A 57,671-nucleotide genomic window follows, 5' to 3' on the forward strand; every position below is an offset into this window, starting at 1 on the left:
ATTTCTAATTTAGCAATTTAAATATTTTCCAATTAAGTGACCAAGGCCTTGGCATTATTTCGGCTCATCCTCCGGATTCGGGATCAGTATCTCGGTAACACGGCCCGTCTCGTCACGGGTCAGCACCAGGGTACGCCCCGGTTGCAGATCGGCGGGACTGCCGTTGAGCCAGCGGGTGCCGGCATCGAATGTTATTGTGCCCAGCCCCTGCAATTGCAGCGCATGACCCGTCACGGCGAGCAAGGTGCCCCCCGCCCGGCGCCACTGGGCAGCCGGTTCTGACTCAGGCGCGTGTCCATAAAGGCGAATATGTTCGGCAACGCCGTTGCGACTCAGGATGGCGAGCTTCATACCGGGCTTGAGGTCGGAAAACTGACGCCCCCCGGCCAGTGCGGCGCTGCCAAGCTCGAGCTCGGCGCCTTGAAATTGCAGCCGAATGCCATCGTTGTGTTCCAGCTCCACCAGCCACAACTCGTCGGCGCCTGCCTGCGCCGCCCAAAGCGGCACACCCAGCATCCATGCACACCATTTTCTCGATTGTTCCATCTTCGTTCGTCCCTGAACAAAAAGCCCATGCTGGACAAGCATGGGCTTCATTCGGGAGCATTTCTAATCGAGAAGCAGAGATCGGATCAGTCATCCTCGCGGCAGCGGCTCAGGCGCATGCCGTCAAACTTGCACTCCAGCTCGAGCCAGCGCCCTTCAAAGGGAGCCAGGCTGTTGTCCGAGGTGGTGTAGCCCCAGATCCGCCCGGCTTCGACCGGCCCTTCCAGATCCATTTCGCCCTTGTCATCTTCGTCCAGTGCTTCGACCTTGCGCACATAGCGCACACCGTTCTCCACCCCCCCCTTCATCTCGACCCAGGTGCCACCGAGATCGTCCTCGTTCAGCCCGTCCTTGAAGCGGGTCTGGTCGTCGATCACGAACGGCAGGCCGTTGACCATCAGCTGGCCCAGCTGCCAGGTGGTGCGGCCGGTTAACTTGAACTCGGCCGACTGCGCGATGCCAAGTGGCAACAAGATAAACAGCAAGAGCGCGCAGAGAGACTTCTTCATCGGGGATCCTCGGGGTTACACTGCCACACAGGATGGCGCGTCCGGTGTGAGACGAGCGTGAAATGCCAGTCAAAACCAGGAGATCAAAACATGAAAATACTGGTGGTGGAAGACAATCCTCAGGTGGCGGAAACCATCATGGATTACCTGGAGCTGTCGGGGCACAGGATGGACTGTGCCTATCACGGTCAGGCCGCGCTGCAACTGTTGGCGGAGCAGCGCTTCGACGTCATCATCATGGACGTCATGATGCCGCGCCTCGATGGCCTCAGCACAGTGGCCCGCCTGCGTGAGCAGGGGATCCCGACCCCTGTGCTCTTTCTCACTGCCCGCGACAGCCTGGATGACAAGCTGGCAGGCTTCAAGGCGGGGGGGATGACTATCTGGTCAAGCCATTCGCCATGGAGGAGCTGGAGGTGCGACTACAGGCGCTGGCACTGCGCGGCCCCCGCTGCGACATGGGGGCCCTCAGCGTGGGCGAGCTGACGCTGGATCCCGCCAGTAGCCGCGCCACCCGCGCCGGGGTCGAGCTCAAGCTCGGCAAGATCCCGTTCCAGATCCTCACCCTGCTGGTGCGCCGCGCCCCCCATCTGGTGAGCCGTCAGGAGGTGCTCGACACCGTCTGGGGCGATGAGGAGCCCGACTCCGACGCACTGCGCAGTCACATCTACGCCCTGCGCAACGCGCTCGATAAACCCTTTCCCACCCCCATGCTGGAAACCCTGCACGGTCAGGGCTATCGGCTGGTGACCTCATGAGACGAACGACGCCGCGCATCGGCCAGCCACAGGCCCGGCATAAAGGGAGCCCGCCATGAGCCTGCCCAGCCTGCGCCGTCGCCTGATCCTGACCCTGAGCGGGGCTGGCATGCTGCTGCTGATCATCATCAGCCTGCTGATGCTGGTGGCCGAAGACAAGATGGAGGAGCTGAGCCTGCGCCACTGGCTGGAGGCGGAAGTGACCCGCTACAGCGATGACTGGCTGCGACTCGGCCCGGCTGCGGCCGCCCCGAGCCCCAGGCAGTTCTCCAGCTACTGGACCGAGGCGGGCCGCCTGCCGAAGTGGCTGAAACCCTACCAGACACCGGGCTTTTTCGAGCACCAATTGGGCAAGGAGGATAAACACTTTCTGGTCACCCGCCACCCCTCGGGAGATGGCCTGCTTTATCTGGTGTTCAACGACGATGCCGATGACTATCTCGACCCTTACGAAGACAGGTTGCATCTGGCGACCCGGCTGATCGGGCTGACCCTGCTGCTCGCGTGTATCGGGTTTGGCATCTGGCTGGTGCGCCATATCACCGGGCCACTGCAACGACTGCAACACAGGGTTGCCCACCTCACCCCGGATCAGGCGGATTTCGAGCCTGACGCCCCCTGGCAGGAGCTGCGGGATATCGAGCTAGCGCTACTGGCAGGCAAGCAGGAAGTCAGCGCCGTGTTTGCCCGCGAACAGGAGTTCAGCCGCTTCGCCAGCCACGAGCTGCGCACCCCCAACATGGTGATCCAGGGTTCTGCCGCCCTGCTTGGCAAGGTGACGGACTTGCCCGCGCCGGCGGCCCGCGCCACCCTGCGCATCCGCGCTGCCGCCGACGAGATGGCGCTGCTCACCGAGACCTTCCTGCTGCTGGGCCGCAAGGAGGCGGTGGAGCGCCCATTGCAACAGGTCACTCCGCTGATCCGCCAGGAGCTGGCTCGCTTGGCTCCACTGCTGCAGCGGGAGACGCTGGATATCCGGCTGCATCTGGATGAGGAGAGCGAGGTCAATGCCCCTCTCTCCTTGCTCGCCATCGCGCTCGGCAACCTGCTCAAGAACGCCCTCAGCTATGCCGAGGGGCATATCGAGATCGAGCTGTGCGGCCCCGTGCTCACCATCAGTAACCCGACGGCGGCAGCGCCGGATCAGATCCTCGGCTACGGCTGCGGCCTCACCATCATACAGCGCATCTGCGAGAAGCTCGGCTGGCAGATAGAAACCCGGCTGGAAGATGGGGTGTTCAGCGCCCGACTGGTGATGATCACCACCGACCTCACGGAGGCATAGCCCCCCCCTCCATCCCCCGCCCGGCTCCCCGTTTATGCCAAAAAGCGGAAGAAGGGAGGCCAGAAACGACAAGGCGCCCGAAGGCGCCTTGTGTTAATACCGCGATGCAAGCCGCCAGCGGCTCATTCGGCGGGCTTGTTCTTGCGGCTCGCCTTGAGCTCCAGGAACTCGATGATCTTGCCCGCTACATCCTTGCCGGAGGCCGCCTCCACCCCTTGCAGGCCGGGGGAGGAGTTGACCTCCAGCACCAGCGGGCCACGGGCACTGCGCAGAATGTCCACCCCGGCCACATCCAGCCCCATGATCTTGGCGGCCTGCACCGCAGTCGCCCGCTCTTCCGGGCTTATCTTAATCGCCTCGGCCGTGCCGCCACGATGCAGGTTGGAGCGAAACTCCCCCGGCTGAGCCTGACGACGCATGGCCGCCACCACCTTGCCATTAACCACCAGACAGCGAATGTCGGCGCCGTTGGCCTCGCGGATATACTCTTGCACCAGGATGTTGTTGTTGGTCTGGATAAAGGCCTCGATCACGCTCTCGGCGGCCTTCTGGGTCTCGCATAGCACAACACCTATCCCCTGTGTTCCCTCCAGCAGCTTCACCACCAGGGGGGCGCCCCCCACCATGGTAATGAGATCCGGCACATCGTGGGTGCTGTGGGCATAACCCGTGATGGGCAGACCTATGCCATGGCGCGACAACAGCTGCATGGCACGCAGCTTGTCGCGGGAACGGGAGATGGCCACAGAGCTGTTGAGAGCCATGGTGTTCATCATCTCGAACTGGCGCAGCACGGCGGTACCGTAAAAGGTGATGCTGGCGCCGATGCGCGGGATCACGGCGTCGTAACTCTCCAGCGCTCGTCCTTCGTAATGAATGGAGGGGCTGTGGGAGGCGATATTCATGTAGCAGCGCAGGGTGTCGAGCACCTCAACCTGATGACCGCGCGCCTGCGCCACCTCGACCAGACGGCGGGTGGAATAGTTTCTGGGCTCACGGGATAAAATGGCGATCTTCATGAAAATTCCGCTAGAAGGCAGTGCCTGGGCAGGATGGGGCGGGAGAGTATAAGGTGCCACAGCGCCAAGACAACGCCAATTGTTTCTCCTGACAACAAGACAAACCACACAGAACTGCACACTGCAATCCCGTTGTCACCGATATGTCAAACGGCGGCTCCAAGCTGGAGTGTCCACCAGCCCAAGGATGCCGCCGTTTCTCGTCAAAGATCAACCTGTGTCACGGGGAAGATCACTATTCAGTTCAGGTTTGGTCCCAGCCAGCGTTCTGCTTCTGCCAGGGTCATCCCCTTGCGGGCAGCGTAATCCTCGACCTGATCCTGCTGGATCTGCGCTACCGCAAAGTATTTGCTCTCGGGGTGGGAGAAGTACCAGCCCGACACCGCCGCCCCCGGCCACATGGCGTAGGATTCGGTGAGCTGCATGCCGATGGCCTGCTCCACGCCCAGCAGCGCCCAGATGCTGCCTTTTTCAGTGTGCTCGGGACAGGCGGGGTAGCCGGGGGCCGGACGTATACCACGATAGTTCTCGCGGATCAGCTCTTCGTTGCTGAGGGCCTCGTCGGGGGCATAGCCCCAGTGAACCTTGCGTACCTGTTCGTGCAGATACTCGGCGAAGGCCTCGGCGAGACGGTCACACACCGCCTGGATGAGGATGGCATTGTAGTCATCGTGATCGGCTTTGTAGGCATTGGCGATGGCCTCTTCGCCGATGCCGCCGGTCACCGCGAAGGCACCGATCCAGTCGGGCTTGCCGCTCTCTTTCGGCGCCACATAGTCCGCCAGACAGTAGTTGGGAAAGCCCTGCTTCTCGCTCTGCTGACGCAGATGATGCAGCACTTTTTTCACTTCGCTGCGCGACTCGTCACTGTAGACCTCAATGCTGTCGCCCACGGCGTTGGCGGGGAACAGGCCGATCACCCCAGCGCAGCGCACACTGCCATCGCGCTCGAGTTTGTCCAGCATGGCGTTGGCATCGGCAAACAGCTTGGTCGCCTCCTCGCCGATGATCTCGTCTTCGAGAATGCGCGGATACTTGCCCGCCAGCTCCCAGCTGAGGAAAAACGGCGTCCAGTCGATGTAGGGGCGCAGCACGGAGACAGGCACGTTCTCGAACGTCTGTACACCCGGCTCGCGGGGCTTGGGCGGTTGATAATTCACCCAGTCCAGCTGCTGCCGGTTGGCGCGGGCGTGGGCCAGGCTGACCGGCCGGGATCTCGGCTGCTTGCGGGCATGCTGATCCCGGGCAACCTCGTACTCCTTGTCGATGCGGGCGACAAACGCAGGCTTGAGTTCCGGGTTCAGCAGGCTCTGGGCCACCCCCACCGCGCGAGAGGCGTTGGAGACATAGACCACGGGCTCCGAGTAGTTCTGCTCTATCTTGACCGCGGTGTGCGCCTTGGAGGTGGTGGCGCCGCCGATCAAGAGCGGCAGCTTGAAGCCCTGGCGCTCCATCTCTTTGGCCACGTGCACCATCTCGTCGAGAGACGGTGTGATCAGGCCAGAGAGACCGATGATATCGGCTCCCACTTCCCGCGCCGTCTTGAGGATGGTCTCGCAGGAGACCATGACGCCGAGATCCACTATCTCGTAGTTGTTGCACTGCAGCACAACGCCGACGATGTTCTTGCCGATGTCGTGCACATCCCCCTTCACGGTGGCGAGCACTATCTTGCCGTTGCTGTAGCCGCCCTGTTTTTCGGCTTCGATATAGGGCTGCAGATAGGCCACCGCCCGCTTCATCACCCGCGCCGACTTCACCACCTGGGGCAGGAACATCTTGCCTGCACCAAACAGATCGCCGACCACGTTCATGCCATCCATCAACGGCCCTTCGATGACGTGCAGCGGCTTCTCGGCGCCGGCCCGCGCCTCTTCGGTATCCTCTTCGATAAAATCTGTGATCCCCTTGACCAGGGCGTGCTCCAGCCGCTTGCCCACCGGCCAGCTGCGCCACTCCTGATCCCGCGGATCCTCCGCCTGGGCACCGGCACCGCGATACTTCTCGGCGATGGCCAGCAGATCCTCGGTGGCGCTATCACTCAAGTTGAGCACCACGGCCTCGACCTTGGCCTTCAGCTCGGCCGGAATATCTTCATAGATGGCGAGCTGACCGGCGTTGACTATTCCCATGTCCATGCCGTTCTGAATGGCGTGGTAGAGGAAGACAGCGTGGATCGCCTCACGCACCGGCTCGTTGCCACGAAACGAGAAGGAGACGTTGGAAACGCCGCCTGAAATCATGGCGTGAGGCAAATGGGTCTTGATGTCCTTCACCGCCTCAATGAAGTCCACTGCATAGTTGTTGTGCTCGTCGATGCCGGTCGCCACCGCGAAGATGTTGGGGTCGAAGATGATGTCTTCCGGCGGGAAACCGACCTGATCAACCAGGATGCGGTAGGCGCGCTGGCAGATCTCGAACTTGCGGGCACGGGTGTCCGCCTGCCCCACCTCATCGAACGCCATGACGATGACGGCGGCGCCGTAGCGGCGCAGCAGCTTGGCCTGCGCGATGAATTTCTCCTCCCCCTCCTTCATGGAGATGGAGTTGACCACCGGCTTGCCCTGCACGCACTTGAGGCCCGCCTCCAGCACTTCCCACTTGGAGGAGTCGATCATCACCGGCACCCGGGCTATGTCCGGCTCGCCAGCGATGAGGTTCAGGAAACGCACCATGGCCGCCTCGGCGTCCAGCATCCCCTCGTCCATGTTGATGTCGATGATCTGGGCGCCGCTCTCTACCTGCTGCTTGGCCACATCGAGGGCTTCGTCGTAGAGCCCCTCCTTGATGAGACGCTTGAACTTGGCGGAACCCGTGACGTTGGTCCGCTCCCCCACGTTCACGAACATGGAGTCCGCCGTGATAATAAGCGGCTCAAGCCCAGACAGCCGGCAGGCCACTGGCAGCTCGGGCAGGGCGCGCGGCTTGATACCCGCCACGGCGTCGCTCATGGCGCGGATGTGGGTTGGAGTGGTGCCGCAGCAGCCCCCCACCAGATTGAGGAAGCCGCTCGAAGCCCACTCGCGGATATGGGCGGCCATCTCGTCGGCATCCAGATCGTACTCACCAAACGCATTGGGCAGACCGGCGTTAGGGTGGGCACTGACGTGAGCCTCGCTGATGCGCGACAGCTCTTCGACATACTGGCGCAACTCATCGGGGCCGAGCGCACAGTTAAGGCCAAACGAGATGGGCTTTACATGACGCAGTGAGTGATAGAAGGCTTCGGTGGTCTGGCCGGAGAGGGTACGGCCGGAGGCATCCGTGATGGTGCCAGAGATCATCACCGGCAGGGCATAGCCCAGCTCCTCAAACACCAGATCCACCGCGAAGGCAGCAGCCTTGGCGTTGAGGGTATCGAAGATGGTCTCGATCAAGATGAGGTCGGCGCCCCCCTCGATCAGGGCGTGAGTCGACTCCGTATACGCAGCCACCAGCTGGTCATAGGTGACGTTGCGCTTGCCGGGATCGTTCACGTCCGGCGAGATGGAGCAAGTGCGGTTGGTGGGGCCCAACACCCCGGCGACAAAGCGCGGCTTGGCCGGGTCTTTGGCCGTCCACTCGTCCGCCACGGCGCGTGCCAGACGAGCGGCCTCGCGGTTGATCTCGGCGGAGAAGGCCTCCATTTCGTAATCGGCCATGGCGATGCGGGTAGCGTTGAAGGTGTTGGTCTCGAGGATGTCGGCCCCGGCGGCACAATACTGATCGTGGATCTCACGAATGATCCCGGGCCGGGTCAGCACCAGCAGGTCGTTGTTACCCTTGATGTCGGTATGCCAGTCGGCAAACCGCTCACCGCGATAATCCGCCTCGCCCAGCTTGTAGCCCTGGATCATGGTGCCCATGGCCCCGTCGATGATCAGGATCCGTTCCTTGAGACAGGATTCCAGCCTCTTCTTTATGTCCGACTTTTTATTCGACTCTATGCTCGACACCGCTCGTTCCTCTTACATCCATGCAACTGCGTGAACTTCATCCTAGCAGCAAACAAATCAAATGGAAATCTAGCCGTCTATCTGTCCGTAATCTCGCTACATATACTCATAAATAGGTAATGAGTAACATGTGACCCCAGAGTACCCTATGCCCGTCCTCAATAGGGGTACGTGCTTGCTGTTTACTAAAGAGAAAAATAACTATGAGCGTCTACTACACACTCTGCTTCCTGGCAGCGTTGGCGATCTTCATCGCCTTTGCCAATCAGTATGTTGTGAAGATCCAGACCACCATCGCCATCACCGCCGGATCCATGCTGATCTCCGCGCTGCTGGTGCTGTTCGGTAAGCTGGGCTGGTTCAATCTCGAACCCCTGGCCGTCAAAACCATGGAGAGCATAGATTTCCAGAATTTCCTGCTGAAGGGGATCTTGGGCTTCCTGCTGTTCGCCGGTGGTCTCGGCATCAACCTGAAGGCATTGCGTAGCCAGAAGTGGGAAATCACCATTCTCTCCATCGTGGCGACCCTGCTCTCTACCTTACTCATCGGCTACGGCTTCTGGTTCATCGCCAAGCTGCTGGGCTGGGAGCTGCCGCTGGTCTACTGCATGTTGTTCGGGGCCCTGATCTCCCCCACCGACCCCATCGCCGTGCTGGCCATCGTCAAGAAGATGAAGGCGCCCCCCCAGATCGCCATCCAGATCGAAGGGGAATCCCTGTTCAACGACGGTGTCGGTCTGGTGATCTTCGCCACCGTGTTTGCCGTCGCCTTTGGCGGGGTGGAACCCACCTTCGGCAGCGTGGCAGGCCTGTTCCTGCATGAAGCCCTCGGCGGCATACTGTTCGGCGCCGTGCTGGGCCTCATCGCCCACGTGATGATCAGCGCCACCGATGACGGCTCCCTGGAGCTGCTGCTGACCCTGTGCATCCCGACTGCCGGCTTTGCGCTGGCCAACATGATCGGCGTCTCCGGCGCCTTGGCCATGGTGGTCACCGGTATCATGATCGGCAACTGGACCCGTCACTCCGGCTTCTCCGAGCAGAGCCGCCATCACCTGGATCACTTCTGGGAGTTGATGGACCAGTTCCTCAACGCCCTGCTGTTCCTGCTGATCGGTCTGGCGCTGGTGTTGCTGGATCTCGCCTGGCAAGACTGGATCCTGCTGGTCATCGCGGTTCCCCTCTGTCTGGCCGCCCGCTTCATCAGCGTGTCGCTGCCCTACATGGCTTTCCGCAAATTCCGCAACTACAACACCTTCTCGGTACGGATCCTCACCTGGGGCGGTCTGCGCGGTGGTCTGGCCATGGCCATGGCGCTGGCACTGCCTTCCGGTGTCATGATGATACCCGAGCACAACGTCGATCTGCGTCAGGTCATACTGGTGATGACCTACTCGGTGGTGATGTTCTCCATCGTGGTGCAGGGCATGACCATTACACCTATGATCACCGCCGCCAAGAAGGCCTGCGGCGACTACTGAGTCACCCGCTGATCACTGTTGGCACCATGCAAAAGGGCTCCCGACGGGAGCCCTTTTTGTGACTGGCGATACCGAAAAAAACGGATTTGATACAAAACCACCAAATAATTGTTTGCTTTTTATTCATATCGAGGAGAGAATGCGCGCCGGCTAGTTAATCAGCCCTGTTTATGTTCGCAATGCTTCAACGTTAGATGAATCCTGCCAGTACCCACATAACCTTCCTCTGATTTACTCGCCTTGAGAACCGTCAGGCTGTCTGCCTGCGTTGCCCGGCTCTCACGGTGCAGACCCGATCTGCCCACCCAATTTGATTTATGCATCAGCATATTCCTTGACAGTGCAGACGCCCGTGACTCGGGCTGGGTATTCCTGCGCGCTTGTCGACCCCACAGGTTGGCCGCGCCCATTAACCTGAAATTTGCAAAAACAAGGAGCAAACACTTAATTTATATAGAGAAATACAATGATGAAAACCATACATACACACAAGCCCCTGCGTCGTAGCAAGCCCATCAACCTGCCTGTGCAAGAGCAGGATTCCGATGCGTTTCTGATCCAGTTCAGCACCCGCTTCAGCGGCGGTTTCGCCATCTCCTGTGATGGTATCGCTGGCGAGTTCTCCATCGAAGACCTCAACTGATCCTGCCTGCCAAGCGGCAGCGCCCGATGCAGACAGGCCGCAACTCACGGCGGCCTCTTTGCTGCTTGGTCACCACCCAAGTGACCACCATCAAGGCAACATCAGCTGATACCAGCGCAAGGTTGCCACTGACCTGACCTCCCCCGCACGCCTCAGCAGATCAAGCCCACAATCCGCAACATGCCCAGCAACTCCATTCAAGTCGCAGTGGCAAGATAAGCCTCTGTTTTATCTCGCACTGATCACCCCGAAACGATAACCGGCCATAAAGCCATGATGCCTGTAGCACTCAAGGTGTCGCAGGGCAATGGCAAGCGCCAGACCCGCACCATCAAGACTCTGGATTCGGATTACTTTACGAAAGAGTGACCATGCCCGAGCGCAGCAACTTCTATGTCCTGAAGGCCCATGACCCATTCTGCCAAGGCTGACGCAAGGGGCTGAACGGACATTCTCCGCCGATCCCGCAGGTTTGATCAGCGAAGCGTAATCAGATGTTCGCGACCCCTTGCCAACCTTGGGCACAGGTTCGCCGCTGGCGGCGTTCGCCACTTTTCCCTCTCCCCCGGAAGTAGTCAGTGCTATTTCCCTCTGTTAATCTGCCCACGGCAACGACCGATGCAGGTTGTTGAATCTCTGACCATTCCCCTGGAGCCCCCATGTCACTGACCAAGCGTAAAACCTCGGCCAAGCGCAAAGCGGTCGAGCCGCGCCACGATAATCCGGCCCTTGCCTCTTTTCATCGTCAGTGGCAAGACATCGAGAAGCTGCAGGCCAAACTGGCCAAACAGGAGCAGGAGGGGGCAGGCATCTATCAGCGCTTTGTCAGCGACATTGAACCCCTCGAACGTCAACAGTGCGCGTTGATTTTTCAGCTTTGCCAGCGGCTGGCCGGATTTACCGCCCGCAAGAGTTTTACCCAATGGCAACGCGAGATGCTCCATGACTGGCTCAATGAGTTGATGGAATATCTTGAATCCAACCCGTTTCGGGGAGAGCTGGATCTGGAGTCACTCTATATGGCGGTGCAATCGGGCAGTGTCACCCAGCTTGATGAAGCGCAGCTCGAGGCGAGCTGCGACTTTATCACTCACATGCTGCAAGAGGCGTTCGGTGACAGCCCCGATGATATCGAGGTGCTGCGCGAGATGGTCAGACACCCCGAGAAGCTGCGCGACTATATGAAAGCGCAAGCGGAAATGAGAAGGGCTGGTGGCGCCGGTGCAGCAGAGTGGGACGACGAAGAGCCGGACTTTGCCGAGGAAGCGTTTGCCAGTGATGAGTCATTCGAACGCTGGCAGACCCGCCATGACCACGTCCATCCGGACGAGGTCGCCAGGGTTGAGCTGCTGCTCGACAGCTCGACCCTCAAACAGCTCTATCGCAAACTGGCGATGGCGCTGCACCCCGACCGGGAGCAGGACCCGGCACAGCGGGATGCGAAGACTCGCATCATGGGTGAGCTCAGCCTCGCCTGGGAACAACGGGATCTGTTTACCCTGCTGCAACTGGCCCATAGCCATCTGCCCGAGGCAGAAAACCTGCTGAGCGAGGAGAACCTCGCGGCCATCAACCCCGCGCTCAAGCTGAAGATATGTGAGCTGAAGGTCCGTTACTACGGGGGTACCGAGGGGGTGCAGGGGGCTGTCTTGCATAAGTTCAAACAGAGTTCGAAGAAGAAGACCGATCTCGCGTTCGAGGATCACCAGCACTATCTGCAGCGCGACATCAAGCAGCTGCATACACAGTTGGCGACCATCACTACCCTGCAGACCCTCAAGCCATATCTGGCAAAGCGCTGGGATGAACGCGAGTATGCTGCCTGGGATGAGGCAGCAGGATTTGACGAGATCTTCTTCCGCTAAGCTCGCCCATCACCCGATGCGCGATATCGCATCCTCTCACTGCCATCACGCCACAGAAGGAGAGTGCCTTGGCCCGCCATTCCACCCATTTCGATGAACTGATCGATATTGCCGAACTGAAAGCGTTAAGTGGTGAGGCCAGCTTTGCCAAGGGGCTGCAACTGGCCAGCCAGGGCGGGTTCAGCAAACCAGCGACTCCCCAAACCATCACGATACGCTGGTGCAATTTTATCTAGTGCTGGGAAGGGTGCCGGCTGCTATGTGGATGAAGGCCATAACGACGGCTATCAGGCGGATTTCCAATGGGATAATCATGCTAATTACTCATATTATTCAGTCTGTTGCTGCATCAGCCCATGGCTTGCAGAGAGACGATGATGGAGCACGGATTATCAGCGCCAATGCCTGCCAGCAACCACCATAAAAGGCTTTCAAGCCTGTTCCAGCAGCAGACACTCGTCAGCATCCTCACTCAGCTTGACCAGACGACTGCGCACCAGCCCCAGCTTGGCCAGCAGTGCCACCGATCGCTCGTTGCCCGGCGTGACGATGGCGACCACTTGCCCAATCCCCAAGCGGTTTTTGCCATCGGCAAGGGCGGCCTGCGCCGCTTCTATGCCGTAACCCTGACCTCGATATTGCGGCAGGAAGGCATAACCGATATCGACCTGCTCCAGGGTATCGCGCTTGATCAAACCGCAGATACCGAGGCTGGCACCATCCTCCTTGCGCGCCACCAGATAGAGCCCGTGACCATAACGGGCATAGCTGACGGCAGGCCCCTGCTGGATGTAGTTTTCGGCGTCGAGCAGGGTACGTATCCCCCGATCCCCTATGTAACGGTGAAAGTCGGGATCGTTAAGCAATGCGAGAATGAAGGGGGCATCGGCTAGGGTCAGTTCGCGCAGCAGCAGGCGCTCGGAGAGGATCATGGCAAGGACTCTTTCAGCAAAAAAGGCCCTCAAGACTGCCCCTGCTCCGCCTCGTTGGCAAGGTAAACCCCATGAAAAAGGGCCGCAGTGCGACCCCGATAGCAAGATGAGCGGACTCAGGCCGCCAGCAGGCCCGCATAACCATTGCCCTGCTCGCGCAAGGCCATGAACACGGCGGCACAATCCGGCCAGGCCAGACCGAGTCGCTCGGCCACCTGAGTGGGCCACTCGGGGGGCGCCTCCTCCCCCACATCCGATTGCGCCGCCAGCACTATGCCCAGGTGGATAAGCGCAGCCTCGGCAGAGAACTCTTTGGCCAGCAAGGGGTTGTAGTGATACTCCACCGCGTGGCAGATGCTGAGGGGAAATTGCCAGCGCCTGGCCATCTCCGCCCCGGTCTGGGCATAGTTGAAGCCGACCACCAGCTCCTCTGCCTTGGCGCGCCCCTTGCTCGGCTCCAGATCCTTGATGTGGTTTACCATGTTTTCCGGCAATCCTACATGCATGATGAGTCGCCCCATGTCATAGAGCAGGGCGCAGGTGAACACCTCCTCCCCCTTCATACCCTTGAGCTTGGCGAGCCGTCTGGCCAGCTCCGCCACGTCGAACACCTTGCCCCAGAAGTGTTTGAGGTCGATGCCGGGCACCGCATTGATGGAGCCTGTCAGGCCGCACGCCAGCACCATGTTGCGCACCACATCGACCCCGAGTCGCACGACCGCTTCGTTGACGGTGCCGACCTGGCGACTGCCGCCAAACTTGGCGGAATTGGCCAGCCGCAGCAGCTTGGCAGAAATGACGGGATCCTTGTTGATCTTCTTGGCGATCAATAGGATATCCGGGTCCTTCTCACTGAAGGTCTGCACCAAATCGCGCATGACTTCGGGCACATTGGGCAGATTGTGGGGCTTGGATAATAGCGAGTCTATGGTGGGCATCTTGATATCCGTCCATACAATTTTATGATGGTTTTCGTTTGCCGACAGCAAACCCTCAGTAAGTATGGGTAACAAAAAGCAGCCTCACGAAAATGTTTTTATCGACATATTTCAATGTGTTAATAGCATTGTGGCTATACTGGCCCCCTTTAATGGCATGACGAGGAAGTTGAGCATGAGCGAACCCACCGAGTTCTTTGACGAACAGACCCTGCTGGAAATGGTCGACAACCAGCTGATCGATGGCCACCCGTTGCAGGTCAAGGCAACCCTGATGCGACTGGTGATGAAGGGCACCCCACGGGAAGAGGCGCTGCAATACATCGCCTGTGCCCTCGGCGCCGAGCTGATGGCGATGGAAGCCGAACAGGGTGCCTTCAACCTTGAGCGTTACGCTCAGTTTCTGGACTCCCTGCCCGAGATGCCCTGGGCCGAATAAGTACCTCAGCCCGGCGAATCGCACCGGCTACATAGGCCTCTCCTTCTATCAGGAGATGCGCGGCAAGCCTGGAGCAGACGGCAAACCCGCCAGCGGCAATACCTTGGTTGGTCGCCCGCCAGGTACCCGAAAAAAGGGCCGGATCCTGACAAGATCCGGCCCTTTTACCACCCAACAGACGGCGTTCAGAACTGGGAGTTGACGATTACCTCTTCCCCCAACGCGCCCGCCAGCGGCAGCGGCCGATAGGTAGAGTTGGCTGCCCGCAGCAGGCGTATGCCACGCACACCCACGGCCTGCGCCGCCTTGATATCCCCATCCGCATCGCCGTAGAAGATCTTCATCTGCTTATCCTTGAGCCACTGCACCTTGGTGTTCTGACCCGGTTCATCACCGGCGCAGATCACCGGATTGAGCCGCTCGGTCGGGATCCCCATGGTCTGCTGCAGCGTCTGGCTCACCGTCTCGGTCCTGGTGGCCGAGCGACCGGTGACGAAATAGATGTGATCGCCGCGTTTGAGATGCATGGCGATGAGCGCCTTGCCTACCTCTTTGGGCACACTGAACGCATCCCAGCCGTTGTTCATCTTCTCCCAGAAGGCGGGATTCTTCAGATAGCTCTCGTCGTTGGGCGAGAACTCCTGCTTGCCGCGATAGAAGCCCGGGCTGGAGAAGAGCAGGGTATCGTCGATATCGAAGCCGACCGCCATCGGCGGCAGGCCATCCAGACTGGCGGCAATCTGCGCCACCGACACCCAGTGAATGGGGGCCTGCTGGGCGAGGGTGACTGTGGTGACACCGGCAGCAACAGGCTGAACGATCGCAGCGTCACCAGCCAGCGCAGGCAGAGAGAGCGCAGCCGCCAACAAGGAGGCAAGCAGCGCCGGGCGAGAGAAGTGTGTCATAAGAAGGAGTCATCATCTGCAATCAAAAGAGGGGTCAATGGTGCCCCCATCCAATTCCTCAAACTGTGAATTCTCCAGCAAAAGGGAGTATTTGACGCCTGAACATGAATCTTCGATGGGTAGCAGATCGGTAAAGACAAAGTCGTCTCGCTGCACGGTTTCCCCTACCCGGATCCCGAGCGGACGGGAGAACATGGGGCCATCCCAGGCCAAGGTATGAAACTCGCCATTCTCACCGCAGGGGTCCACCCCGGTGGGCAGGAGGGCCAGCAAGGCGGGATCAAATGCGTGGCCGCCCAGGCTGGCGTCCAGTTTTTTCGGGTCCAGGGAGCTTATCCTGGCCTTCAGGCCGGCCCCCATCATCTGCTGCGCCAGCTCGCCCGTGTCGCTGCCCCACAGTGGAAACAGCGGCTCAATGCCCGTTCCCACCAGCTGTTTCTCCCGATAAGCGCGCACATCCTCGAGGAAGAGGTCGCCAAATGCCATGTGGCGGATCCCCTGCACCACCACACCCGCGATGAACTCGGTCATGATACGGGCGTAGTCCTCATTGGTGCAGGGCCAGGGCAGATCTATGGTGGTCAGCGGCAAGCCAACGCACTCGGCCTGCTGCATCAGCAACTGCTTGCGCACTCCGTGCATGGCCACCCGCTCGAAAGCCTGATTGAGCGTGGTAAACAAACCCACCACCTCAATGGCCGGATCCTGCCGCAATGTGTGCAGCGCCCAGGCGCTGTCCTTACCGCTGCTCCAGGAGAGCAGCACCTTGGTTTTCGTCATGATTTATCCCGTTGTCTTGTGCCCGGAAACTGGCTGAGTCCCCGGGTATCATCGTTGTTACTCACCCCGGGAGCAGGATCCCGGGTGTGGGCCCGGTTCCCCAGCTTCGCGGCACCAAAAAGCTGCAAGACAGTGTTGCGAATTACGCGATTTACACACCAGAGGCGGGCAGCATACTCTCGATAACCTGTATATGCCCCTTGCCCGGGGCGACAATAACTAAAAAAACCGATGGGAAACATACGGATATGACGACAACCGCACAACAACACGATCACGCCCGCCCCCTCAATCGACAGGATTACAAGACCCTGAGTCTGGCCGCCCTCGGCGGTGCGCTGGAGTTTTACGACTTCATCATCTTCGTCTTCTTCGCCGTGGTGATTGGCGAGCTGTTCTTCCCGGCCGACATTCCCGAGTGGCTGCGCCAGTTCCAGACGTTCGGCATCTTCGCCGCTGGCTATCTGGCGCGCCCCCTTGGCGGCATTATCATGGCCCACTTCGGCGATCTCATCGGCCGCAAGCGCATGTTTACCCTCAGCATATTGCTGATGGCACTGCCTACCCTGCTGATCGGCCTGCTTCCCACCTACGCCGTGTTGGGTATAGGTGCACCGCTGGCCCTGCTGGGTCTGCGTATCCTGCAGGGAGCCGCCATCGGTGGTGAAGTGCCGGGTGCCTGGGTGTTCGTGGCAGAGCACGTGCCCGCCCGCCGGGTCGGGCTCGCCTGTGGCACCCTGACCGCCGGGCTGACGGCCGGCATACTGCTGGGTTCCCTCATCGCCACCGCAGTCAACAAGAGCCTGACCCCGGCCGAGGTGAGTGACTGGGGCTGGCGTGTTCCCTTCCTGCTCGGTGGCATCTTCGGCATCGTCGCCATGTACCTGCGCCGCTGGCTACACGAGACACCTGTTTTCGCCGAGATGCAGGCCAACAAGGCCCTGGCAGAAGAGCTGCCGCTCAAGACTGTGCTGCGCAACCACAAGGGCAGCGTGGTGATCTCCATGCTGCTGACCTGGTTGCTCTCCGCCGGCATCGTCGTGGTGATCCTGATGACCCCCACCTACCTGCAGAAAGTACATGGCATCAGCCCCGCCGATGCGCTGACAGCCAACTCCCTGGCCATCCTGGCCCTGACCCTGGGCTGCATCCTCTATGGCCGGCTGATCGATGCCATCGGCAGTGGTCCCACCTTCATGCTGGGCTCCCTGTTGCTGGCAGGCGCCAGCTACGCCTTCTACCATGGCCTGGCAGCGGGCACAGATCTGCTGGTGCCGCTCTACATGCTGGCGGGCTTCGCGGTCGGGATCGTTGGCGCCGTGCCCTACGTCATGGTCAACGCCTTCCCGGCTGTGGTGCGCTTCTCCGGATTATCGTTCTCCTACAACGTGGCCTACGCTATCTTCGGTGGCCTCACCCCCATGCTGGTCACCCTGTGGATGAAGAACGACATGCTGGCCCCCTCCCACTATGTGGTGAGCCTGTCGGCTCTGGGCTTTGCCATTGGCCTGCTACTCTGGCTGCAACAGCGGCAGAAGGCGCCACAAGCGGCCTGAACCACCCAAGAGCCCCGCAGACCTTAGGGGCTTTTTAATTCGGCATATGTTCAGCTTGGCCGACATAAGCTAGCCTCCCTACCGGGTCTGGTGACTGACCAGCCCGGGACTATCCCTTTCAATTTCTGTTATTCGAGGCTCAAGATGTTCTTTCAGGTCGTATTTCTCGCCTTGCTTGCCCTGCTGCCCATGGTCAATCCGCCTACCACGGCCACCCTGCTGCTGGGGCTGAGCAAGGGCATGTCCCGTGAGCACGTGCGCCGCCAGATCAATCTGGCCGCCATCTATCTGTTCTGCACCCTCTGCGTCAGCTTCTTCATCGGCTCCTCCATCCTGGATCTGTTCGGGATCTCCATTCCCGGCCTGCGCCTGGCAGGGGGGCTCATCATCGCCTTCATCGGCTTTCGCATGCTGTTTCCGGCCCCGAACCAGGAGGCAGAGGTCGATATCAACCAGAACATCGCCTTCGTACCGCTGACCATGCCAAGCATGTGCGGGCCGGGTACCATGGCGCTGGTGATCAGCGGCGCCGCCCAGATCGCCGAGCTGCCCGACGAGTACAACCGTTTCACCATCTATGCCGCCACAGTGACCGCCTTCGCCCTGATGAGCATATTCAGCTGGGGCGTGCTCAAGCTGGCGGATCCTGTCTGCAAGATCCTCGGCGCCACCGGCATAGACGCCATGACCCGGCTCATGGGTTTCCTGCTGGTGTGCATGGGTATGCAGTTCTGCATCAACGGCATCAAAGAGGTGGCGCAGGATCCCGTGTTCCACGGCGCCCCTGCGGCACAAACGACACAGGCATTACCACATGTGTCCGGTGCATTTGAACTATTGGAGGATGCCCGTCGGCCTTGACTGACAACGGTGTCATAACCTCCAACAATCGCCACTGATCTTGCGCCTGATCATGCTACTGACACACAAACGAGTTAGTGTGATTTTCGTACAGACTCAATTCAGAGTGTGCTTGATAGGTTTGTGGGTGAAGACACCCACTCACTAGCAGGAGATGTGCAAATGGAAAAAATGCTGACCGAGATTGGAAGCTACAGCCTGTTTCATGAATATCTGAATGTGGTCGGTGCAGCCAGCCCCGTCCTAGCCAGGATAAAAACACGGTGGGAGTACAAGCAGAGCGATCGTCTGATTGCCCAGATCAAGGTCGATCCACAAGGCAATGCGCGATTTTACATAGACGCCAGAGCCATATCGGTCAATTGACCCTGTCCCCCTATCCAGCAGCCCCGGCCATGTGCCGGGGCTTTTTGTTGGTTGCCGTCTGCCTGAATGACAAAGCCCCGGCAAGAGCCGGGGTGTGATGTGGCAGATGCCGCATCGGGTTACGCGCGCCGCGGTTGACCCAACCTAGGAGGTGCCACCCACGGTGAGCTGGTCCAGTTTGAGGGTGGGCTGGCCGACCCCGACAGGAATACTCTGCCCCTCCTTGCCGCAGACGCCGACACCGCGATCGAGGGCGAGGTCGCGACCCACCATGGAGACTTGGCTCATCGCCTCGGGGCCATTGCCGATCAACGTCGCCCCCTTGATGGGAGTGGTGATCTTGCCATCCTCGATGAGGTAGGCCTCGGAGGCGGAGAAGACGAACTTGCCGGAGGTGATGTCCACCTGGCCGCCGCCGAAGTTGGGGGCATAGATGCCTTTCTTCACCGAGGCGATGATCTCGGCCGGATCATACTGACCCGCCAGCATGTAAGTATTGGTCATGCGCGGCATCGGCAGGGCAGCATAGGATTCGCGGCGGCCATTGCCGGTGAGCGGCACGCCCATCAGGCGGGCATTCTGCTTGTCTTGCAGATAGCCCTTGAGGATGCCGTTCTCGATCAGCACGTTGTAGCCGCCCGGCGTCCCTTCGTCATCTATGCTGACGGAGCCCCGCCGCCCCGGCAGGGTACCGTCGTCGACGATGGTGCAGTGTTTGGAGGCAACCTGCTCGCCGATGCGGCCAGCGAAAGCGGAAGAGCCCTTGCGGTTGAAATCCCCCTCCAGACCATGGCCCACCGCCTCGTGCAGCAGCACGCCGGGCCAGCCGGCACCGAGCACCACCGGCATGGTACCGGCCGGTGCATCGATGGCTTCGAGGTTCACCAGCGCCTGGCGCACCGCTTCACGGACATAGCCGAAGGCGCGGCTCTCCAGCCCGTCCAGCTCCAGGAAATAATCATAGCCACAGCGACCACCGCCGCCGGCACTGCCACGCTCGCGGCGATCCCCCTTCTCGGCGATGACGGTCACCGACAAGCGAACCAGCGGGCGCACATCGGCGGCGAGCGTGCCATCGGTGGCAGCCACCAGTATCTCTTCGTAGACACCGCTGATGGAAGCCATCACCTGATTGATGGCGGGATCCAGGCTGCGGGCAAACTTGTCCATCTGCTCCAGCAGGGCGATCTTCTGGTGCTTGTCGAGGGTCTGCAGCGGATCCATGGCCGGATAGAGCAGGTTGGCCTCTGTGCGGGCCCAGGCCTTCACCTTGCCCTGCGCCCCGGCAGCGGCGATGCCACGGGCGGCGGTCACCGACTGTTGCAGTGCCAGCAGGCTCAGCTCGTCCGAGTAGGCAAAGCCGGTCTTCTCGCCGCTGACGGCGCGCACCCCGACCCCCTGATCGATGTTGTAGCTGCCATCCTTGACGATGCCATCTTCCAGCATCCAGGACTCGTGCCAGCTGCGCTGGAAATAGAGGTCTCCGAACTCCACCTGATGGCTCATCAGACTGCCGAGCAACTGCTGCAGGCGACCTTCGTCGAGATCGTGCGGGGCCAACAGGGAGGCACTAACCTGGCTCAATAGACTCAATCTTCTTCTCCAATCTCGCTGCGAGATGTCGTAACGGTTAATTCATCCGGTGTGGCCCGGTGTTCAGTTCGTATTCGCAGGGTGCAATACACGCCGTGAATTGCACCGCCAACCCCAAGATCGACACCCCGGAATCACAACAGCCGAGCGTGGTTCACTACCGGCAAACGGCTGCGTTTCTATTCTTCAGCGCACCATCAGAGCAAACGGGCGTGCTCCATCACGGGCATGGTGCGCTTCAATTCGTCGACAAGCCCGGCATCCATCTGTGCCAGTACGGTGGCGCGGCCCGATGGTTGGCAGGCCAGCACCCGACCCCAGGGGTCGATCACCATGCTGTGGCCCCAGGTCTGGCGCCCCGTCTCGTGGGTACCACCCTGATTGGCGGCCACCACATAGCACTGGTTTTCGATGGCACGGGCCCGCAGCAGCGGTTCCCAGTGCGCCTCGCCGGTCACGGCGGTAAAGGCGGCAGGCACCAGCAGCACGCGGGCTCCAGCCCGGGTCAGCTGGCGGTAGAGCTCGGGAAAGCGCAGATCATAACAGATAGAGAGGCCGAGGGGACCAAAGGGGGAGTCCACCAGCACGCACTCCTGGCCTGGACTGAACGTCTCCGACTCCCGGTAGCGGCCCTGATTGTCGGCCACATCCACATCGAACAGGTGGATCTTGTGGTAGTGCCCCTTGAGATCCCCACTCGGGTCGAACACCAGCGAGCTGGTGTGAATATGCGCTGCACCTGCGATGGTAGTCGGCATAGCCCCGGCCACCAGCCAGATGCCATAGTCGCGGGCCCACTCGGCCAGCTGCTGCTGGATGGGGCCAGCACCGATCGCCTCGGCCCCATCCAGATAGCCCTGCCGCTCGCCAAACAGGGCGAAGTTCTCCGGTAGCAGCACCAGCAGTGGCCGCTCGATTGGCAGCGCCGCCAGCTCGGCGGCAATCTGCTCCCGGTTATCCTGCCAGCTGCGGCCTGATACCAGCTGTATTGCGGCTAACCACATGACGCTCTCCTTGTCCGCGTTAAGCGCGATCCCCAATATTCGGGTCTTTATCCATCTCGGCCAACAGTTTACGCAGATGATGCCTGACCAATCCACGCTGGCCCCGCTCAGCCCATTTGAGGCAATCGAACAGCTCCCACACCAGCCCACCCCCTTCGGCCATATAGGCGGGAAAGTCCCAATGGCTTGGCGCCGGGCCGTCTACCTCCAGCGCACGAATGCAGGAGGTTTTATCGAACAGCGGCAGATATGGGCGAGCCAGAGGGAATTCTGCGTTCACATCGATCAGATGGATCTCGATGCTGGTGAAATCATAAAAGATATAACGCCAGTAGTAGCCCTCATTGCCATGCGCCCCCTGCCAACAGTGAAACACCTCTCTGCCCGCCAGAAACCGATCAATACAGGGCTGCCCATCACGATGAAAGCCAGGTTCCACCATAAACAGCACATCCACATCAGAAACCCGATCCACCTTGCCCTTGGCCAAAGAGCCGACCACTACCGCAGCCAGCACCTCGACTCTGGGTTCAAAACACGCCACTACCGCCTGCACCAATGTCCGCTGCAACGGCGGTATGGCAAGCAAGTCCGTCTGGTCATCACTTCTTGTCATGGCTCACTCCTTGTGATGGCAAGACCCGCCACCAGCCTCAGCGCTGGGCGGGCCCCGCCTGTTTTGGGGTCAGCAGGAAGGGGGTGACTTCCTGCGTCGGCAGAGTGGGTGTCACCGAATCGACCGCCTCTTTCTGCTGCTGGTTGAGCTTGATGCGAGCCCTGTCCCGCCCCGCTTCGATCAACTTGGGAGCATCCAGCGGACCCGAGACCCGAAAATCGATGCGGGTCACCACGTCCACTACGGGCTCCAGCAGCTTGGAGAGGGCCAGCACATAGAGGCCGGTGATCGGGGTCAGGGAGAAAGCCGCCAGGACCGGCAGGGTGCCGCCCAGGTTGGGAGAGAAGCTCAGCTCGTAGTCGAGCCGCCAGCGCACCAGATCGGCAATCCCCTCACCGCGCAGGTTGCCCGCCGCCCCCTTCATGTAGAAGTCATCATTGCTGACCTGCCCCTGCTTGATGGTGGCGGAGGCGGACATGGATTCGAAATAGAAGCCCTTGTCGAACACATCGCGAAAATCGAGCCGCAGCTTGCGCAGCAGGGAATCGAGACTGAGCAGGGAGAGCAGCCGCGCCCCTTTGTCGTTGACCTCGCGCAGAGTCCCCCCCTCCAGCTGATAGTTGGCACTGCCGGCCAGGGTCGACACATCCAGCCGATAGGGCACATCGTTCCAGTTCAGATCCAGCGCCATCTTGCCGGGTGCATCGCCGATGGGCGAGGTATAGCCGAGCCGCTTGAGCAGCAGCTCGCTGTTGTTGCTGTGTATGTTGGCACGTGCATGGGTTTGCATCCGGCCTGGCTGGGCCAGCCAGTCCACTGTGCCGGTCAGCTGGCTGCCCGCCAGCCGCATGTCCAGATCCTTGAGGGTCAGCTTGTTGGCGCCAGGCACCAGCTCTCCCTTTACCTCCCCCAGCGGCAGAGCGCCGAAGCGGCAATCCACACAGCTGAAGGTGAGCCAGGGAATGGCGTCCATGATGGCCCTGTCCTGTCTGGCGTCGGGCTTGGGGCTCAAATCCGAACTATTGCCGGACCAATAGATGCGGGCAAATTTCGCCTCTATGGGCTGACGCCCGGTCACCGGCAGGTGCACCACCCCCATCACATCGGGGCTGTCGATCATCACCTCGGTCGCCTGATTGGTCGGCCCCACGGTGAAGTGCACCGCCTTGAGGGTGGCGCTGCCGATGTCGGCGCGGACCAGCTGACCATCCACCCACCACTCCCGGGGCAAGAAGGCGGGGCCGACCACGGCATTGCCGCCCGGCGCCGTGCTCACAGGCAACCACTGCTTGAGTCGGACCAGCCAGCCGGCCACGTCCGCATGCTGCTGGTTGATGACCAGCAGCATGGGCTTGTCACGCAGCACCCGGGCCCCGGGCTGACCCACGTCCACCCGTACCCGGCTGAGGTAAGGCGCGCCATCGCCATAAACCAACCGGCTCTGCATATCCACATCCGCCCCCAGCACGGCGCGAATGTCGGCGCTGCCGTCGCGGCCACGGGCGGTCACCTTGAGCGGCAAACGGCTGTTGGCAGCCTTGGTCAGCGGTGAGGGCAGATCCAGCCCCATGCCCTGCAGGTTGGAATCCAGCGCCAACTGGAAGCTGAACGGCTTGTCGTTGGGCAGCGTCAGCCCCAGGGTGCCAGCCCAGTTGCTGCGCCCCTTGAGGATATCGAGAGCGGGGATCTTGCGCTGCTCGCGGCGGCTGTCCCACTGCCCCTTGAACTTGAGATCGACCTGATAACGGTTCGGCAGCTGCTGGCCCTGATAGTCCAGGGTCAGCGGCTGGTTCCACAGGCTGGCCTTGAGATTACTGAAACGGGTCTGTTCGTTGTCATATTCGAGGCGGCCCTGCACTTTCTCCAGCGGCAGATCCAGGCTGGCGACCCGCACCTTGTTGTTGCTGAACAGGGCATCACCGTTCGCCTTGACCTCACTCTCGCCATCGAGGGGGATATCCAGCTTGACCGAGCCCTTGAGCGGGCCCCGGATCTCGATCTCCCGCAGCGCCTGACCGACAGAATCCCCCAGCGGAGAATCCTGCAGGTAGTCGCTGATGGCCTTGCCCTCCCCCTGTACCTTGGCATCCACATAGAGGTGGGCGCCCGGGTAGAGATCCGGGATCCAGGCATGCACCGAGTCGGATCTTGCCTTGCCAAGGTGGGTGGAACGGCTGTGCATATCGAGGCTGGCATTCTGGAACAGCAGATCGATCTGCAGCTCGGTGAGCGGTTGCCAACCGGGGAAAAACCGGAAAGTGGCCTGTTCCAGCGGCACCGCCACCTGGAAGATCCCCTCACCCTTGCTGAAGGGGAAATCCTTGAACTCGCCGTACCAGAGCAGATCCGCGCCCTTGGCCTGACCGCCCTTGATGGCACCGCTCAGGTAGTCCACCAGGCCCTTGCCCATCACCTGCAAGGGGTAGTAGCGATCCGCATTACCCGCATTCTTGACGTTGATACGACCGGTCAGGGCGAGGAAGGTGTGCTCAAAGAGATCCATTCTGAAACGACTGGCGAGGGTCAAATCCGGGTTGTCCAGCGCCACGTCCTGACCATAGAGCACCCAGCCCCTGGGATCCTGCCACCAGTCGAGCCGCGCCGAGAAGCTGTCGACCGGGATCGGCTCCTTGAAGTGGCGAGCCGGATCCACCTTGTCCTTGTCCAGTGCCAACCGGGCGCTGCCGCCGATCGGGGTCAGCCAGAACTCACCGTTGAGATCCTCCACGCCGGGCACATCCTGCCAGGCCGTGACCTTGATGTGGGAGAGCTGGCCGCTAAGAGAGAGCCCGCGCCAGTCGGCGTCAGCCTGCAGGATAAGGTCCTGGACCTTGCCGGTCGGACGGGTGTGCTTGAGGGTCTCGGTCAGCTCTGGGTAGAGGCCGGAGACCAGCTGGCTCAGATTGGCGACCTGATCCAGATCGATGGCGGGCAAATACCCCTGAATGCGGGAGCCAACCCGCTCGAGCTGCAAGCGGCTCTGCAGCCAGCGCTTGCCATCGAGTTTGAAGGTCACGTCATGGCTGGCAAGCTGCCACTCTTCGCCATCCCGGTGCAGCTGGATCTTGCCGCCCTGCAGGCCAAGACGGTGCATGGCACCCTGTTTCTCATCCTTCCAGATCAGGTAGTTGTTGCCAAACGCCAGCACGGATTCCCCCAGCTGGCCGCTGGCAAACGTGCTCCAGAGCTGAAAATCGAGCTGGCCGGCCACCCGTGGCTCGCCAGCGTGGATCCGTGCCAGCATGGGGCTGATATCGAGCTGGCTGGCTTCCAGATAGAGCTGGCCCTTGAGACGCTCGAACCGCGCTTCAGGCGCATCCACATCCAGAATGAGATCTATGGTGCTCTCGCCCACCCCGTTGATGAGATAGGCCTTGCCGACTCCCTGATGGCGCTTGCCGCGGTTCTGCCAGCGCAGCTGGGCGATGTCGAGGGCCCGCACCTCCCCCAGCGCCGTGGTCAGGCTGAGGCGGGTGTCATGAATGTCGAAAGTGGAGAGCTGGGTCAGCAGGAAGCGCAGCAATGCTTGCTGCTGATCGCGGCCGTTACGGGGCTCGGGGTCGGCTGGCTGGGCCAGATCCAGGGCTATGTCGCCATCGCTCAAGATGAGCTGCCCAAACACGGGTTTAAGCTCGTTGAGGGAGCGCCAGAAGTCGAGGTGCGCCCACACCTTGCCAAGGCGCACAGCGAAACGACCGGAATCGGGCGCGATCACCAGCTGTTGCAGTTCGAGGGCTGGGCCGCGTTGGGTCCAGTCCAGGCCGATGCGATCAACGCTGGCTTCCAGCTTGCTGTCGGCCAGCAGGGTGTCGAGCAGTGCCTGTCTATGCTGGTTGAGTAAGGGACCTCCAACGCGCACCAGACTGACCAGGATGGCCAGCAGCACGAAGAAGACCCCGAGGGCTAACCAGCCCCGACTCAGCCAGCGATAGACCAATTACATCATCACCACATCGAATTGTTCCTGACCGCAGAGCGGTTCACTCACCACCCGGACCTGCTTGCCGATAAACACCTCCAGCTCGGCGAGGCTGTGGGACTCTTCGCCCCGCAGGTAGTCGGCCACGGCCGGCGCAGCGTAGACGGTGAACTGATCCGCATCGTAGGCGCGATTGACCCGGATGAGCTCCCGCAGGATCTCGAAGCAGACCGACTCCACCGTCTTGACCCGACCGCGCCCCTTGCACTCGGGGCACTCGGAGCAGAGCACGTGCTCCAGGCTCTCGCGGGTACGCTTGCGGGTCATCTCCACCAGACCGAGCTGGGAGAAGCCATTGACGTTGGTCTTGGCCCTGTCTTTGGAGAGCGCCTGCTCCAGGCTGTGCAGTACCCGCCGGCGGTGATCCTCGGACTGCATGTCGATGAAGTCGATGATGATGATGCCACCGAGGTTGCGCAAGCGCAGCTGGCGGGCGATGGCCGCGGTCGCCTCGACGTTGGTATTGAAGATGGTCTCTTCCAGATTGCGATGGCCAACGAAGGCACCCGTGTTGATGTCCACCGTGGTCATGGCTTCGGTCTGGTCGATGATGAGGTAGCCGCCGGATTTCAGCTCTACCTTGCGATCCAGCGCACGCTGGATCTCGTTCTCCACGTCGTAGAGATCGAAGATGGGTGACTCGCCGGAGTAGTACTCCAGCTTGCCGGCCAGTTCGGGCACGTACTCCTCGGTGAAGCGCTTGAGCTGATCGAAGCTCTGGCGTGAGTCGACCCGGATCTTGTCGAGCTCGGCGCCGACGAAATCGCGCACCACCCGAAATGCCAAGCTGGGATCTTCGTAGAGGATCTTGCAGGGCGGGTATTTGTGCTTGCGCTCCAGGATCTTGCGCCACAATCGCTTGAGGAAGGCAGCGTCCTGCTCCAGCTCCTGCTCCCCCACCCCTTCGGCGGCGGTGCGAATGATGTAGCCACCGAGATCATCCACATAGCTGGCCACGGTACGCTTGAGGCGCTCGCGCTCCGCTTCGGATTCGATGCGCTGGGACACCCCCACATGCGCACTCCCCGGCATAAACACCAGATAGCGGGACGGCAAGGTGATGTCGGTGGTGAGACGGGCGCCCTTGGTACCCAGCGGATCTTTCACCACCTGCACCATGATGTCCTGCCCCTGGCGTACCAGCTCGGCGATGTTGCCAACCTGGAACTGCTCCTTCTCCTTCACCGCCACGCACTCGGTGTGCGGCACTATGTCGGAAGCGTGCAGGAAGGCCGCCTTGTCCATGCCGATATCGACGAACGCCGCCTGCATGCCGGGCAGCACTCGGCTGATCTTGCCTTTGTAGATGTTGCCCACTATGCCGCGCTTGGCCTGACGCTCTACGTGCACTTCCTGCAGCAGACCGTTTTCGACCAGGGCAACCCGGGTTTCGGAGGGGGTGACGTTCACCAGCAGTTCTACCGACATAAGTTACCTTGCCTTTCTAGTTTTAAATTCTGGCAGCCAAACCGGCACGTGCCCGGTGAGTAACGCAGTAAGAAACAGCCGGCGAGTTTCACCGACCCCTGCCTTGCCTGTGATGGCTTCAAATTCTGACCGCCATGTTCCGACCCTGTGCCTGCCCGCTGAACGGGCCTTGCAGAACACGGCTGGCGGATAGATTACCGAGACTGTTCCAGATGATGCTTGATCAGCAGATCCGTTTCCAGCAGGGGCAGGCCGACCACGGCGCTGTAGCTCCCCTCGATGCGGCTGACAAACTTGCCCGCAATCCCTTGAATCGCATAGGCACCGGCCTTGTCACAGGGCTCACCCGTGCGCCAGTAGGCCTCGATCTCGGCCTCATCCAGCTTGCGAAATGCCACATTGGTGGTGACCAAGCGCACATCGCAGCGCTCCGGGGTAGCCAGCGCCACCGCCGTCATCACCTGATGCACCTTGCCGGAGAGCGCCTCCAGCATGTCTTTGGCATCGAGCAGGTCGGACGGCTTCTCGAGCACCCTGTCACCCAGCACGACTATGGTGTCGGCGCCCAGCACCGGCAGAGCCGCAGGGGCGGCGGCCACGCCGGCCATCGCTTTGTCACGGGCGAGGCGGCAGACGTAATCCTGTGCCTTTTCACCCTCTTCCCGCCGCTCCGGCACATCCAGTTTTAGCACCTCGAAGCGGTACCCCAGCTGGGCAAGCAGTTCATGGCGGCGGGGCGAGCCCGAGGCGAGATAGAGTTGCAGTTCGTTGTGCTTGTTCATATTCACTTAATGAGAGGAGGTAAGGTTACAATGCATTGTTTTTGCACATATTCACTTGATATTGAAGCGACGACGCACCTTGCGCAAGACCAGAAACACCCAGGGCCATATTAGCATCGTGCTCAGGGTCGACCAAAAGTAGGCAAGATTGAGGCTGGCACGGCTGAACAGGTGTTCGGCCCAGAAGATGGTCACCTTGCCCACCAGCGAGAGGCAGCCAATGATCAGCGCCTGTTGCCAGAGGGAGAAGTTGCGGATCTTCTGAAACTGGAAGGCCGCCAGATAGGTGGTGATGGCCATGGCCATGGCCCGCACGCCGAGGGTGCTGCCCAGCAGCACATCCAGCAGCAGGCCCGCCACCCAGGCAGAGCCGACGTTGGTCCGATGCGGCAGCGCCAGCGCCCAGTAGATGAGCACCATGGCGAGCCAATCCGGACGGAAGGGTTCAAATTGAAAGGGAAGCGGCAGGATCGACAGGCACAGAGCCAGCAGAATCGAGATCCAGATCCAGATCCTGCCGCTGGCGGGTTGCAACATCAGTGCGTCGCTCCCGCAGTCGAGCTCAGCGCGACCGATGCAGCAGCCGGGGCCGGCGGCGCCTCTTCATCATCATGCACGTCCGGATTCTTGTCGGTCCACAGCAGCAGCAGGTAGCGCAATCTGTCCAATTCCACCAGCGGCTTGGCCTCGACCTGGGCGAAGGGCTTGCCCTCCACATAGTCGGAGCGGGTCACGGTCGCCACCGGATAACCTTCCGGGAAGCGGCCGCCAAGGCCGGAGGTGACCAGCAGGTCGCCCACTTGCACGTCCGTGTTGCGTGGCAAGTTACGCAGCTCCAGCTTGTCCAGCTCGCCACTACCGGAGGCAATGGCACGCAGGTCGTTGCGCAGCACCCGTACCGGGATGCCGTGACTGGAGTCGGTAATGAGCAGGACGCGGCTGGTAGTGGAGCCCACGTGCAGCACCTGACCTATCACCCCCTGATCGTTGATCACCGGCTGACCATTGTAGACACCATCCAGCGCCCCCTTGTTGATCAGCACCTGATGGCTGAAGGGGTCGGAATCCACCGACAGCAGCTCGGCCACCATCTTGCGGGACTCCTTGTGTACCGGGGAACCAAGCAGCTCACGCAGACGCTGGTTCTCGTGCTCCAGATGATCCATCTTGAGCAGGCGCGAACGCAGGGTGAACAGCTGTTGTTCCTGCTGCTTGGTTTGTTCGATGAGACCGGCCCGGGTCTGCACCTGGGTAGACATGGTATCGAGCATGATACCTGGCGCATTGGCCATGTATTGCAGCGGGCTGACGAGCGAACTGAGGTAGACGCGGACATGGGTAAACACACCGAAGCGAGAGTCCGCTACGATGGCAGCAATGGAGATGATGACGGCGAGAAACAACCGTAACTGAAGCGAAGGGCCTCTACCAAAAATGGGTTTCATGGGTCGTCAAAAAAGAGCCGGCGCGCTGGCCGGCTTTGGGTCTTATTCGTAGTGGAACAGATCGCCACCGTGCATATCGATCAGCTCCAGCGCCTTGCCGCCGCCACGGGCCACACAGGTGAGGGGATCTTCGGCCACGACGACAGGAATGCCGGTCTCTTCCATCAGCAGACGGTCGATATCTTTCAGCAGTGCGCCACCACCGGTCAGCACCATGCCGCGCTCGGAGATGTCGGAAGCCAGTTCCGGCGGAGATTGCTCCAGCGCCACCATGACGGCAGCCACGATACCGGACAGCGGCTCTTGCAGCGCTTCCAGGATTTCGTTGGAGTTGAGAGTGAAGCTGCGCGGTACACCTTCAGCCAGGTTGCGACCACGGACTTCAATCTCGCGCACCTCTTCGCCCGGATAGGCGGAGCCGATCTCGTGCTTGATGCGCTCGGCAGTCGCTTCACCGATCAGGCTGCCGTAGTTGCGACGGACGTAGCTGATGATCGCCTCGTCAAACTTGTCGCCACCGATACGGACGGACTGGGAGTAGACCACACCGTTTAGAGAGATGATGGCCACTTCAGTGGTACCACCACCGATATCGACCACCATGGAACCGGTCGCTTCGGACACCGGCAGGCCGGCACCGATGGCAGCAGCCATAGGCTCGTCGATCAGATAGACCTCGCGGGCACCGGCGCCCAGTGCGGATTCCTTGATGGCACGGCGCTCTACCTGGGTAGAGCCACACGGCACACACACCAGCACACGGGGGCTGGGGCGGAAATAATTGTTGTCGTGAACCTGCTTGATGAAGTGCTGCAGCATCTTCTCGGTCACGTAGAAGTCGGCAATGACGCCGTCTTTCATCGGACGGATGGCGGAGATGTTGCCAGGGGTACGACCCAGCATCTGCTTGGCGGCATGACCGACGGCAGCGACCGATTTGGCGTTCCCGCGCTCTTGGCGAATGGCGACAACTGAGGGTTCGTTAAGGACGATCCCTTGATCTTTTACGTAGATCAGGGTGTTGGCAGTTCCCAAGTCGATCGACAGATCGTTGGAAAAGACGCCTCTGAGCTTTTTGAACATGGCTACGGGAAATCCTAAGAATTTGGAGGTGCAGAAAACCGGCTAACTTTACCAATGCCCACCCCAATGGGCAAGCGCTCAAACTGTCGCCAACCCATCAGGCGCGACAAAAATGCGAGTCATCACTCACTCGCACAGGCAGACAAACGCTAATAAACAAGAAGATAGGGGGGAAGATCACGAAGATCCGCCGCCCCGCCTCCATTACGGCATTACTTCGCGCCGATAAATAATTCTGTCATTACCCCGGCTGGAGCCGAAAATGGCCTCCCCTTGCAGGGTAATTGGATCTGACAACCAGCGCGGCTGTGATGGCTGTTTTGACAAATCAACCTTGTAGGGGATGCGTACCGAGATCTCCGGCTTGGCAAACTGGAACATGATCTCGCCATCTTTGGCTCTAGCCAACATCACTCCCGGGGGCGGATCCCCCAGCCCCAACCTGATCTTGCGACTGGCGCCCAGATTCAAATCGCGACTGGTCGCATCAAACGTCTGACTCGGATTGAGGAAAGTGAACCCCTGATTGGCCAAAGAGAGCTCCGTACATTGATCCAGCTTGTTCAACTGCCAGTTGCCCGCTTCGTAATATTGCATCTGCAACGGCACGGCTAACGGCGCAGAGGCCAGGCCCGCTCCCGTACCTGCCAGCAGGCGGCCGAAATAGACTTGCATGGGCACACTGTCGATCAGACGAGCATTGCAGCCACTGCCGCTGCAATTGCCGACCACGGCATCGTTGAAGTTGGGGCTGGCAATCAATGTTTTGTCGCCATCGTTGTCTTTCATATACAGACCAAACAGCAAAGATTTGTATGGGCCGTCCTGTTGAGTGTCGGCGAGACGCACAAACTCACTATTACCGGCAAACTGCGCCCGCCCATTGACCCAAGGCAGCGTCGACAAGCTGCGCAAGCGGCTCGACAGGGAGTTACCATCCTTGTTGTTGGCAACCGAGAGATAGGCATCCCCCTTGGCAAAGAGCCCCGTATAGTTCTGGGTCTGACCACCAGTCGTGTTCCGAGCCAGCACATCCAGCGTGACGCCAAAGGGCTGCCCCATATAAGAGAACGCATTGCAGGCCGGCACTATGTCGCCACTGACCAGATTGAAGTCGGCCGGGATAAAACGCCCCACCGGCTGGCTCTGCGCAGAGGGAATGGTGTAAGTGAAGTAACCGTTGGCAGGCGGGGTCGCCGTCATTCTGAAGACGCCCACCTCGCTCACCGTCTGGCTAACGCTATTGAGGCTGCTGCTCGCGGCAACATGGTTATAGCGGCTGGTGCCCAGTGCGGCATTGGTGCCCGGGTTTGGCGCTACCAGCGTACTGCCCAGGGCAATATTGGTCAGGGCAAAGTTGGGCGTGGTCTGATTCCCGACGCAGATATCGCTATCATTGGCAGATTCCCAGGCCATCGCCTTGAGGTCTATCTGGAATGTCTCTCCCGCTTTTTTGAACACTGGACAGCTGCTATTACCTGCCGCACAGACCCCTTGTGGAGGGGTTATACACAAGCCGACAGGACGTGCCACAAACTTGTCGGACCCCGTCATCACCAGACCCGCCGTCTCACCACTGCCATTATGACTGGCTGAAAGCTGCATCTGACCCGCATCTGGGTAGGTCACTTTTTGCAAGGTCGCCTTACCCTGATTATCGAAAGTCAGGTTGAGGGTGGTTGGCGTTGGCAAAGGAACACTGGCGGCATAAGTAGCAATGGCATTGCCATCGATGGAAATCTTGCTACCAAAGCTATTGGTATTTGGATTGTTGTACGTTCCCCAAAAACCGACCGACCTCACCCCGGTGAATCCGGGCACACATTGTTTGGTAATGTCGTCTTTTTTAACCGCACTGATCGTCACATCCTGAGGCTGGTTGGAATAGGTATCCAACACATCGAAGATAAAGCCACTATCGGCAAAATTCAGGGTACAGGCTGCCGCACTGGGAGTCCCGGCACCAGCCTTGCATAGGGTGGAACTGAATGGTTTGGTCGTCGGAGTCGAGCCGGACACCCCGATAGTGACCGCCGTGGTCGTGTTGTTGCGCAGCTGAATGGTAGTGGAACCGCCCTTGAAGGTCACCGTATTACCGTTAATCCAACCATTGCTGGCAGAAGTAGGCGTAAGACTCAGGGTCGCGGTCACAAGGTCTGTGATCAGGGTGGTGCAAGCCACATTGGCGCACGCCTTGACCGTCACTGTCTCGGGATTACACGTCAGTGCCTGACCGGAGTGATCGAGCTGGAAGTGATCGATCTGCACCCCGACCGGATTGGATTTCAGGGCACAGATCTGCACGTTATCGAGCTCGTGCACGTTGGTGGAGCCGCCCGTTGAGCCGGTAAGGGAGAGCAAGAAATCACCCGGAACCTGAGCCTGACCACTCTGACTCTGGGCATTGAACCAGTCGATCAGAGTGGCATAGCCCCTGCCGGTATCCCGCTCCACTTTCACCATCGACTGACCGCTGATGCGTGAATCGATCGTGAGCTGGTATTTGTGATTAGCGTTGCGATTGCCATCTACCGCAGGCCTCAGGCAGTTGCCTCCTGTATTCGTCTTGCCATCGTTACAGGTGCCTTTAAGGTAGTTGTAGCCACTGGTACCTGAACCTGAACCTCGAATGACTACAGCTTGCTTACGCCGGCCCACGTTGTAATTTCCGCCTTCTCCGGAGAAGTTGCCATATTCATCAAAGCCGATCCCCAGCCAGCCACCAGCGAAACCGGATATACCTGGTTTGAATCCGTAACCCAATGGCCCGCCAAAAGCACCCGGTTGCGGCGTCACACTGGCATCAGAAAATACCACCGCCATACCATCAGCTCCGGAACCACTATGGGCATAATGATTGAAAGATATTGTCACCAGATTATTGGCTGCAGGAAAAAGACGCAGATAGGTTGTCGACGTAGCTTGATTGCTCGCAGCTTGGGTCAGACGCAAACGACCACTGACAATTGATGGGGTAAAAGATCCACTACTGGTCTTCACCACCCAATCACTGCTCAGTGTGCTGGATGAGAAGTTATCGCTAAAACAGGTCAGCGCAGGGATAAAAGACTGATCGTTGATAGCACTGCTACTCGCCATCGTCAAGGAGTGGCTGGTAGTACGGCCATTGATAACGGCGGAATTATTCATGGTCAACGACTTGTCAGAATAGACATAACCATTGATCAGGGTATCGCTGTTAAGAACGATATCCTGATAACCAAATAGTATTAATGATCCCAAATTGGAACGATTTAATACCGCGCCATTCATCTCGATGACTTGATTGACAAAGAGCTTTACATCCCCTTGGATCTCAATCTCAGCCCCTTGGCTCAGCTTAAGTTGGTCGACCCAGTACTCACCGGTTGGCAACACCACTTTGGCCCCGATCCCTAGTTCCAGCTTTTGAATGCGGTAATCAGTTCGTGCCGAAGAGAATGTCGCAGTACAACTGTTATAAAGAGAGATGCTCGAAAACTGATACTGGCTTGCACTGCCCAAATTGATAGTCTGTCCCGGATTACAGGACGACACACCGCCACTGCTCCCGGTACTTGTCAGAAACGCATTGCCTCCAGTGACAGAGAGCCCAAAAATCGTAGCGCCCGAGACTGTGCACTGACGCCGGGAGCCATCACTGTTGTCACACCCATCTGTCGGTAATCCAGCCCCTCTATTAGAAGAACAAAACGCCAGAGCAGCACCAACCGTTCCCGAAATTTTGGCCTGATTATTCTGGATTAAACCGGGATTACCGAGTGCATTGCATGAGCTGTTGTTACCGCCCCTGTGCCCCTGGGTCACGGCAGGAAAAACAACTGATGTATCAATGGTCTGAAACGCGCATGCTGCGCTACTAAATAGCCAGATAGCGGCGATTAACCATATATTGCGCATCAAGGCGTTCCTCCATCATAAGCTTCCACCATCAAGGTTCTACTCACGGCAAAATCTGGATTGGCACTGTTATTGCCACTGTTGGGGTCAGAGCCACCACAGGTTCCGACACTCTCGAGACGATAACCATTGGCTTGGCCACCGTTGTAGGTCACGGGTATCTGAGTACACTGAACGACCACCTGACAGCCAGCCAACCCAGGACTGGTTGGAAGCGGCAGTGGCAGTGCGCTCACATTTGGATCGCACACAGCAGGCAAAACCTGAGGACGATTCGGGAACAGCCGGTACAACGCCACTTCCAGCCCGCTCTGGGCAGCCAGCAGGGCGCGCACGCTGCGCACCTCCACCGTATTTTTCTCGCTGCTATCGACCAAAAAACGACCCATAGCGGCCGCCAGTAGCGCCATCACCACAATCACAAACAGGGCGATCATCAGGGCGCTGCCCCTCATCCGCCCTACAGAGCGCGCATCAAGGGACATTGAACACCCCTATCTTGTGGTTAAAGGTGACTGACTCACCTCTGCGCTCGAACACGAAGCGCACGCCAAACTCCCCTTCAGCGTTAAAGGCCGACGTTTCCCGATAGAACACTCCCGTTCGAAGAGAATCGGCCATCAGCACGCCCTGTGCAGGTAAAGATGCACCAATGGGGGCAATGGAACGGGTGAGCGTGCTCCCTTCCACACAGTAACGTACCTGCTGGTTGGCAAAGTAGACTCTGCTGCCGGGCGACAGCCCATCCAGCTGCGCACCGCTATACCCGATGGCTTGGGCGCCAGAGATCACCGGCCCAACCGCCGTTACCTGCGCCACACAGCGGCCGTAATCACAGCGGTCCCGTATCGTCTGCGTACCGCTGGATATGGGCTGGGGAAACACCACCAACCAGTCGTTGCTCGGCTCAACCGCAACAGGCGGTGCCACCATAACCAGCTCAAGTGAGGACGAACTACCCGACGCCGGGCGATTGAGGGCAAGATAGCGTCCGGAGTTACTGATCGGCCAGAACCGCAGACAGGGGCCTTGGTCCAACCAGTTACCATCCTGATCTTCAATACGCTCCGAGCCCGGCACCGCATCGTGCAGTTCGCGGTTAAGCCGCTCCATGGCGAAGCGGGCATCGCTCATCAACTGCTCGCGGCTGCTGGCATCCCCATAGATCTGGGTGCCGATGCCGATAAACTGGCTGCTAAAGGTCGCCATTATCCCGAGTAGCAGAATCACCATCACCAACTCGACCAGGGTGAAACCGCGCATTGCCCCTCTCATCAGTAGTTACCCCGATAGAAGGAGAAATCGAGCACGCTCCCATCCGGTAGTTTGACCTGCAGATCAATACGCTTGCCGATAGACTCCACCTTAAGGCCCGGGCTTCCAAACAGGTTATCCGGAGTGACCGCGATTCTGACCTGATAGTTGCGATACTCATCGCTTGCAACCTTGGAATCGGTTTGAGTAAAAAATGCCGCATCAATCCAGTCACCGTTGAAACAGCTAACCTCGACCCAGCCCTTGGCACAAATGGCACTGGTCTGATAATCATCCACATCATTAAAGGTGTAGGGGGCCCGTTCACCGCCATCAGGGCCATAGACGCTAGGTTGCCAGCCGGTGATGGCCGGAGCAGGAGGCCGCTGGGTACAGGCCACACCAACAGGGCAACTACAGTCCCCGTAAAACTGGCTATTGAAGGTTTCACCGCAACGATAACGGCCACCATTATGATCCGACTGCTCATCAAACGACTTTTGCAGTATCTCTCCGGAGAGGCGCTGGGCCAACTGGGCGGCGCGTACCTGCTGCACCGGGTCCACCGCCTGCGGTGCCTGATTGATCAAGAGCCCGAGAATGCCGGTCAATGCCACCGCCAGCAGCACAATACCGACGATCAGCTCTATCAGGGTAAAACCGCGCTTAAGGGATCTCATGGATATACCCCTCGGATTCAATCTTGATGCGGCTGGTCTCACGGCCATCGGTTACTTGCAGCTCGCAGCCACCAGCACACTTGTCAAGCGGGCGGCCCATCTGATCAAAGCGGATCACAAAAGGAACCTTGTCCTTGTTCCAAGAGAGGGTGATCCCAGCAGAAAGAGTCACTGGACGACCACGGGTGAGCTGATTGGGGTTCCAACTCGATATGGCCGCAGGATTGTCACAGGGGGACTCTGTGCTGTGGCCAAACTGGCCCGCTTCAACAAGCAGTGAGGTACAACGATTGGCCGGTTCATGCATATTGATGGTTTGCACCAACCGCAGCCGGGTCAGCAGCTCATCACGCACGGTTTGAGTTTCAAAGCCGCCTTTGCCCAGCCATTTAGGCACGGCAAAGGCGGCCAGAATCCCGAGTAACAGGATCACCAGTACCAGTTCAATCAGGGTAAAGCCCTTGGTTGCAGGCATGTGTTTTCTCATCAGGGGAAAGAGAAAGCGAGGCCGAAGCCTCGCTTTCACTGTAAAAATAATTACTTGCAGTTAGTACCGCTCACTGCTACCTCAAATGTAGCTCCTGCGACACTGGCTGCAGTGTAAGTAACTTCACAGCTATTCGCCTGGCTAGATTTGAAAACACCAGTCTCATCAACACCCCAACCACCATCCACATTCACCGACGCACCGATACCGGCTTTATTCGCAGTCGGATAGCCGAATTTGGTAGTCACTGTGCCTGTGCCAGCAGAAACAGAACTAGAAGGAAGCTTCTCTGTCCCATTCAACACTGAGCGGCTATACACTAGCTGAGCACCACTCTTCACTGCGGCAGCGACCCCCAAAGCGGCTGATTTATTAGCATCATCCTGCAAATTCAGGAACTTGGGCGCGGCTGTCACTGCCAGAATGCCCAGAATAATGATCACTATGACCAACTCGATCAGGGTAAAACCCGCCTGTTTTTTCATTTTACTTTCCTCTGTCAATTGATATTGGTGGTCACCTGACCGGACGCCGGACGGTAACTGAAACTCATAAATGCATCAGTACTGCCTTGCGGATCCTGATACTTGCCATCACTGCCCTTACTCAAACTATTGACCAGATAGTAGCGACAGACGGAGTCCAGGCCGTTATTGGTCACACTGACATAGTATTTCAGGTCATTGCCGCTACCGCGCACCTCGTCAAAGCTGGCAGTAGCCTTGGGCGGGTTCTGCAACAATCCCTCCCAAATCTTGAGACAGCGCTGGGCCGTCAGGTTAGCCGGGTCCACATCGATACCGCCACCCGCCGAGGTATCCATGGGATAACCGGGCGACAGCTCGCCATTGCTGACCTGGGTCTCGGTCGGCGTGGTCAGATAGAAACGCGAACCGTCATACAGCACCGTATTGAGGCTGTCCTGCTTGGCTCGTCCCTCCGCTTCCCACTGGGCCCGCACCTGCGACACACCGGTGGCAAAGCCGCCGGAGACCCCTTCCACACTGGCCTTCTTGGCCTCGTCGGTCACATCGAGGAAGCGAGGCAAGGCGGTCACCGCCAGGATCCCCAGGATAACGATGACGATCACCAGCTCGATCAACGAAAAACCCGCCGCCCGAGACGTTATTACCAACCCGGGATGTGTTGATGCCATTCGATTTGTTGCCATGCTCCCTCCGTAATAACCCGCATTATTTCATGCAGATATAAAAAAATCATTTAACTGGGCCACACAATAGGCCTCATTCAAGGCTTTTTCAGCACTCTGCCATCAGAAAATTGATATATCAGCCAATTATCTTCCCAACCGAACTCGCATCCCCCGCCATCGCGGCTCGCCAGCGCTTGCAGCGGCGGCAAATCCTGGCTCTGTGTGCCTATGATCGACAACCACAGCTGGCGGCAATTTTCCGAGGGCGTCAGCAGAGGGCCGGCCCCGATAGGCCAACCACTGTCATCAAACTGCCAGACCAGACCATCGGCGAACAGGCTCGCGGGACGGCGCTGATCCAGCCAGAGTCCGTGCAACCTTTGTGTCCGCCCGGCAAACTGTTCTCCCAGCAGGACCAGGCTGAGTGCCAGCGCCTCCGCTCTGTGGGTGCGATAGCTCTGGGCCAGGGTCGCCACTATGATCAGCAGCAAGATCAGGGCGGCCATTCTCCTATATCCCCCCAGCCAGCGATCATCCTGTTGTGACTGTCTGCTCACTCGCACCTCTCTCACACCCTGTTGACCAACCACAACGCACCATATCCCCACCAGAAGGAGTAACGATCATGACTTGCCTCGCACAGCCCGCATCATGCCCCACCAGGAGGCGTAAAGGTCGTCAGCTACCGCGCACAGCCCGCATCATGCCCCCACCAGGACGAGTAAAGGTCGTTAGCTACCGCGCACGGCCCGCATCATGCCCCCACCAGGAGGCGTAAAGGTCGTTAGCTACCGCGCACGGCCCGCATCATGTCCCACATGGGCGTGAAGATACCCAGTGCCAGCACCAGCACCATGACGGCCACTATGCCTATCAGGATGGGCTCGATACGGGCGGTCAGACTCTTGAGGTCATAGTCCACCTCCCGCTCGTAATACTCGGCCGCCTCATGCAGCAGGTCGTCAACCTGACCGGTCTCTTCCCCCACCGCGATCATCTGCATCACCAGGGGGGTAAACAAGCCGCTGCTGCCAGCGGTGCGCAGCAGGCTCTCACCCCGTTCAATACCGGCTCGCATGTCACGGATCTGGCCCGCCATGTAGGCGTTATCCACCGCATCGGCCACCAGGGTCAGCGCCGTATTGAGCGGCACCCCGGCCTTGAGCATCATGGAAAAGCTGCGGGCGAAGCGGGCCAGCAGGGAGCGCTCAATGATGGTGCCGACGATGGGCAGCCTGAGTTGCCATCTGTGCCAGATCAGCTTGCCCTTGACCGTTGCAACCCAGCGCCGCCAGCCCAACACCATGGCGAGCAGTATGCCAAGCAGCAGCCACCAGTAGTGGACAAAGAAGTGGGAGGTGGCGAGCAGGATCCGGGTCGTCAGCGGCAACTCGACGCCGAACTTGGCAAACATGCCGGCGAAGACGGGGATCACCATGATATTGAGGATCACCATGGCGATGCCGATGGCGATCATCACGAAACTGGGATAACGCATGGCGGTCTTGATCCGCTTGCGGGTCTCCAGCTCCAGATCGAAATAGTTGGCAAGCTGCAAAAAGGCCTCTTCCAGCTGACCCGTGTTCTCGCCCACGTGAACGATGGCGACAAACAGACTGCTGAATACCTTGGGGTGAGCCTGCATCGAGCTGGAGAGCGGCCGGCCATTGCCGAGATCTTCCCCCAGCGCGTGCAGCGCTCGCTTGAGCGTCTTGCTGTGGGCACTCTCCTCCAGCCCGGCGATGGCGCGCAGTATGGGGATCCCCGCCCGGGTCAGGGCATACATCTGGCGGCTGAATACCACCAGCTCGTCCAGCTTGACGCCCCCTTCCAGCAACAGCGACCAGTCGATGGCAGCCGATTTCGCCTTGCCCGGCTTGAGTTCGGTCGGCATCACACCGCGGCGCATCAGCTGCTCGGCCGCAGCCATCTCGTTAGCTGCGTCCACCACGCCGTTGACAGCATTGCCCTGGCTGTCGCGCCCCTTGTAGGCAAAGGTACTCATGAGGTGCGCCCCTGACCGAGAGTGTCATGGCAACCAGCCTGTGCGTTGGCGTTGAAGTGAGTCATGGCTTACCCCAGATCCTCGGCCAACCGCAGCACTTCATCCACCGAGGTGATCCCCTGGCGGGCATAATCCAGCGCCGTCAGGGCCAGTGGCCGGAAGTGTTCATGCTGACGCGCCGCCTTGGCGAAGCCCTCGGCATCGTTGCGGCGCAGGGCATCCATCATGGGTTGATCCAGTTCCAGCAGCTCATAGACCCCGATCCGGCCAGAGTAACCAGTGAAGTTGCAGCTCTGGCAGCCACGCCCCTTGTGATAGGCATGCTGACCGGGCGCTTCGCCGGAGAGCACGGTCAGCCAGGTGGCCTGCCCCTCGTCCGGCGCCCGCTCCTCGACGCAGTGCTCGCACACCCGTCGCACCAGCCGCTGGGCCACCACGGCTCGCAGCGCGCTCGCCACCAGATAGCCAGGCGCGCCCATGTCGATGAGACGCAGGGCACTGGTGACCGCATCGTTGGTGTGCAGTGTGGTGAGCACCAGGTGGCCTGTGATGGCGCCACGCAGGCCTATTTCCACCGTCTCGTTGTCCCGCATCTCGCCCACCAGCAGTATGTCCGGATCCTGACGCAGGGTAGAACGCAGCACATGGGAGAAGGTGAGGCCTATCTTGGGGTTCACCTGCACCTGGTTGACTCTGAGCAACCGGTATTCTACCGGGTCTTCCACCGTGATGATCTTGTGGCTGGCCTGATTGAGCTCGGAGAGGGCGCCGTAGAGGGTGGTGGTCTTGCCGCTCCCGGTCGGGCCCGTCACCAGTATCATGCCGTGGGGTCGTTTGAGCTGACGGCGAAAACGGGCCAAGATCTCCGGCGGCATGCCGGTCTCGCTCAGCGACAGTATGCCGGAGGATTGATCCAGCAACCGCATCACCACTGACTCACCGTACTGCACCGGCATGGTGGACATACGCACATCCACGTCCCGGCCGCGCACCTTCATGTTGAAGCGGCCATCCTGGGGCAGCCGCTTCTCGGATATGTCGAGCCCTGCCACCAGTTTCAGACGCAGCACCAGCGCCTGGGCGATGCGCACCTCGTTCAGGATATTCTCGTGCAAGATGCCGTCGATCCGCTGGCGAATGCGCAGCACCTTCTCATCCGGCTCTATGTGTATATCGGAGGCCCCTACCTGCACCGCGTCCTCGAACAGGGAACGCAGCAGCTTGGCCACCGTCGCCTCCCCCTCGTCACCGGACCCGATGTTGCTAGAACCCAGCTCGAAGCCAGTATCCTGATACTCCTCCTGCAGCTGTTCGGCGAAGCTCTCTATTTCGCGGGTACGGCGATAGAGGCGGTCGAAATACTCCAGCAACTGGCCTTCCCGCGCCACTGACAGCACCATCTCCCGCGGGCGCAGCAACGCTGCGATGGCATCGAGGGCACTCAAGTCCGCCGGATCCGACATGGCCACCGTCACCCGGTTGTCGGTGAGGTTGACCGCCAGTGCGCGATAGCGGCGCGCCTGTACCTCGGGCAACAACGGTACCGCCGAGACGTCGATGGTGAGGTTGTTGAGATCGAAGAAGGGCACATCCAGCTGGCGGGCAAGAAACTGCAGCAGCTGTACCTCGCTGATGAAGCCGAGATCGATCAGTGTGGTGCCCAGCTTGCGGCCGGTCTGACGCTGCTGCTGCAGGGCGAGCTGCAACTGATCATCCGAGATGATCTGCTCTTGCACCAGCAGGTCGCCGAGGCGCATTTTCAGTCTGGGTTGTGCCATGCAAACTCCAAAAAAAGTTAACCAGCCCGCCCGTCAGGGGGCAAGCTGGGCAATTCGTTGTTCAATCCAGCTCGCCGATGCTTCGCCGAGGTTGCCGTGTAGCTGGGCGTTGCGATAGGCATCGAGCGCCCGCTGGCTGTGGCCCTGACCATCTTCGGCCACGCCGAGCCCGAGCCACCAGCGGCCCTGATCCGGCTGCTGACGCAGCAAGGTCACATAGAGCTCGGCCGCCTCGGCATTGCGGCCCAGCTCCTGGGTCACGCCGGCCCAGGTGGCGTAATAATCCAGATTGCTGGCCAGATCCGGCTTATAGCCGGTCAACCAGCCGAGCGCCTTGAGCTGATCGCCGCTGCTGATGGCGAGCCTGGCCAGCAGCAGCCGAAAATCCGCCTGCTCTGGATCGAGCCGGATACCCTCTTCCAGCAGTTGAGTGGCCTCGCTCAGCCGACCTTCGCCATAGAGCAGACCCGCCAGTTGCTCGCGGGCCCCCTGATTGTGCGGGGCATGAACCAGCACCTGATAGTAGTTATCCTGGGCATCGCGCAATTGCCCCCTGGCCATGGCGGTGGTGGCCTTGCGCTCGGCCAGGGTTGCCAGCTCGGCCTCGGAGAGGTTCACCGTCTCTATCTTCAGCACACCCGGTTTGCGCGGTGGCGGGACGACAGCCTCTTGTTCCGCTTCCAGCTCGGCATAGAGGTCAGGCTGCAGCGCTTCATAGCCGGTTTCATCCTGCTCCTCCTGCACCGGCTCGGGATCGGCTGCGAGCTCGGGCCTTGCGCTCGGAGTGGGCAAGGCCACCACCAGATCCACCGGCTCAGGCTCCTGCTCCTCGTCCGCGGGTGTGACCGGCACAACGCGGGCAACGGCATCAGGCCGTGGCTCGCTGGTCGCCTGCACCTGACTCTGAGGCACAACCCGCTGGCTCTGCTGCCAATAGATCCAGGTCCGCCAGCCGAGAATGCCGAGGGCCAGACCGCAGATCAGGGTCAGCACCAGCATCCACCAGCCCTGTTGCCGAACAGGAGGCACATAGACGGCCCCCTCGCTCCCCTGCTGACGCAGTTCCAGATCCTTGAGCATCTGGTTGATCACGCTCATGGCCAGACTCCATAGGCCAGGGCGCACCCCAGCAGTAGTAACAGTGGCCACCAGCGACCCCGAGCGGGGCGGCTGGCATCGTCGGTATCGCGAATGGCGAGGTGCACCAGACCGGCATCGATCTGACGCTCACCCCGGCCATAGGCCAACATCAGGCACTTCTGCGCCAATATGTTGGTAAGCCGCGGGATGCCACGGGAGGCGCGCCACAGCAGGCGCATGGCGCGACCACTGAACAGCGGGGCCCCGCGATAACCCGAAACATGCAATCTGTGCTCCAGATAAGCGCGGGTCTCGTCAAAGCGCAGTGGCCGCAGGCAGTAGGAGAAGCCGACCCGCTGGCGCAACTGGCGCAGATGGGGCTTGGCCAGCCTGGCATCCAACTCCGGCTGGCCGAACAGCACTATCTGCAACAGCTTGCTCGATTCGGTCTCCAGGTTGCCGAACAGCCGGATCGCCTCCAGGGTCTCGTCCGGCAGGGCCTGCGCCTCGTCGATCAGCACCACCACCCGGCTCCCATGCTGATGCAGGCCTATGAGGTGGCGATGAATGCGATCCGTCAGATCCAGCTCGTTGCCCTCCCGTACCGACAAGCCCAGCTCCAGTGCCAGCGCGGTGCGCAGCTCGGCGGGGGTGAGGTGCGGGTTGGGCAGCCAGGCCAGACGCACAGGACAGGCCTCTGAACCCAACTCGCTCAGCAGCTTGCGACAGAGCAGCGTCTTGCCGGTGCCGACCTCGCCGGTCACCTTGATGAAGCCCTCCCCCTGCATCAAGGCCCAATTAAGAACCTGCAGCGCCTCCTCATGGGGAGGCAGCCCGTAGTAAAAACCCGTGTTGGGGGTGAGGCCGAACGGCGCCTCCTGCAGACCGAAGTGGTTCAGGTACATGAGTCGTCACCGGCCTGGGTGTCTGCCGTGGCACCGGGCCACAGGCCGTCTGGAACAAAGCCAACCGTGTGCTGGGTCATGGCTTAGCCCTTGGGCGGATACCACTTGTCGAGCAGATCGGAGGATCGCTGCAATTCGTTTTGCCAGGTGTCCTTCTCCACCACGGTCGGTTTGAGCAGGATCACCAGCTCCACCTTCTTGGTACTCTCGCGGCGGTTGGTGAAGGCCTCGCCGATCCAGGGGATATCCCCCAGCAGCGGTACCTTGCTGACGATCTCCTGCTTGTCGGTCTTCATCAGGCCGCCGATGACGATGATGTCACCGTTATTGGCCTGCACCACGGTATCGGACTCGCGGATCGAGCTCTTGGCGAGCGGCAATTCCAGCTTGCCCCCCGTGGTGCCCAGATTTATCGTCTTGTTCTGCTCTTCGGTGTCGATGACAGAGGGGTGAATGTGCAACAACACCTTGCCCTCTTCGTCGATCTGTGGCGTCACGTCCAGCGCGATACCGGAGAAGAAGGGGGTCAGCTCAACGTTCGGGGTGCGTTCTGTTCCGGCCGTCGTTGAGGTGACCGTGCTAGTGGCGTTGGTGACGAAGTATTCGTCCGTCCCCACCTTGATCACCGCCTTCTGGTTGTTGGTCGCTGTCACCCGCGGACTGGAGAGGGTATTCACATCACCCTGGGTCTTGAGCAGGTTGACCGCCACGTTGAAGTTGCCATCGGAGATCTTGAAGCCGGCACCGCCCCCCAGTGCAGTGAAGATCTGGTTGGGTGTCGTGGGCAGCTGGGTCGGGGCGAGTGAGCCGCCACCGGTAATCCCCTTGTTGCCATCCCAGCTGGCGGAAAGGCCGCTCCAGTCCACCCCCTGTTCGTAACCCTCGTTGAGAGCCACTTCCAGAATGCGCGCCTCCAACACCACCTGGCGCTTGAGGTGGGTCTCGGACTGGCTGAGGAATTCACGCACCGCTTTCAATTCTTTCGGATAAGCGCGGATGGTGACCAGACCCGCCTGCGGGCTGGTGATGACGGCACGACCATCGCCACTGCCAACCAGCATCTCCAGCGAGGTACGCAGATCAGTCCAGTAATCGCTGTTGGTGTCTGTCTCGATGCGGGTGCCGTTGCCGTTATTCGAACTGGTATTGCCGTTGGATGCATTGCTGCTGTTGTTACTGTCGCTGTTGGCGTTGTCGAAGTTACTGCTATTGCTGTTGTTGCCGTTGGCCGTCACCCCGCCCGTGCTGACCGAGGTACGGGACAGACCACGACGGGACATCATCAGGTAGTTGACCGGTATGGTTTCGGTGCGCAGCCCAGCCGGATAGACGTGGAACACATTGCCCTTGCGCTGCACATCAAAGCCATACATGTCACCCACCACCGCCAACACTTCAGACAGGGTGACGTCCTTGAGCTCGACGGAGATCTGGCCGGCCACACCGGGATGCACGGCCACGCTGTAACGGGAACCCTTGAAAAGGGAGCCGAAAAATTCCACCGCATCCACATCGTGGGCGGCGATACGCAGCCGCGGTTCCGGCATGCTGAAGGCCTGGGGCGGCCGATTCATCTGCAGTAACTCGCTCTGTACCGACTTGGGCACTGTCGCCAATCCCCCGACTTTGTTCTGCTCGGCCATGGCGTGTTTCAGTGCATCCTTGGCCTGCACGGGTTCGGGGTGCTGGTAGCTGGTACAGCCTGCCGCCAGCACGGCCACAGAGATCAGGCAGAGATGATTTTTTTTCATGTAATGAGTGCACCCTGACTTTCAATTAAACTCGACAAACCTTGCCCCACCATCTCGGGTGGGGCGCGTTCAGATGCGGACCTTGCTGGCAAACAGGGTCAGCGACTGGCGCTTGCCCCCCTTCTCCAGCACCACGGCATCTGCACTGATGGACACCAGTCGATATCCCTCGACCTGCTGGCCCACCCGGTAACTTTTTCCATTGAGCACCGCCAGTGCCGGACCATTGCCCAGCATCACGCTCTGCAATGTTGGTAAACCGGCGCTCTGGCTGGCGGAGACCCCTGCCCGGCTGTTCATCCCGTCCAACGGTTCCGTGGGGTCCTGCAGCACCTCGGCCTGGGCCACTGCGCCCAGCAGACAACACAATAGCGTCAGCCATCTAACCACGAATAAACTCCTTGCTGGTGCTCAGGGTGTAGATTTCCATCTCCACCACGGCCTTGGGATGCTCCTGCACTTGGTAGTCAAACTGCTTCCAGTAGAAGTGACGGGGTAACTCCTCCAGTGCCTTCAGGTACTGATAGACGTCGAAGTAACCGCCCTCCAGCTTGAGGCGGATACCGTGCTTGAACAAGTTGATGCGCTGATCCCCCGCCATCAGCGGCTGGGGGGCGAGGGAGGTCAGTGCCAGCATGTGCAGATTGGTGGAGCGTGACAACAGAGCCTCCAGCACGGCTGGCATCTCGTGGGCCTGGATCAGATCCACCGTCTGGGCCTTGAGCTCGGCATCCAGCCTGTCGATATCCCCCTCGACCCGTACCAGCTGCTCGCGCACGCTCTGATCGGGATCACGCGCCAGCCTGGCCTGCTTGCCCAGGTTCTCGAGATCCATGATTTCCAGATCCCGCTGGGCCGTGGTCAAGGCCACCCTGTCCTGCGCCAGCCGCAGGGCGGCACCATCCAGCCAGCCATAGATAGCGCCAGCGCAGATCAGCACCAGACCGGTCAGCAGGATCAATATCCGCTCGCGCTGGCTGAGGGCGGCAATCTTGTCCGCCCATGCCTGCCATTGTGCTTTCAGGCTCATCAGGGCTTCTCCCGCTCTATGCCGCTGAGCTGGAAGGCCAGCCGGCCCTCCTTGTCACGCTTCAGGGTCAATTCACTAAACTGCTTGCCCGCCAGCGACGGGGTCTGCTGGAAACGCTTTACCCAGGCGGGCACATCCTGGCTATGGTTGGCAAAGCCGGACAGGTTGATCCGCCCATCGGCGATCTCGATCCGCTGCAAGGAGAGCTGCTTATCCCGAATGCGGGAGAGATCGGCCATCAGGCCAGCGTAGCCCTGGGATTTTTGCAACGCCAAACTGCCCAGCTGCTGCATCAACTCCTGCTTGGCAGTCAGTTCTTCCTGCTTGCTGGCCAGCTGCTGTTGCAACACAGCATTGGCTTGGTGGCGGGTCAACTCGGCATCCAGCCGTTGGGCCTCGCCACGCTTGACCTCCAGCGCCGCGCGCACCTGCGCCAACTCACGGCCAACCCCTTGTTGCTGCCAGCCGTAGAAGGCGCCCATGCAGAACACCACTGCCACGCAGCCACCCCAGACCAACGCCATCTGGTTGAGGCTGGCCCACTGGCGTCTGGGGCGAAATTCGGCGCCATAAAGGTTGATCTGACGTTTCATCAGGCATCCTCCCCGATGGCGGCAGCATAGGCAGAGAGATATTCAACACCGGACAGTATCGCCTTGTTGGCCATGGCGGAGACGGCGAAGCCGAAGGTCTGCTCCATGTGACGCACCAGGGTACCGATGAAGGATGAGGCGATGGCGAGCTGCATCTGACCCAGCTCCGGCAGCTTGAGCTGGCCGACTAGGTAATCGAGGGAGCGCTGGATCTCCAGCGCCAGCGAATCGAGCAGCATGCTGTCCGGCTCATGCTCACCGGTGAGGGCGGTGAAGCCGCGCAGCTGGCGGGAGAAGCAGAGGCCGCCCTGATGGAATACAAGCAGCTGCAGATCCTGTCCCCTGGGCTGCCACAACAACATGCGCACCGCGTTGTCAGCCTCATAGAGCGCCGTCATGGCCAGCTCGTCGCTGACGATGGCATCCAGGCAGGCGATGCCGTTGACCGCATCCGCCAGCTGCTGCACCCGCACCTTGGGCACGCAGATCACGTTGATCCGCGGCCGGCCAGCCGGCGGCGTGGGCAAATCCACGTAGTCCATGGCGAGCTGCAACACGGGTTCATTGACGTAATCCTTGACCGCCCAGGGCAACGCGCCGGCCATTTCGGCGTCGGGCACGGCGGGCTTGTCGATCTGGACTTGCTGATAAAGGCTGGCGGCGAGGGCGACCCGCACCTTAGACTTGGCGAGGCCATGGCGGCTGAACAGCTCGCTCATGGCAAGCGACCACTCCTGCGGGCCATGGATGGCGCGGGTGGCGAAGACAGGCTGAGGCCCTAGCGAGGCCAGCATGATCCGGTCACTGGCAAGCAGGAGTCCTACCTGATGGCTTGGGGTTGAACGTCTGAAAAGTTGTTTCATTAAAACCCGCACCTGGCTGCATAAAACGGATTAAACCTTAACATAAACAGGATATTAGCCTCCATATAAATGAGGGATCACGCATTGCAACCCAACTCGACCCGCTCGCAGGTGTTGGCCCTGCAGCCGACCCGGCTTCCCTCGCCGCTCCAGGCCATCTCACACCCTCTGCTGACCGAGCATGGCGTAACGCTCTGGTGCAAACGGGATGACCTGATCCACCCAGCCATCTCGGGCAACAAGTGGCGCAAGCTCAAGTACCATGTGCAACACGCTCAGGAGCAGGGCATACAGCACCTGATCTCGTTTGGGGGGGCCTACTCCAACCACATCCATGCTCTGGCAGCAGCAGGGAACCAATCCGGCCTGAGAACTACCGGCATCATACGTGGTGAACCGGAGGCCGTCAGCAACTCAACCTTGAGCGCGGCAAAGGGATGGGGCATGGATCTCATTTTTGTCAATCGCCAGAGTTACCGGCGACGGCAGGAGCCAAACTGGCTGGCCCAGTTCGCGGCGCCAGATAGCCTGATAGTGCCGGAAGGAGGCAGCAGCCCGCTCGCCATTCCCGGGGTAGCCGAGCTGGTCGGCGAGGTGCCCTTCTCACCGGATCTCTGGGTGTTGCCCTGCGCCAGCGGCGGCACCCTGGCTGGCCTCATCGCCGGCAAACGGGAACAAGAACGGATCCTCGCCATCGCGGTACTGAAAGGGGCAAGCTTCATCGCCGACGAGGTACGGCGCCTTCACCCGGCCGCGGCCACCACCCCTGGCTGGCAGATAGCGCTGGATCACCATGATGGCGGCTATGCCAAATTCAGCCCGGGACTCTGGCAGTGGGTGCAAGCCTTCAGTGCGCAGACAGGCCTGCCGCTTGAGCCCATCTACAGCGGCAAGGCGATGTGGGGTCTGTTTCGCGAACTGGCCGCCGGGCGCATCCCCCGCGGCAGCCAGATAGTCTTCATCCACACGGGGGGCATGCAGGGACTCGCGGGTTTGAAAGAGCAAGGCCGGATCTGAGGGCGCCCCTGCGGTCACCGGTATCAGGCGCCGGCGGGTTCCATCACTAACTGCTCCGGCTCGGCAAACCAGGGCCCCTGGCCGGCATGGACGCCGAGGTGGCGCAGCATCTTCCACTCGTCACCGCTCTCCACCCCCACGGCGATGACCCGGGTGCGGGTATTGGCACAGCCCCCCACCAGGCTACGCACCGCCATCTGGTTGACCTGACGGGTGTGGATCTCACGAACCAGACTGGGATGGAGCTTGAGGAAGTTGATCTCGAACTCCTTGATGTATTGGGTGCTCACCACATCCTGGCCGGCATGATCGATGGCCAGCTGGCAACCCAGCATGCGCAGCGCTCGCAACGGCCGCTTGAGCGCCTCGTAGTGGCGGGTCACCTGGGCCTCCGACAGTTGCAGGATCAGCCGTTCGTTGGTGCTGCGCGACAGCTGGAACAGATCGAAGAAGAGCCAGCGTTGGAACTCGCGGTGCAACAGGCTCTGGGCACAGAGAGTCAGGCTGATGGGGCAGCTCTGCTCTGAGCGCTGACGCAGCAGCCACAGGGTCTGCTCCGCCACCAGTCGATCCAGTGGCAACAGCAGCCCCGCCTTCTCGGCCATCGGCATGAAGACACCAGCCTGCAACTCCCGCCCCTGCTCGTCGTGAATGCGGATCAGCAAGTCCTGCTGCAACACCACCTGATCCCGCTCCTGCTGCACCGGCTGGACGTAGAAGTCGATGCCATGCTCCTCGATGCGGCGACCGATCAGGGTGCGCCAGCGTACCGTGCCCTTGCTGCTCTGCTCCTCATCCAACTGCTTCTCGTAGAGGAACCAGCCGGTGTGACCCTGCAGCCGCGCGCTCTTGAGCGCCAGCTCGGCCTCTTCCTGCACCTTGAGCAGGGAATCCTGCGCCTGATAGCAGACGGCGCCGAGGTAGATGGCGGTCTCGACGTTGACCGCCTCGGGCCAGTGCAGTCGTTGCAGGCTCTTGTGCAGCTGACCCGCACCGTCCACCATCTCGCTCTCGGACATATTGGGCAACAGCACGGCAAACACCTGCCCGGCATAGCGGGCCTGCAGGGCGCCATTGTGCTTGCGCACGAAGGCGGCGATGGAAGCACTCGCCTCCATCAGCAGCTCCTGGCTCTGGCGCCCACTCAGCTCGGGGTCCAGATCCTCCAGACCGGCGAGCTCGATTAGCAGCACGCCACCGCTCATCACGCTCGCCTCCATGATGGCGCTCTCCAGCCGGTTGTCGAAGAACAGGCGGTTGCCTATGCCGGTCATCTTGTCGACAAAGGCGTTGCTGCGAATGAAGTTGTCGAAACGGCTGCGCTCCTTGCGGGCATCCGCCAGCTCGGCCAGCAGATAGTCGATGGCCTGGCTGGCGGAGACGGGCCACTCATCGGCCGGATCGTGCGCCAGCTTGGTGAGCTTGTTATCGAGGATCAGCTGGGCGCGCTCGGCCAGCAGCTCGGCACCCCGTAGTTGCAACCTCAACCAGCGAATGGAGTACCAGAGTCCGAAGATGACGATGAAGACGCCAAGGGAGATGCCGGACATGGCCTGCATGGAGTATTCAAACTCCTTGAACGGCCGCTCCAGTTTGAAGTCGGCCTGCATGTCGGTCTGATGGGAGATGGGCTGGCTGTAGGGGATCAACAGGCTCTCGTCGGTCGGCTGCTGCACATCGCGAAACCAGTAGATCCGCTGCTTGCCCTGACGGATCTCCAGCTCCACCACATGGGCCGAACGCAGCAAGGTTGGCAGCCAGCGGGTGAGATCCTGGTGGTCCTCGGCCACCTCCAGCTGCTTGTCGATGATCTCGACCAGAGAGTTGACCTTTTTCTGCTGCAGCTCCATGCCCAGCTCACGAAAGCTGAATACTCCGCCGAGCAGCACCATGGCCATGGCGGCGATCACGCACAGGGTAATAAACGAGACAAGCTGAGTGGTCAGTTTCATGTACCTTTCCGTATGCCCGACAACATCCATGTGGCTTCATCGTATCAGCCAACGCCGAAGCGCGCCTATGGACGAAGATCCCGCTTCTGGAATTCAGCGGGCGAGCATAACCAAATGGGCACAGGAACACCAAGCCTGACGGCAAGCCGGCCATGAAAAATAGCCACAGGGACAGGAAACGGGAGATGGGAGATGGGAGATGGGCGGCGGGATCAGGGATTTTCAGGCAGAAAAATGGTCCCACTAAGGGGACCGAAAGAAACACTCATATCAAAACTAACACTCTGTGCTACTGACAAAAAAACAGATACAGGAGTATTGAACACACGGTGAGTCAAACCGCACTGCTACTGTAGCCGCTTCAGATAAGCTGGACAATTGTCACTTATGACAGGTAAGCGATTGAATCTTCATCAACTGATTTAACAAAGTCTTTATTTATCATGCTGTTATGATTTTTCGTTGCGAGTGAGGAATGAGCAGCTCAAATCGATGTAGCTAATGCACTATGATATTGCCTTTCATATGCATCCCATCTCCACATCAGGCAGGTGTACCTTGCGACAAATTCCCCCTCTCTGGATCAGTCTGCTGCTGTTCTGCCTGCCCGTGCTGGCGAGCCTGCCCCTCAGCCAATTGCTCGGCAAGCCGCTGGCACGCCATATGTTGCAACAGAAACGGGAGGAGATAGAAGCCGCACTGGTGGAACGACACCTTGCGCTGGATGAGAGTATCCGCACCCAGCTGGCCCAGTTCGCCTTCGACTGCGGACCTGAGGACATGGCGCTGCTGCGGGGTCCCCGCTTCTATAACCTCCATATTCGCCTGCAAGGCCTCATCCTGGCCTCCGGGGCGAGCTGCTCCAGCCTGGGACTCCCCGTCCCCTTTACCACGACCGCACTGCCACCCTATTCCGGGCAGGAGCAATACGGGGTGGCCGCCACCCCCGCACAGTTCAATACCGAACAGGAGCTGATCGCCTACTTCCGACAGAATGGCAATACCGCCTACTGGGTGCTGAACAACAGCTGGAGCCATACGCTACTACAAACCCCCTGTGCCGACTGTTTCTACCTTGAATTCAGCCAACAAAATGGGGACCACGCCACCCCGCTCTTCCCCCGAGGTGACAAAACCATCAAACAGGAAGAGGGCAACCAGAGTTTGAGCTTTCTTGAGTCCGAAAATCAGATAAGGCAGACGTTATGGGCGGGCAAGGCGCTGGAGCACTATGCCCGGCAGCAGGCACGGTACTATGGGCTCTGGTATGGCGCTGCGCTGGGTTCCCTGCTGGTCGCTGCCTACTGGGGGCTGCGCAGCTATCGGCGATCTCTCAAGGGACTGCTGCAAGCCGGGCTGGCCCGGCGGGAGTTTGTCCCCTTCTATCAGCCCATAGTGGATAACCGCAGTCAGCAAGTGGTTGGCTTCGAGGCACTGCTGCGGTGGCAGCGGGAGCGCGAGATGGTGCCACCTGGCGCCTTTATCGACTATGCGGAGGAGCAGGGGCTGATCCTGCCGATGACGGAACAGCTGCTGGAGCGGATCATGACGGATCTTCCCCGGCTGGCGCCGGCGCAGTGGGTCAGCGTCAACATAGTGGCCGCTCACATAGAGCAACCCCATCTGCGCACCCTGTTGCAGCGACACGGCTGGCCCTCACCGACCCGGCTCACCTTCGAGCTGACCGAGCGCAAACCGATCACCGATATCAAGGCGGCGATCGGCGAGATCACGGCACTGCAGCAGCGGGGCTATCACTTCAAGCTGGATGATTTTGGCACCGGCTATGGGGGCTTCGCCTACCTGCAGCGACTCGGTATCCGCCAGATCAAGATCGACAAGATGTTCGTCGACACCATAGGCACAGACGACCTCAAACGAACGCTGCTGGACTCCATCATCGCCTTCGGCCACGAATCCGGCATGGAGATGATCGCCGAGGGGGTCGAAACCGGGGAACAGGTCGATTATCTGCGCCAGCACGGCGTACATCTCATCCAGGGCTATGTGTATGCCAGGCCCATGGCCCTGGCCCAACTACAGATTTGGCTGTTGGCGTGGCAACAACACCATGCCGGGGAAGGTTAACGCCGGTATTGCAGTATCTGACCGCGAAAAGGCTGGCTCAGATAGCTCACATCCAACGGCTTATGCTGGCTGTGTGTATAGCCCAGGCTCATCATCAGCTTGCTGAAACGGCCCTGCTGGCCACGGCCCGGATCCACCAGGATCACCTCGCAGTGGGACTTGGCGTGTTGTTCGATAAAGCCGGCCAGCGTCTCGACCTGGCCGCGCTCATAGAGCAGATCGCTGCCGATGATGAGATCGAAACGCCCCAGTTCGGTGACAGCGTCTTCCCAACCGGTACGGATAAAGGGGATGATCGCCCCCTTGTTGAGCAGCACATTGGCCGCCAGAAAGGCCCCCGCCTCAGGGTGATAATCGGTGGCCGTGATATCCGCCAGCCTGTGGTTGAGCACCAGACTTGCCAGGGCTATGCCGCACCCCACCTCCAGGATCCGCAGATCCGCCACCTCGTGCTCCACCATCAGATGGGCCAGCACATTGCCAGAATCCCAAACGATGCCAAACAGCGGCCAGAACGCCGAGGAGATGCCGAGCGCCTCTGCCTCCCCTTCGTCATCGGAGAACTGCTGGTTGTCGCGCAACGTGCACAGGTGGATGTCGAGTTCGCCAAACTCTATGGTGTGATAACGCAGACGCACAACAGACATGGGAGTCCCTGATCAGGATGCCGCCAGACCCACAGAAGCATGAATTCGACTGGCATGACCCCATGCTACGCAGTAACCGGACAGATACCTATCTATATCCCGGCCCGACCGAGCAGGAGCGGCAGATTACATCTTGCAACAAAATGATTGTCCCCAGGCAGTACAACTCCCTTTATCATTAGCGGGCTCGCCACCCCCGTGGCGTCGCCGTTTTGCCTCCATACCCCGTCGGCCCCAGCCGCCCCGAGATGAGAACCATTGCCCTATGAAGTCATTTATCCGGCAAGAGATTGCCCTGCCCGTTGGCCTGCTGACCCTGCTCTTTTTCAAGACCCTGGGGAGCAACCTGCTGACAGAGGCCACGCCGCTCGGGATCTATCTTCCGGTATCGGCCGGGCTGCTGGCCATCGTCACCTGGGCCATCTTCTCGGTGGTACGCCACTCTGACGCCCTCGCCATCAAGCTGGGCGAGCCCTTCGGCACCCTGATCCTGACCCTCTCGGTCATCTCGCTGGAGGTGGTGATGATCTCCTCCGTCATGCTCACCGGCGAGCCTAACCCCACCATGGCCCGCGATACCATGTTTGCGGTGGTGATGCTGGTGAGCACGGGTCTCGTGGGCTTCACTCTGCTGTTCGGCGGCTGGCGCTACCACACCCAGAGCTTCAATCTGGACGGGGTCAAATCCTATCTGGTGGCCATCATACCGCTGGCGCTACTCTGTCTGGTGCTGCCCAACTTCACCCGGGGCGGCACGGTCGGCAGCATGTCGAGCGCCATGTCATGGATGCTGATCATCGTCTCGATCCTGCTCTATGGCGTCTTTCTGCTGATCCAGACCCGCAGCCACAGCCACTTCTTCGTCGACAGCGATCACGAGGATTACGAAGAGTACCACGGCCCGCTGCAGAGCAATGTCTACCACACCCTCCTGCTGCTCGCCTACCTGGTGGTGGTGATCCTGCTGGCCAAGACCCTGGCCATCCCCATCAACTACGGGGTGCATGTCATGGAAGCACCCGCCGCACTGGGCGGCTTTATCGTGGCCTGTATCGTGCTGGCGCCGGAAGCGGTGGGCGCCCTCAAGGCGGCCTTCAACAACCAGTTGCAGCGCGCCATGAACCTCTACTTCGGCTCGGTGCTGGCTACCATAGCCCTCACCGTACCCGCTGTGCTCTTTATCGGTTCCATGCTGGATCAGGAGGTGCGCCTCGGCCTTTCCGCCGCCGACATGGTGCTGCTCTTCACCACTCTCATGGTCTGTAAAGTGACCTTCAGCAGCGGTCGCACCAATGTGCTGCATGGCGCCACCCATCTGGTGCTGTTCGTGGTCTATCTGTTCCTGATGTTCGAACACGAATAACAGGCGCCAGCACCTATCCCGGTGCTGTTCGTGGTCTATCTGTTTCTGATGTTCGAGCACGAATAACCGCGTTCAACCAACGTCAGAAACGCAAAGACCGCCCGATTGGGCGGTCTTTTGTTATGGACGGATAACCCCTTACAGGCTGGGCAGCACCCCGGCCGGGATCAGATCGTTGTAGCTGGCGCGGCCCAGCAGGGCGGCAGCCGCTTCGATATCCGGCGAAAAATACCTGTCCTTGTCGTAGAAGCTCACCTCTGCCCGCAGCCGTCCCTTGGCCAGTTCGATAAGCTCGGTACTACGCAGCGGCGCCCGAAAATCGAGCCCCTGGGCCGCAGCCAGCAGTTCGACTGCCAGAATGCCGCGGGTGTTCTCCGCCATGTCCGCCAGCCGGCGAGCGGCGAAGGTGGCCATGGAGACGTGATCCTCCTGGTTGGCGGAGGTGGGCAAGCTGTCCACCGAGGCGGGATGAGCCAGGCTCTTGTTCTCGGAGGCGAGCGCCGCCGAGGTGACCTGAGCAATCATAAAGCCGGAGTTGACGCCGCCGTTGTTGACCAGGAAGGCGGGCAGGCCCGACATGCGGGAGTCGATCAGCAGCGCCATGCGGCGCTCGGATAGCGACCCGATTTCGGCGATGGCCAGTGCCAGGTTATCGGCGGCGAAGGCCACGGGCTCGGCGTGGAAGTTACCGCCGGAGAGGATCTCCTCATCCTCAGCAAACACCAGCGGGTTGTCGGAAACCGCATTGGCCTCGCACACCAGCACCTCGGCGGCGTGGCGGATCTGGGCCAGACAGGCCCCCATCACCTGGGGCTGGCAGCGCAACGAGTAGGGGTCCTGCACCTTCTCGCAACTGTGATGAGACATGCCGATCTCGCTGCCATCCACCAGCAGGTGACGATAGCAAGCCGCCGCATCGATCTGGCCGCGCTGACCACGCACCTCATGGATGCGGGCATCGAACGGACGACGACTGCCCAGCGCCGCCTCCACGCTCATGGCGCCGATAGTGATAGCGCCGGCGAACAGATCCTCGGCATGGAACAGGCCTTCCAGCGCGAACGCCGTGCTGGCCTGGGTGCCGTTGAGCAGCGCCAGTCCCTCCTTCGGTGCCAGAGCGATAGGCTCGAGGCCCGCGATCTTCAGCGCCGTGGCGGCGTCCATCAACTCGCCCTTGTGGCGGGCTTTGCCCTCCCCGATCAGCAGACAGCTCATGTGGGCCAGCGGTGCCAGATCGCCGGAGGCGCCGACGGAGCCCTTCTTCGGCACTACCGGATAGATTTCGGCGTTGATGAGCGCCATCAGCGCCTCAAGTACCGTCAAGCGGATGCCGGAGAAGCCCCGCGCCAGCGAGTTGACCTTGAGCACCATCATCAGCCGCACTGTGGCGTCATCCATGTAAGTGCCGATGCCAGCCGCGTGGGAGAGCACGATGGAGCGCTGCAATTCGTCGAGCTGCTCCACCGGGATGCGGGTGTTGGCCAGCAGGCCAAAGCCGGTGTTGATGCCGTACACCACGCGGTTCTGCTCGATCACCTTGGTGACCACGGCTGCGGAGGCGTGGATCCCCGGCAGGGCGGCCGGAGCCAGGCGGATATGAACCGGCTCGCGGCTGACACGACGCAGGGTGTTGAGGCAGAGCTTGCCCGGTAACAGATTGAGTTCAAACATCTTATTTAGCCCCTTTGTCCGCTGCGGTCAGCATCGGCAGATCCAGTTTCGCCTCATGGGCACAGTTAATCGCAATCTCGTAACCCGCATCCGCATGGCGCATCACACCGGTAGCCGGATCGTTGCGCAGCACGCGGCCAACACGCCTGGCGGCGTCCTCTGTGCCATCACAGACGATCACCACGCCCGAGTGCTGGGAGAAGCCCATACCCACACCACCACCGTGGTGCAGGGAAACCCAGGTCGCACCACCGGCGGTATTGAGCAGGGCGTTGAGCAGCGGCCAGTCGGAAACGGCGTCTGAGCCATCCATCATGGCTTCGGTTTCACGGTTCGGGCTCGCCACCGAGCCGGAGTCCAGGTGGTCGCGGCCAATGACCACGGGCGCCTTCAGCTCGCCATTTTTCACCATCTCGTTAAACGCCAGGCCCAGACGCACCCGATCCTTGACCCCGACCCAGCAGATCCGTGCTGGCAGGCCCTGGAAGGCGATGCGCTCGCGGGCCATGTCGAGCCAGTTGTGCAGGTGGGGATCGTCCGGGATCAACTCTTTGACCTTCTGATCCGTCTTGTAGATGTCTTCCGGATCGCCGGAGAGCGCCACCCAGCGGAAGGGGCCAATCCCCTCGCAGAACAGCGGGCGAATGTAGGCTGGCACGAAGCCGGGGAAGTCGAACGCATTCTTGACCCCCTCCTCCAGCGCCAT

General features: G+C 60.3%; 49 protein-coding genes and 2 pseudogenes (1 of these 51 running past the window's edge). 13 read left to right on the forward strand and 38 right to left on the reverse strand.

Translation table 11 applies throughout. From position 1 onward, the window contains the following. Nucleotides 1-54: 54 nt before the first annotated feature. Both GWQ22_RS00300 and GWQ22_RS00305 read right to left on the reverse strand, forming a co-directional pair. Nucleotides 55-516 (reverse strand): hypothetical protein, encoded by a 462-nt coding sequence (locus GWQ22_RS00300; protein ID WP_275929195.1) that lies wholly within the window; start codon nt 514-516, stop codon nt 55-57. Between the two features lie 116 nt (nt 517-632). Next, the gene (locus GWQ22_RS00305) at nt 633-1,055 is read right to left on the reverse strand and encodes a hypothetical protein (RefSeq protein ID WP_275929141.1); all 423 of its coding nucleotides are present in this window, start codon (nt 1,053-1,055) and stop codon (nt 633-635) included. A 90-nt stretch (nt 1,056-1,145) separates the two neighbouring features. On the opposite strand from GWQ22_RS00305, the pseudogene GWQ22_RS00310 reads away from it, so the two are divergent. Both GWQ22_RS00310 and GWQ22_RS00315 read left to right on the forward strand, forming a co-directional pair. Continuing rightward, nucleotides 1,146-1,813 (forward strand): annotated as a pseudogene (locus tag GWQ22_RS00310) (response regulator transcription factor). A gap of 55 nt (nt 1,814-1,868) precedes the next feature. Next, entirely contained in the window at nt 1,869-3,098 is a 1,230-nt protein-coding gene (locus GWQ22_RS00315) for a HAMP domain-containing sensor histidine kinase (protein WP_275929142.1), read from the forward strand. A 122-nt stretch (nt 3,099-3,220) separates the two neighbouring features. Here the strand turns inward: GWQ22_RS00315 and rimK are convergent, their stop codons facing one another. Together rimK and metH are read right to left on the reverse strand one after the other, a co-directional pair. After that, a complete protein-coding gene (gene rimK, locus GWQ22_RS00320) occupies nt 3,221-4,117 on the reverse strand; it encodes a 30S ribosomal protein S6--L-glutamate ligase (RefSeq protein WP_042037925.1) in 897 nt (298 codons plus the stop codon). A gap of 239 nt (nt 4,118-4,356) precedes the next feature. Further along, complete coding sequence (gene metH / locus GWQ22_RS00325) at nt 4,357-8,052, reverse strand: methionine synthase (protein ID WP_212512568.1); 3,696 nt, start codon at nt 8,050-8,052, stop codon at nt 4,357-4,359. A gap of 203 nt (nt 8,053-8,255) precedes the next feature. On the opposite strand from metH, the gene GWQ22_RS00330 reads away from it, so the two are divergent. The 4 genes from GWQ22_RS00330 to GWQ22_RS00345 all read left to right on the forward strand — a co-directional run bounded on the left by GWQ22_RS00330 (nt 8,256) and on the right by GWQ22_RS00345 (nt 12,277). Beyond that, a complete protein-coding gene (locus GWQ22_RS00330; protein ID WP_275929143.1) occupies nt 8,256-9,533 on the forward strand; it encodes a sodium:proton antiporter in 1,278 nt (425 codons plus the stop codon). A gap of 466 nt (nt 9,534-9,999) precedes the next feature. After that, the gene (locus tag GWQ22_RS00335; protein ID WP_021139540.1) at nt 10,000-10,176 is read left to right on the forward strand and encodes a hypothetical protein; all 177 of its coding nucleotides are present in this window, start codon (nt 10,000-10,002) and stop codon (nt 10,174-10,176) included. Nucleotides 10,177-10,835: 659 nt separating this feature from the next. Next, nucleotides 10,836-12,041: a J domain-containing protein gene (locus GWQ22_RS00340; RefSeq protein WP_275929144.1), complete on the forward strand. Its 1,206-nt coding sequence runs from the start codon at nt 10,836-10,838 to the stop codon at nt 12,039-12,041. Between the two features lie 68 nt (nt 12,042-12,109). Next, the gene (locus GWQ22_RS00345; RefSeq protein ID WP_275929145.1) at nt 12,110-12,277 is read left to right on the forward strand and encodes a hypothetical protein; all 168 of its coding nucleotides are present in this window, start codon (nt 12,110-12,112) and stop codon (nt 12,275-12,277) included. A gap of 195 nt (nt 12,278-12,472) precedes the next feature. Here the strand turns inward: GWQ22_RS00345 and GWQ22_RS00350 are convergent, their stop codons facing one another. Both GWQ22_RS00350 and GWQ22_RS00355 read right to left on the reverse strand, forming a co-directional pair. Further along, nucleotides 12,473-12,973 carry a GNAT family N-acetyltransferase gene (locus GWQ22_RS00350; protein WP_275929146.1) on the reverse strand — a complete coding sequence of 167 codons (501 nt, stop codon included), beginning with the start codon at nt 12,971-12,973 and terminating at the stop codon, nt 12,473-12,475. 116 nt (nt 12,974-13,089) lie between these two features. Then, nucleotides 13,090-13,911, reverse strand: coding sequence for an HDOD domain-containing protein (locus GWQ22_RS00355; RefSeq protein ID WP_275929147.1), 822 nt, complete (start codon nt 13,909-13,911; stop codon nt 13,090-13,092). A gap of 175 nt (nt 13,912-14,086) precedes the next feature. Between GWQ22_RS00355 and GWQ22_RS00360 the strand changes: the two genes are divergently transcribed. Further along, complete coding sequence (locus GWQ22_RS00360; protein ID WP_042037939.1) at nt 14,087-14,350, forward strand: hypothetical protein; 264 nt, start codon at nt 14,087-14,089, stop codon at nt 14,348-14,350. A gap of 185 nt (nt 14,351-14,535) precedes the next feature. Here GWQ22_RS00360 and aphA read toward each other — a convergent pair whose 3' ends face one another. Then, entirely contained in the window at nt 14,536-15,255 is a 720-nt protein-coding gene (gene aphA / locus GWQ22_RS00365) for an acid phosphatase AphA (RefSeq protein ID WP_275929148.1), read from the reverse strand. A 117-nt stretch (nt 15,256-15,372) separates the two neighbouring features. Then, nucleotides 15,373-16,035 (reverse strand): annotated as a pseudogene (locus GWQ22_RS00370) (ATP-binding protein); the annotation flags it as partial. A 248-nt stretch (nt 16,036-16,283) separates the two neighbouring features. On the opposite strand from GWQ22_RS00370, the gene GWQ22_RS00375 reads away from it, so the two are divergent. From GWQ22_RS00375 to GWQ22_RS00385, 3 genes are all read left to right on the forward strand, one after another. Next, nucleotides 16,284-17,591: an MFS transporter gene (locus GWQ22_RS00375; protein ID WP_042037942.1), complete on the forward strand. Its 1,308-nt coding sequence runs from the start codon at nt 16,284-16,286 to the stop codon at nt 17,589-17,591. Nucleotides 17,592-17,735: 144 nt separating this feature from the next. Then, nucleotides 17,736-18,452 (forward strand): MarC family NAAT transporter, encoded by a 717-nt coding sequence (locus GWQ22_RS00380; RefSeq protein WP_275929149.1) that lies wholly within the window; start codon nt 17,736-17,738, stop codon nt 18,450-18,452. A gap of 162 nt (nt 18,453-18,614) precedes the next feature. Beyond that, the gene (locus GWQ22_RS00385; RefSeq protein WP_275929150.1) at nt 18,615-18,818 is read left to right on the forward strand and encodes a hypothetical protein; all 204 of its coding nucleotides are present in this window, start codon (nt 18,615-18,617) and stop codon (nt 18,816-18,818) included. Nucleotides 18,819-18,962: 144 nt separating this feature from the next. Here GWQ22_RS00385 and tldD read toward each other — a convergent pair whose 3' ends face one another. From tldD to GWQ22_RS00515, 26 genes are all read right to left on the reverse strand, one after another. Next, nucleotides 18,963-20,411 carry a metalloprotease TldD gene (gene tldD / locus GWQ22_RS00390; protein ID WP_275929151.1) on the reverse strand — a complete coding sequence of 483 codons (1,449 nt, stop codon included), beginning with the start codon at nt 20,409-20,411 and terminating at the stop codon, nt 18,963-18,965. Between the two features lie 197 nt (nt 20,412-20,608). Further along, nucleotides 20,609-21,415 carry a carbon-nitrogen hydrolase family protein gene (locus GWQ22_RS00395; RefSeq protein WP_275929152.1) on the reverse strand — a complete coding sequence of 269 codons (807 nt, stop codon included), beginning with the start codon at nt 21,413-21,415 and terminating at the stop codon, nt 20,609-20,611. A 19-nt stretch (nt 21,416-21,434) separates the two neighbouring features. Then, nucleotides 21,435-22,031 carry a nucleotidyltransferase domain-containing protein gene (locus GWQ22_RS00400; RefSeq protein WP_275929153.1) on the reverse strand — a complete coding sequence of 199 codons (597 nt, stop codon included), beginning with the start codon at nt 22,029-22,031 and terminating at the stop codon, nt 21,435-21,437. A 37-nt stretch (nt 22,032-22,068) separates the two neighbouring features. After that, nucleotides 22,069-25,968: a YhdP family protein gene (locus GWQ22_RS00405; protein ID WP_275929154.1), complete on the reverse strand. Its 3,900-nt coding sequence runs from the start codon at nt 25,966-25,968 to the stop codon at nt 22,069-22,071. Then, entirely contained in the window at nt 25,969-27,438 is a 1,470-nt protein-coding gene (gene rng / locus GWQ22_RS00410) for a ribonuclease G (protein ID WP_042037955.1), read from the reverse strand. It lies immediately after the preceding gene. Between the two features lie 194 nt (nt 27,439-27,632). After that, entirely contained in the window at nt 27,633-28,220 is a 588-nt protein-coding gene (locus GWQ22_RS00415; RefSeq protein ID WP_042037957.1) for a Maf family protein, read from the reverse strand. Between the two features lie 51 nt (nt 28,221-28,271). Then, nucleotides 28,272-28,757 (reverse strand): rod shape-determining protein MreD, encoded by a 486-nt coding sequence (gene mreD / locus GWQ22_RS00420; protein ID WP_042037959.1) that lies wholly within the window; start codon nt 28,755-28,757, stop codon nt 28,272-28,274. Then, nucleotides 28,757-29,665, reverse strand: coding sequence for a rod shape-determining protein MreC (gene mreC, locus GWQ22_RS00425; RefSeq protein WP_275929155.1), 909 nt, complete (start codon nt 29,663-29,665; stop codon nt 28,757-28,759). The genes mreD and mreC overlap by 1 nt, the downstream gene beginning before the upstream one ends. A 42-nt stretch (nt 29,666-29,707) precedes the next feature. Beyond that, the gene (locus GWQ22_RS00430) at nt 29,708-30,748 is read right to left on the reverse strand and encodes a rod shape-determining protein (RefSeq protein ID WP_005340051.1); all 1,041 of its coding nucleotides are present in this window, start codon (nt 30,746-30,748) and stop codon (nt 29,708-29,710) included. 204 nt (nt 30,749-30,952) lie between these two features. Then, complete coding sequence (locus GWQ22_RS00435; protein WP_275929156.1) at nt 30,953-34,648, reverse strand: DUF6701 domain-containing protein; 3,696 nt, start codon at nt 34,646-34,648, stop codon at nt 30,953-30,955. Further along, on the reverse strand, nt 34,648-35,085 hold the full coding sequence (locus GWQ22_RS00440) for an MSHA biogenesis protein MshP (protein ID WP_275929157.1): 438 nt from the start codon (nt 35,083-35,085) through the stop codon (nt 34,648-34,650). The genes GWQ22_RS00435 and GWQ22_RS00440 overlap by 1 nt, the downstream gene beginning before the upstream one ends. Nucleotides 35,086-35,122: 37 nt before the next feature. Then, nucleotides 35,123-35,923 carry a type II secretion system protein gene (locus tag GWQ22_RS00445; protein WP_275929158.1) on the reverse strand — a complete coding sequence of 267 codons (801 nt, stop codon included), beginning with the start codon at nt 35,921-35,923 and terminating at the stop codon, nt 35,123-35,125. After that, a complete protein-coding gene (locus GWQ22_RS00450) occupies nt 35,923-36,582 on the reverse strand; it encodes a type II secretion system protein (protein ID WP_275929159.1) in 660 nt (219 codons plus the stop codon). Before GWQ22_RS00450 ends, GWQ22_RS00445 begins: the two co-directional genes overlap by 1 nt. After that, nucleotides 36,569-37,057 (reverse strand): prepilin-type N-terminal cleavage/methylation domain-containing protein, encoded by a 489-nt coding sequence (locus tag GWQ22_RS00455; RefSeq protein ID WP_275929160.1) that lies wholly within the window; start codon nt 37,055-37,057, stop codon nt 36,569-36,571. The genes GWQ22_RS00450 and GWQ22_RS00455 overlap by 14 nt, the downstream gene beginning before the upstream one ends. Nucleotides 37,058-37,119: 62 nt before the next feature. Beyond that, nucleotides 37,120-37,554 (reverse strand): prepilin-type N-terminal cleavage/methylation domain-containing protein, encoded by a 435-nt coding sequence (locus GWQ22_RS00460; protein WP_275929161.1) that lies wholly within the window; start codon nt 37,552-37,554, stop codon nt 37,120-37,122. Between the two features lie 14 nt (nt 37,555-37,568). Next, nucleotides 37,569-38,240 (reverse strand): type II secretion system protein, encoded by a 672-nt coding sequence (locus GWQ22_RS00465; RefSeq protein WP_275929162.1) that lies wholly within the window; start codon nt 38,238-38,240, stop codon nt 37,569-37,571. 77 nt (nt 38,241-38,317) lie between these two features. After that, nucleotides 38,318-38,779, reverse strand: a complete 462-nt coding sequence (locus GWQ22_RS00470; protein WP_275929163.1) for a hypothetical protein — start codon at nt 38,777-38,779, stop codon at nt 38,318-38,320. Between the two features lie 227 nt (nt 38,780-39,006). Beyond that, nucleotides 39,007-40,227, reverse strand: a complete 1,221-nt coding sequence (gene mshG, locus GWQ22_RS00475; RefSeq protein WP_275929164.1) for an MSHA fimbrial biogenesis protein MshG — start codon at nt 40,225-40,227, stop codon at nt 39,007-39,009. A gap of 68 nt (nt 40,228-40,295) precedes the next feature. Then, nucleotides 40,296-42,005: an MSHA fimbrial ATPase MshE gene (mshE, locus tag GWQ22_RS00480; RefSeq protein WP_275929165.1), complete on the reverse strand. Its 1,710-nt coding sequence runs from the start codon at nt 42,003-42,005 to the stop codon at nt 40,296-40,298. Between the two features lie 33 nt (nt 42,006-42,038). Further along, on the reverse strand, nt 42,039-43,103 hold the full coding sequence (locus GWQ22_RS00485; RefSeq protein ID WP_275929166.1) for a tetratricopeptide repeat protein: 1,065 nt from the start codon (nt 43,101-43,103) through the stop codon (nt 42,039-42,041). Next, nucleotides 43,100-43,990, reverse strand: a complete 891-nt coding sequence (locus tag GWQ22_RS00490; RefSeq protein ID WP_042037977.1) for an AAA family ATPase — start codon at nt 43,988-43,990, stop codon at nt 43,100-43,102. Before GWQ22_RS00490 ends, GWQ22_RS00485 begins: the two co-directional genes overlap by 4 nt. Before the next feature lie 83 nt (nt 43,991-44,073). Continuing rightward, entirely contained in the window at nt 44,074-45,741 is a 1,668-nt protein-coding gene (gene mshL / locus GWQ22_RS00495; protein ID WP_042037978.1) for a pilus (MSHA type) biogenesis protein MshL, read from the reverse strand. Between the two features lie 69 nt (nt 45,742-45,810). After that, on the reverse strand, nt 45,811-46,131 hold the full coding sequence (locus tag GWQ22_RS00500) for an MSHA biogenesis protein MshK (RefSeq protein ID WP_108537934.1): 321 nt from the start codon (nt 46,129-46,131) through the stop codon (nt 45,811-45,813). Then, on the reverse strand, nt 46,124-46,771 hold the full coding sequence (locus tag GWQ22_RS00505) for an MSHA biogenesis protein MshJ (RefSeq protein WP_275929167.1): 648 nt from the start codon (nt 46,769-46,771) through the stop codon (nt 46,124-46,126). Before GWQ22_RS00505 ends, GWQ22_RS00500 begins: the two co-directional genes overlap by 8 nt. Beyond that, nucleotides 46,771-47,364 carry a PilN domain-containing protein gene (locus tag GWQ22_RS00510; protein WP_275929168.1) on the reverse strand — a complete coding sequence of 198 codons (594 nt, stop codon included), beginning with the start codon at nt 47,362-47,364 and terminating at the stop codon, nt 46,771-46,773. The genes GWQ22_RS00505 and GWQ22_RS00510 overlap by 1 nt, the downstream gene beginning before the upstream one ends. After that, the gene (locus GWQ22_RS00515; RefSeq protein WP_275929169.1) at nt 47,364-48,227 is read right to left on the reverse strand and encodes an MSHA biogenesis protein MshI; all 864 of its coding nucleotides are present in this window, start codon (nt 48,225-48,227) and stop codon (nt 47,364-47,366) included. The genes GWQ22_RS00510 and GWQ22_RS00515 overlap by 1 nt, the downstream gene beginning before the upstream one ends. A 69-nt stretch (nt 48,228-48,296) precedes the next feature. Here GWQ22_RS00515 and GWQ22_RS00520 point away from each other — a divergent pair, with 69 nt between their 5' ends. Then, complete coding sequence (locus GWQ22_RS00520; RefSeq protein ID WP_275929170.1) at nt 48,297-49,244, forward strand: pyridoxal-phosphate dependent enzyme; 948 nt, start codon at nt 48,297-48,299, stop codon at nt 49,242-49,244. A gap of 23 nt (nt 49,245-49,267) precedes the next feature. Here GWQ22_RS00520 and GWQ22_RS00525 read toward each other — a convergent pair whose 3' ends face one another. Then, entirely contained in the window at nt 49,268-51,196 is a 1,929-nt protein-coding gene (locus GWQ22_RS00525; RefSeq protein ID WP_275929171.1) for an EAL domain-containing protein, read from the reverse strand. 558 nt (nt 51,197-51,754) lie between these two features. On the opposite strand from GWQ22_RS00525, the gene GWQ22_RS00530 reads away from it, so the two are divergent. Then, a complete protein-coding gene (locus GWQ22_RS00530) occupies nt 51,755-53,284 on the forward strand; it encodes an EAL domain-containing protein (RefSeq protein WP_275929172.1) in 1,530 nt (509 codons plus the stop codon). Here the strand turns inward: GWQ22_RS00530 and GWQ22_RS00535 are convergent. Then, entirely contained in the window at nt 53,281-53,931 is a 651-nt protein-coding gene (locus GWQ22_RS00535) for a histidine kinase (RefSeq protein ID WP_042037988.1), read from the reverse strand. The two genes, GWQ22_RS00530 and GWQ22_RS00535, sit on opposite strands and share 4 nt — an antisense overlap. A 265-nt stretch (nt 53,932-54,196) precedes the next feature. Between GWQ22_RS00535 and GWQ22_RS00540 the strand changes: the two genes are divergently transcribed. Next, nucleotides 54,197-55,294, forward strand: coding sequence for a calcium:proton antiporter (locus tag GWQ22_RS00540; protein ID WP_042037990.1), 1,098 nt, complete (start codon nt 54,197-54,199; stop codon nt 55,292-55,294). 138 nt (nt 55,295-55,432) lie between these two features. Here the strand turns inward: GWQ22_RS00540 and hutH are convergent, their stop codons facing one another. Continuing rightward, the gene (hutH, locus tag GWQ22_RS00545; RefSeq protein ID WP_275929173.1) at nt 55,433-56,965 is read right to left on the reverse strand and encodes a histidine ammonia-lyase; all 1,533 of its coding nucleotides are present in this window, start codon (nt 56,963-56,965) and stop codon (nt 55,433-55,435) included. A 1-nt stretch (nt 56,966) separates the two neighbouring features. Further along, a protein-coding gene (hutU, locus tag GWQ22_RS00550; RefSeq protein WP_275929174.1) for a urocanate hydratase crosses the window boundary here: on the reverse strand, nt 56,967-57,671 show its end. Its footprint extends 999 nt past the window's final position; only the last 705 of its 1,704 coding nucleotides appear in the window; the start codon falls outside the window, past its right edge; its stop codon occupies nt 56,967-56,969.

This window comes from Aeromonas sp. 1HA1 (assembly GCF_029237385.1).
Taxonomy (GTDB): Bacteria; Pseudomonadota; Gammaproteobacteria; order Enterobacterales; family Aeromonadaceae; genus Aeromonas; species Aeromonas popoffii.

Excerpts from the sequence above, each read along its gene's own strand:
- GWQ22_RS00300 (WP_275929195.1), bottom strand. The coding sequence starts at position 516 with ATGCTGGGTGTGCCGCTTTGGGCGGCGCAGGCAGGCGCCGACGAGTTG.
- GWQ22_RS00305 (WP_275929141.1), bottom strand. The coding sequence starts at position 1,055 with ATGAAGAAGTCTCTCTGCGCGCTCTTGCTGTTTATCTTGTTGCCACTT.
- GWQ22_RS00315 (WP_275929142.1), top strand. The coding sequence starts at position 1,869 with ATGAGCCTGCCCAGCCTGCGCCGTCGCCTGATCCTGACCCTGAGCGGG.
- rimK (WP_042037925.1), bottom strand. The coding sequence starts at position 4,117 with ATGAAGATCGCCATTTTATCCCGTGAGCCCAGAAACTATTCCACCCGC.
- GWQ22_RS00330 (WP_275929143.1), top strand. The coding sequence starts at position 8,256 with ATGAGCGTCTACTACACACTCTGCTTCCTGGCAGCGTTGGCGATCTTC.
- GWQ22_RS00335 (WP_021139540.1), top strand. The coding sequence starts at position 10,000 with ATGATGAAAACCATACATACACACAAGCCCCTGCGTCGTAGCAAGCCC.
- GWQ22_RS00340 (WP_275929144.1), top strand. The coding sequence starts at position 10,836 with ATGTCACTGACCAAGCGTAAAACCTCGGCCAAGCGCAAAGCGGTCGAG.
- GWQ22_RS00350 (WP_275929146.1), bottom strand. The coding sequence starts at position 12,973 with ATGATCCTCTCCGAGCGCCTGCTGCTGCGCGAACTGACCCTAGCCGAT.
- GWQ22_RS00355 (WP_275929147.1), bottom strand. The coding sequence starts at position 13,911 with ATGCCCACCATAGACTCGCTATTATCCAAGCCCCACAATCTGCCCAAT.
- GWQ22_RS00360 (WP_042037939.1), top strand. The coding sequence starts at position 14,087 with ATGAGCGAACCCACCGAGTTCTTTGACGAACAGACCCTGCTGGAAATG.
- aphA (WP_275929148.1), bottom strand. The coding sequence starts at position 15,255 with ATGACACACTTCTCTCGCCCGGCGCTGCTTGCCTCCTTGTTGGCGGCT.
- GWQ22_RS00375 (WP_042037942.1), top strand. The coding sequence starts at position 16,284 with ATGACGACAACCGCACAACAACACGATCACGCCCGCCCCCTCAATCGA.
- GWQ22_RS00380 (WP_275929149.1), top strand. The coding sequence starts at position 17,736 with ATGTTCTTTCAGGTCGTATTTCTCGCCTTGCTTGCCCTGCTGCCCATG.
- GWQ22_RS00385 (WP_275929150.1), top strand. The coding sequence starts at position 18,615 with ATGGAAAAAATGCTGACCGAGATTGGAAGCTACAGCCTGTTTCATGAA.
- GWQ22_RS00395 (WP_275929152.1), bottom strand. The coding sequence starts at position 21,415 with ATGTGGTTAGCCGCAATACAGCTGGTATCAGGCCGCAGCTGGCAGGAT.
- GWQ22_RS00400 (WP_275929153.1), bottom strand. The coding sequence starts at position 22,031 with ATGACAAGAAGTGATGACCAGACGGACTTGCTTGCCATACCGCCGTTG.
- rng (WP_042037955.1), bottom strand. The coding sequence starts at position 27,438 with ATGTCGGTAGAACTGCTGGTGAACGTCACCCCCTCCGAAACCCGGGTT.
- GWQ22_RS00415 (WP_042037957.1), bottom strand. The coding sequence starts at position 28,220 with ATGAACAAGCACAACGAACTGCAACTCTATCTCGCCTCGGGCTCGCCC.
- mreD (WP_042037959.1), bottom strand. The coding sequence starts at position 28,757 with ATGTTGCAACCCGCCAGCGGCAGGATCTGGATCTGGATCTCGATTCTG.
- mreC (WP_275929155.1), bottom strand. The coding sequence starts at position 29,665 with ATGAAACCCATTTTTGGTAGAGGCCCTTCGCTTCAGTTACGGTTGTTT.
- GWQ22_RS00430 (WP_005340051.1), bottom strand. The coding sequence starts at position 30,748 with ATGTTCAAAAAGCTCAGAGGCGTCTTTTCCAACGATCTGTCGATCGAC.
- GWQ22_RS00435 (WP_275929156.1), bottom strand. The coding sequence starts at position 34,648 with ATGCGCAATATATGGTTAATCGCCGCTATCTGGCTATTTAGTAGCGCA.
- GWQ22_RS00440 (WP_275929157.1), bottom strand. The coding sequence starts at position 35,085 with ATGATCGCCCTGTTTGTGATTGTGGTGATGGCGCTACTGGCGGCCGCT.
- GWQ22_RS00445 (WP_275929158.1), bottom strand. The coding sequence starts at position 35,923 with ATGAGAGGGGCAATGCGCGGTTTCACCCTGGTCGAGTTGGTGATGGTG.
- GWQ22_RS00450 (WP_275929159.1), bottom strand. The coding sequence starts at position 36,582 with ATGAGATCCCTTAAGCGCGGTTTTACCCTGATAGAGCTGATCGTCGGT.
- GWQ22_RS00455 (WP_275929160.1), bottom strand. The coding sequence starts at position 37,057 with ATGCCTGCAACCAAGGGCTTTACCCTGATTGAACTGGTACTGGTGATC.
- GWQ22_RS00460 (WP_275929161.1), bottom strand. The coding sequence starts at position 37,554 with ATGAAAAAACAGGCGGGTTTTACCCTGATCGAGTTGGTCATAGTGATC.
- GWQ22_RS00465 (WP_275929162.1), bottom strand. The coding sequence starts at position 38,240 with ATGGCAACAAATCGAATGGCATCAACACATCCCGGGTTGGTAATAACG.
- mshG (WP_275929164.1), bottom strand. The coding sequence starts at position 40,227 with ATGAGTACCTTTGCCTACAAGGGGCGCGACAGCCAGGGCAATGCTGTC.
- mshE (WP_275929165.1), bottom strand. The coding sequence starts at position 42,005 with ATGGCACAACCCAGACTGAAAATGCGCCTCGGCGACCTGCTGGTGCAA.
- GWQ22_RS00485 (WP_275929166.1), bottom strand. The coding sequence starts at position 43,103 with ATGAGCGTGATCAACCAGATGCTCAAGGATCTGGAACTGCGTCAGCAG.
- GWQ22_RS00490 (WP_042037977.1), bottom strand. The coding sequence starts at position 43,990 with ATGTACCTGAACCACTTCGGTCTGCAGGAGGCGCCGTTCGGCCTCACC.
- mshL (WP_042037978.1), bottom strand. The coding sequence starts at position 45,741 with ATGAAAAAAAATCATCTCTGCCTGATCTCTGTGGCCGTGCTGGCGGCA.
- GWQ22_RS00505 (WP_275929167.1), bottom strand. The coding sequence starts at position 46,771 with ATGAGCCTGAAAGCACAATGGCAGGCATGGGCGGACAAGATTGCCGCC.
- GWQ22_RS00510 (WP_275929168.1), bottom strand. The coding sequence starts at position 47,364 with ATGAAACGTCAGATCAACCTTTATGGCGCCGAATTTCGCCCCAGACGC.
- GWQ22_RS00515 (WP_275929169.1), bottom strand. The coding sequence starts at position 48,227 with ATGAAACAACTTTTCAGACGTTCAACCCCAAGCCATCAGGTAGGACTC.
- GWQ22_RS00520 (WP_275929170.1), top strand. The coding sequence starts at position 48,297 with ATGAGGGATCACGCATTGCAACCCAACTCGACCCGCTCGCAGGTGTTG.
- GWQ22_RS00525 (WP_275929171.1), bottom strand. The coding sequence starts at position 51,196 with ATGAAACTGACCACTCAGCTTGTCTCGTTTATTACCCTGTGCGTGATC.
- GWQ22_RS00535 (WP_042037988.1), bottom strand. The coding sequence starts at position 53,931 with ATGTCTGTTGTGCGTCTGCGTTATCACACCATAGAGTTTGGCGAACTC.
- GWQ22_RS00540 (WP_042037990.1), top strand. The coding sequence starts at position 54,197 with ATGAAGTCATTTATCCGGCAAGAGATTGCCCTGCCCGTTGGCCTGCTG.
- hutH (WP_275929173.1), bottom strand. The coding sequence starts at position 56,965 with ATGTTTGAACTCAATCTGTTACCGGGCAAGCTCTGCCTCAACACCCTG.